Genomic DNA, 57,671 nt, shown 5'->3' on the forward strand with positions numbered 1-57,671 from the left:
CAGGTGCGCGTGCTCCCTTAGAAATTCCAGGCTGTGTTTTTTTGGCTGGATAGGATATTTTTCAGGGTCGCTATCGCCCAATATCTCCACTGCATCTGCAATAACCTCCACCGTTTGGCCTTTGCCTTGCGATGCAATTAGTTTACCGCTTACACTGATGGCAGCGCCAACGGTAATACGCTTTAATAAAGCAGGATCAGTGTTTTCAAAATCAACAACTATTTGAATGGTATTATTGGTCGACCCATCATTTAAAGCTATGAAACGATTTTGGCGAAAGGCGCGAACCCAGCCTTTAACAGTTACATCAATATCAGTTTGTGTGCTTTGTAATAATGCTTTGATCTTTAAACGACTCATGTTGTAAAATTTAGAGCCGCAAAAATACAATTACTTAGCTAACTTAACACCAAAAGCACCCGGAAAATAAACGCGCGTTGTATCAATAGCGATGTTGCCGGTTGGCGTTGCCAGTTTAAACGTTAAATTAAAACTACCTAAAAGCCATTCGCCTTTGGTAGCTTCTGTTTCGCCCGTCTGGGTGCGGGTTATTACAAAATTTTTAGCGCTATTGTCTAACTGGTATACCGATACACTGCCCGGTGTAAGTCCAAATTGGTAAAATGAAGCTTCAAACACGCGTTCATCGCCGCGATTATCCGTGTTTTTCACACTGTTTTTTAAGTCGATTTTTAATTTGGTGGTGTAATTGTAGTTAGATTTATCAACCCAAATAATTAATGAATCATTTCTAATCGTGTCCTTAAACCCAAGTTCTCGCCAATCTAACCTCGACCCCTTGGTCATGCTGGCATAAAAATGCTTGTAAGTTTCTGGCGGAGGCTTACAACCACAAGGTTTTTGACATGCGGTGAATGCTAGTGATAGCAGGCCTAAAAGAAAAGTTAATGGTTTGATTAAAGTGTTTCTCATATAGCGGATATGGTTTTAGTAAGAATAAATTTACAGGTAAAGGATAGCAAATGCAACCGCATTTGTTGGTAGAAACGTTAAAAGATGTTAATCGCTACACAAAACAGGTATTTTTGTATATGCACCCAAAACTAAGCCTGGTAATAGGCATTCTGTTTATATCATTCTCGCCCATCTTCGTCAAATTGGCCGATGCGCCGCCGGTGGTATGCTCGTTGTATCGCATCGTATTTGCCTGGGTACTGTTGCTACCATATTGCCTTTACAAGCAAAACCTGAAAATAGCCCGTAGAGATTTGCTGCTGGCCCTGCTGGGCGGTGTAATTTTTGCCAGCGATATTACGGTTTGGAATCTATCGCTTAAACTCATCAACGCCACGGTATCCACCTTGTTATCTAACCTGGCGCCGGTATGGGTGGGCTTGATCAGCTATTTTATTTTGCGCAAAAAATCGGGTAAATTATTTTGGATAGGTACCGCGGTTGCCCTGGCGGGGATGGTGGTTTTGGTAGGTTTACAAAACTTGCTACACATGCAGCTAAGCCTGGGCCTGGTTTATGCGGTAGTAGCCAGCTTGCTATATTCGCTTTATATTTTGGTTACTAAGGATGTGTTGAAACGGATAGATACTATCCCGTTTATGTTTTATAATATGCTGGCGGCATGTGTTTATCTATTTTGCATTAGTTTGGCAACCGGCACACAGTTAATGTATTACAATACCGATACCTGGTTGTGTTTTGCGGGGATGGGCCTTATTTGCCAATTGGCCGGTTGGATATTGCTTAACCACGCCATCAGTCATATGGAATCTACCCGGGTATCCATCGCCCTGCTAAGCCAAACGGTGGTAGCAGGTGTGCTTGCTGCCGCGATATTGAAAGAAACTTTGCTACTGAAAGAAATAATAGGCAGCGCTGTAGTGCTGGCCGGTATTGCCATTACATTTTTAAAGCCGCGTATACCTGCGCCACCGGCAAAAAAGGGTGCGCCACTTTGAACAGGTTTTTATATTGTTAAAATATAAAGCCTTGATATTTAGGTATTTAAAAAATTACAAGGGTGCGCCGCTTTGCGCCGCTTTTTTGCATAATTTATTGATAGTTAATTATTTATAAAAAATAGCTGCGCCACTTGCGCCACTTTTAAAATGGCGCACCCACTATTTTAAAATTAAGTACCAAAGGGTAAATAATTTGTATCTTAAACCTCCAAAAAATTGAAGGCCGTAAAGTAATTGCGCTACCTTTGCATTTTTAAAGCATGATATTAAAATCCACCGTAGACCGTATAATGGAAGCCATCGACATTGTTGAGGTTATTGGTGAGTTTGTGCAGTTAAAAAAGCGTGGTGCCAACTTCGTAGGCCTTTCGCCATTCGCTAACGAGCGTACGCCCTCGTTCACGGTTTCGCCTGCTAAAGGCATCTTCAAAGATTTCTCTACAGGCAAGGGCGGCAGCGCCGTTACCTTCCTGATGGAGTTGGAGAAGTTCACCTACCCGGAAGCGCTTAAATGGCTGGCCAAGAAGTACAGCATAGAGGTAGAGGAAACGGTTGATGCGCCCGAGGATCGCGAAGCGGAGAACCGCCGCGAGAGCCTGATGATCGTAACCGGCTTTGCCGCTAAGTTCTTCCACGAAAGCTTGCTGGATACCGACGAAGGCAAAGCTATTGGCTTAAGTTATTTCAAAGAACGTGGCTTTAGTGCCGATACCATCAAAAAGTTTGAACTGGGCTACTCGCCCGATCAATGGGAGGCCTTTACCGGCGAGGCCATCAAACAAGGCTACCAGGCCGAGTATTTGGTAGACAGCGGCTTGTCAGTAAAACGTGATAATGGTAACCTGTATGACAGGTATCGCGGCCGCGTGATGTTCCCGATACATAGCTTCACGGGTAGGGTAATAGCCTTTGGTGGCCGTACCCTTAAAACGGACAAGAACGTACCTAAATACGTTAATTCGCCCGAGTCGGAGATCTATCATAAATCAAACGTATTGTACGGCCTTTACTTCGCCAAAAAAGCAATACGTGATGAGGATAATTGTTACCTGGTAGAAGGTTATGCCGATGTGCTATCGGTGCACCAGGCCGGGATAGAGAACGTGGTGGCCTCATCAGGTACCTCGTTAACTACCGAGCAGATCAGGTTGATAGGTCGCCTTACCAAAAATATTACCATACTGTACGATGGCGACGCAGCAGGTATCAAGGCATCGCTGCGCGGATTGGATATGATATTGGAGGAGGGCCTCAACGTTAAAATGGTGTCCTTCCCCGATGGAGATGACCCGGACTCGTATGTGCGTAAGGTAGGTACATCAGCCTTCAAAACACATATCAATAATAACAAGCAGGACTTCATCCTATACAAAGCCAACCTGTTGCTCAAAGAAGCCGGTAACGACCCGATCAAAAAAGCCGAGGTTATACGTGATATTGTAGAGAGCATTGCCAAAATACCCGATTCTATCAAAGCTTCGGTGTTCATCAAAGAGTGCAGCAGCATACTGCAGATAGATGAGCGTGCGTTGCTATCTGAGCTAAACAAAATGCGCCAGGCCAAGGCCAAAAAGGATGGCCAGCAGCAGCAGCCGTACCGTAATGCCGAGCTTATGGAAGAGCCGGTTCCCGAACCTGAAGAGCTTAATCACCGCGAAGAGTACACGCAGGAGCGCGAGATAGTTAGACTCTTGCTATTGTATGGCAACCGCATGATAGATTGGGACGGCATAGCCAATACCTACATTGGCCCGTTCATGATAGCCGAACTAGGCGACGTTGAGTTTGAAAGCGACGTTTGCAAAACCTTTGTGCAACTGTATAGCAAAGAGGTTGAGAACGGTGTATTGCCCGAAGATCAACATTTTATCCACCACCCGGATAAGCAAATAGTCGATCTCGCGGTTACGTCGTTGGCTACCAAATATTCGCTTAGCGATAACTGGTACGAGATGCATAGTATATTGGTGCCCGATGAACAGGTTAATATGAAAGCCACGATACTGGGCGCCATATTCCACCTTAAAAAACACAAGGTGGGCCAAATGCTGGAGAACCTGCGCAAAGAACTACAAACCACCGAAAGTGCCGACGACCAGGAAATCCTGCTCAACCAGTACATGCGCATGAAGAAGGTTGAGAAAACCATTTCAGATTACCTGGGTTCTGTAATCATCAAATAATGGCGCTGCACCTGGAACTTGGTCGCAAGGGCGAAAGTTTAGCTAAGGCACACCTGGAAGCCGCCGGTTATGAGATCATGGACGAGAACTGGACCTTCGGGAAAGCCGAAATAGACCTCATTGCATATAAAGACAAGGTTATTATATTTACCGAAGTGAAAACGCGTAGCGGAACCGGCTTCGGCGAGCCCGAAGATTTTGTTGATTCGCGCAAGCAAAAGCTAATGGCTGATGCTGCCGATGAGTACTTGTACCTGATGGATCACCAGGGCGAAGTGCGGTTTGACATCATCGCTATACTATTTACCAACGAAACGAGTTATAGATTAAATCATATTGAGGATGCTTTTTGGCCCTCGGCATAACACATGAAAACCAAAACCCTACTGCTTATAGCTGCCATAGCTACTTTTACCTACAGTTGTAAAGATAAACCCACAGCGGTTGATGTAACCATCACTCCGGATTCAGGCACCAGTTATAAATCGGGCGATGCGGTTGCAGTTAAAGTTAACTATCCCGCTGATGCTAAACCGGATAGTGTAGTTTATTTGGTGGATTCTATCCGCTTTGCTGTAAAAACAGATTCGACGGGCGTGAGTTTGAAAACGGACACCTTGTCATTAGGTCCGCGGGTTATTACTGCTAAGTTGTACCGCCAGGGCGTAAATACCGATATATCTACTAACATAGTACTTACCGCCCCAAAAGCGCCGGAAGAATTAAGTTATAAGGTAGAGAAAGTATTCCCACATGACACGAGCGCCTATACCGAAGGTTTGGTATACCAGGACGGCTACTTATGGGAAAGTACGGGCAACAAAGGCCATTCAGAAATGCGTAAGGTTGACCTCGCCACAGGCAAGGTTGTACAAAGTGCCAAACTGGATGCTCAATACTTCGGCGAAGGTTTTGCCATAGTGGGCGATAAGATAGTGATGATGACCTACCAGGAAAAGACCGGATTTGTAATTGACAAGAATACGTTCAAAATCATCAAAACCTTCCCTAACAACGTAGGCGTTGAAGGCTGGGGCATGACTAATGATGGCAGCAAGCTTTACCTGGATGATAGCACCAACCGCATCTGGTTCCTGGATAAGAACGATTATCGTCAAACAGGCTTTATCGATGTATACGATGAAAACGGACCTGTAAACGCTGTTAACGAATTGGAATACATCAACGGCAAACTATACGCTAACATCTACACCAAAGACGATATCATTATCGTAAACCCTAAAACCGGCGCCGTAGAACAACGCGTAAACCTGGCCGATATATGGCCGATGAGCCAACGCCCCGCAGGTTTTGACAACGACCAAAACGTACTAAACGGCATTGCCTGGGATGCCAAGGGCAAGCGCCTGTTTATAACCGGTAAAAAATGGCCGCATGTGTACCAGGTAACATTTTCGAAGAAATAGGATAAATTATAGGTTTATAAAAAGGTAATCGCTAGTTTTAGATAATCCAAAACCTAATTACTATGTTTAAAAATCCTTTTTCTTTTGATGGCCGTATCAGACGCACTGAGTATGGTATTAGTTTTATTATTTACATCGTTGTTTATTTCGTTATCAGGGCGATGGGGCCTGCCTTTGATGAACCTTCAATTTATTGGCTAGGATATATTCCATTGTTATGGTTTCTGTGGGCACAGGGTGCAAAACGTTGTCATGATCTTGGTAACAATGGTTGGTGGCAAATAATCCCATTTTACTTTTTTTGGCTAATATTCGCCGAGGGACAACGTAGCAACCAATACGGCCCTAATCCTAAAAATCCTTTTGAAGAGGATGATGATTACAATCCTTATGCGCAACAGCCGAATCCCTTTGCACAGGGAAACCCGTTTGAGCAGGCGAGCAAAACTGGTGAGAAGCCAACAGAATAGGCGGTTTAATTATAAAAAAAGCGTTAAGGAAATCCTTAACGCTTTTTTGTTGCTTATGCTTTAAAGGGCTGGCTTACCTCCAGGCTTTATATTGATTGATCAAACCATTAGTTGATGAATCATGCGAGCTGATCTCGTCGTTGTTTTTCAATTCAGGCAGGATCTTGCCGGCCAGTTGTTTTCCCAGCTCAACGCCCCATTGGTCAAAGCTGTAAATATTCCAGATGATGCCTTGTACAAATATTTTGTGCTCATACATAGCGATCAATGATCCTAATGTACGTGGTGTTACTTTTTTAACCAATATAGAATTAGTTGGGCGATTGCCTTCAAACTCCTTGAATGGTGCTAATACCTCGATCTCTTCTTTTGATTTACCGGCTTTCTCCAATTCAGCAACTACCTCATCGCGGCCTTTGCCGTTCATCAGCGCTTCGGTTTGGGCAAAGAAGTTTGAAAGTAACATGTTATGGTGCTCACCCAGCGGGTTGTGTGATTGCGCCGGTGCGATGAAATCGCAAGGGATCAATTTAGTGCCCTGGTGAATCAATTGATAGAATGCATGCTGACCGTTAGTTCCCGGTTCGCCCCAGATTATCGGGCCGGTAGAGTAGTCAACAGGCTTACCATTGCGATCAACATATTTACCGTTACTTTCCATATCGCCCTGCTGGAAGTAGGCTGCAAATCGGTGCATGTATTGATCGTATGGCAATATAGCTTGTGTTTCGGCTTCGAAGAAGTTGTTGTACCAAACGCCTAACAAGGCCAGTATTGTCGGCAGGTTTTGCTCCGGTGCAGCTGTTTTAAAGTGGTTGTCCATCGCATGAGCGCCTGCTAGCAACTCTTCAAAATTATCATAACCTACGCTCAAAGCTATTGAAAGTCCGATAGCGCTCCATAATGAATAACGACCGCCAACCCAATCCCAAAACTCAAACATGTTTTTAGTGTCGATACCAAATTTTGACACGCCATCAGCATTGGTTGATAGCGCGGCGAAGTGTTTAGCAACATCGCCATCCTTCCCCCCACTTTTAATAAACCAGTCGCGTGCGCTGTGGGCATTGGCCATGGTTTCCTGGGTGGTAAAGGTTTTTGATGCGATCAGGAATAGGGTAGTTTCTGCATTAAGGCCTTTCAAAGTTTCGGCAATATGCGTGCCGTCAACATTTGATACAAAGTGCAGGTTAAGGTGATTTTTATATGATTTTAAAGCCTCGGTAACCATCACCGGGCCTAAGTCCGATCCACCGATGCCAATATTAACCACATCGGTTATAGCCTTGCCGGTGTAGCCTTTCCACGAGCCCGAAATAATGGCTTCGCTAAATTCTTTCATGTGTTGTAATACCTTATTCACATCAGGCATTACATCTTTACCTTCAACCAAAATTGGCGTATTGCTGCGATTACGCAAAGCAATGTGTAACACCGGGCGTCCTTCGGTAGCATTAATTACATCGCCGCTGTACATGGCCTCTATCGCCTCATTTACCCTACACTCTTTAGCCAACTGTAGCAATAAAGCTATAGTTTGGTCGGTTACCCGGTTTTTGGAATAATCAAGCAGTATATCTTCAAACTGAACCGAGAATTTAGCAAAACGATCTTTGTCGGCATCAAAAAGGCCTTTCAGGCTTTCTGCTACTACGTCAATGTAATGGTCGGCTAAATATTTATAAGATTGGGTGGTAGTGAAATCAATATTTGGCAGCATAGTTGTAAGTTTTTTTATCAAAAATAGAATTTAAAATTAAGCTCTACCAGTTAGGTCTATTTTTTTTAATGCAACCGATAGGCAGTAATACCAACAAAGCTATTTTAATACTTGTTTCATAATCATTGTATTGTAATAATATCAACAATTGGTAATATCTGTTTAGATATTTTAATTTTTTGTAAGTTATATTTGTGCTATTGATAAATAATTTACTTGTTTGTCATCATTTTATTAACCGGACTTTAATTTACCTGTATTATGTTTGAAAAACTTTTTATGCTTGTTAAAAATAACGCCGGGACGGCTGTTATTGACAACCCCGCAATTCCTGCACAATTTCATGATGCCATTATTAATGATGCGTCAAGCTCTATTATCGAGGTATTTAAGGGCCAGGTTGAGAGCGGTAAGTTGAGGGATATGGTAAAGTATTTTCAATTTCCGGGCATTTACCAGGATCCGTTAACAGCACGCATAGTTAATAAGTTTGCCAACAAACTTAATAACTACTACAACATGGAGCCTGTGGCGGCAAACGAGGTGGCTAACCAGCTTATCCCAAAGGTTATGCAACAAATGATCAAAAAATCTGAAGATGCGCAAAGCAACGATTTTGATCTGGGTAAAATGCTGTCAAACCTTACTAACGGTTTAACCAATATGGCTACACTGCTTGATGATCTGGCGGTAGCTTAACAATATTTTATACCTATGAAGGCTCGTTGGTTTTTACTAACGAGCCTTTTGTTTTTAAGTCCCTTTGCTTTGGAGAGGGATTTAAAGAGAGGTTGTTTATATTTGCCTTATGACTAAAGAACAGGTTCAGGATTTAAGGGATAGAATAGTTTCCCTGAGGAGGCATCTTTGACATCGATGCTAAACTCGATGCGTTACAACAAGAACAGGAAATAACTGTTGGTCCCCATTTTTGGGATCATCCTAAAGAGGCCGAAAAAGTGCTGGCCTCCATCAAAACAAAAAAAGTTTGGACAGACCACTACCAAAAAGTATCATCAATAATTGATGATACCGGGGTAATGTTTGATTTTTTTAAAGGGGGCGATGCCACCGAAGCCGAAATGCAGGAGCAGTTTGATATAGCCGTTAAAGCTATAGAAGAGCTGGAGTTTAAAAACATGCTTTCGTCTGAAGAGGATCAGCTGAACGCGGTACTGCAAATTACCGCAGGCGCCGGTGGTACCGAAAGCTGCGACTGGGCCAGCATGCTGATGCGTATGTACCTAATGTGGGGTGAAAAAAACGGATACAAAATAACCGAGCAGGATTTCCAGGAAGGTGATTCGGCAGGTATTAAAACCGTGACGCTTCAATTAGAAGGTGAATTCGCCTACGGCTATCTCAAAGGCGAAAACGGTGTACACCGCCTGGTGCGCATATCTCCGTTTGATTCGAACGCCAAGCGCCATACTTCATTTGCTTCGGTATACGTATATCCGTTGGTTGACGATACTATTGAGATTGAAGTTAATCCGGGCGATATCGAGTTTGAAACTTTCCGGGCAGGTGGCGCTGGCGGACAGAACGTAAATAAGGTGGAAACCGCGGTACGTTTATACCACAAACCATCAGGCATTATCATCAAAAACCAGGAATCGCGCTCACAGTTACAGAATAAGGATAACGCTATCCGTTTACTGAAATCGCAATTGTACGAAATTGAAATGCGCAAGCGTCAGGAAGCCACCAACAAAATAGAAGGTAACAAAAAGAAAATAGAATGGGGATCGCAGATACGTAACTACGTGTTGCACCCTTATAAACTGGTTAAGGATTTACGTACAGATCACGAAACATCAAACGCCGCCGCGGTGTTGGATGGTGATCTGGATGATTTCCTAAAGGCTTATCTGATGGAATTTGGAGGATCGAAGTAAACCGCTTATACTATTTTATAAGTTTTGCACTTATTGAGACTGATATATTATAAAAGGTTTATAATTGTATAAACCTTTTATAATGAAATTCTTTTGCACAGCTGTGCTGTTTTTAGCCATGGTATCTACTTCAAACGCGCAGGGCACAGCGCCCAATATCCTTTTATATCCCGACGGTGTTATCAATGCCAAACCAACCCCGGCAGATTTTGTGGAAACTACCACACCCGAAAACCGCATATCAAAAGTTAGCCAACCGGCACTTATTCCGTTTTATCCCGAAAAGGGTAAAGCTAACGGTACTGCCGTGATTGTTTGCCCGGGTGGTAGCTACGTTTTGCTGGCTGCAGGGCACGAAGGTTATGATGTAGCCCGCGAGTTTAATAAAATAGGCGTTACGGCGTTTGTACTGAAGTATCGCTTACCGAGTGATGAGATCATGAAGGACAAAAGTGTTGGCCCGCTACAGGATGCGCAAACGGCTTTGATGATAGTCCGCAAAAATGCGGTGGCATGGGGTATAAGGCCTGATAGGATAGGTATCCTGGGTTTTTCGGCCGGAGGGCATTTGGCCTCAACCGCCGCTACACATTTCAATAAACCGGCCATTGATACAAAGGGAATTAACGTGCGGCCTGATTTTGCCATACTGGCTTACCCGGTAATAAGTTTTGGTGAGTTTGGGCATCGCGGTTCGCAAAATAATTTGTTGGGTAAGGATGCGCCTCAAGAAAAAATTGAACTTTATAGCAATGAGCTGCAAGTATCCAAAGATACCCCGCCAAGCTTCTTAATGCACGCTACCGATGATGGTGGTGTTTCGTATAAAAATTCGGTATTGATATACGAGGCTTTGGTGAAAAATAAAGTGAAAACCGAGTTACACCTGTTCCAGGCCGGCGGTCATGGCTTTGGTCTTGTTAATAGTAAAAGCAAAGCGCATTGGTTTGATTGGTGCCGCGATTGGATGGAAGCCAACGGATGGTTAAAGTAATACCAAATATCAAGTTATGAAGATAAAAAATATACTATTTGCCGCCTTATTAGCATGCGGCACTTTGGCTTGCGAGGCCCAGGTTGTTAACGACAAAGCTTTTCCGCTATATCCTGACGGGATACCCAACTCCAAACCAACACCTGCAAATTATGTAGAGGAAAATACTGCCGACTGGTCGAAAAAAGTGAGCGTGCCTATGCTGCTGCCTTACCCGGCACCCAAAGAGAAGGCTACCGGCACAGCAGTAATTATATATCCGGGCGGCAGCTACAGTGGTTTGGCTATAGTTAACGAAGGAACTAACATCGCCAAGGCATTTAATGAAATTGGCGTTACGGCTTTTATATTAAAATATCGTTTGCCAACAGATCTGATCATGGTTGATAAAACTATCGGTCCCTTACAGGATGCGCAAACCGCTTTGCAGATAGTACGTACCCGCGCTGCCGAGTGGGGTATTAATCCGGCTAAAGTTGGTATTATAGGCTTTTCGGCAGGTGGGCATTTGGCGTCAACGGTTGAAACTCATTTTAAACAGGTAACCATCCCTAATAAAAGCAACATCAGTCTGCGTCCTGATTTTGCGATATTAATGTACCCGGTAGTAACTTTTGGCGATAAAGCCCATCAGGGAACAAAAGACAACCTGTTAGGCAAAAATCCTACTCCGGCTATGGTTGATCTTTACAGTAACGAAAAACAGGTTACTGCCGATACGCCGCCTACGTTTATTATTATGGCGCAGGACGATAAAGTTGTACCTGTAGAAAACGCCGTGCTGATGTATAGCGCGCTGGTTAAAACCGGTGTGAAAACCGAAATGCACCTGTATCAGGCGGGTGGCCATGGCTTTGGTATCAACAACAGAACCAGCCCCTACAAATGGTTGGATTGGTGTAAAAGCTGGATGACTGCAAACGGATTTTAATACCTGAAACATATCTGCATGACGTTGGTTATATCAGTAACCAACCTTTTATGTCATGAAGATCAGGAAAATAATTATAGGTGTAGATGATAGTAAGTATGCTGATCACGCCACGCAATATGCATTTGATATAGCCCATCAGTTTAAAGCCGGTGTAGGATTGGTGCATATAATGGAACCGGCTGTAATGCCTATAACCAATAATGTTGACCCTATACTGGGATCAAACATACAGGACGTAGCCGCCATTGATCCCGAAGTGATCGGTATTCAAAATAAAGCCAATACGAAACTGCTTGATGATATTGTAGAAAAATACGCCGGCGACCTCCCTATTACCTATTTTAACGAATATGGCGACACCGCCGACGGAATTATTAATTGCGCCAAAGAGTTTAATGCAGATATGATCGTGATCGGTACCCATAGCCGTACAGGTATCGACAGATTGATCATGGGCAGCGTGGCCGAACACGTGGTGCGTCATTCTAAAATACCAGTATTGGTAGTGCCTTTCGGGGGATCTTAAACAAAAGGTCCGAAAAATGCACTGGCATCTTTCGGACTTTTCTTCTTATCAGGCTTCTGCACTAATATAATAGCCTGAATTTTATCGTTTGCTCAATAGCCTTCAGTTCGTTCAATACCTCTGTATCGTAGCCCGTGTTTACGTCGGTTATTACGTAACCGATCTGGCTGTTGGTAACCAAAAATTCGCCTACGATGTTAATGTTATGGCGCGCAAATACATCATTTATTTTAGCCAATATACCCGGTACGTTTTTGTGAATGTGTATCAAACGGTGCGCGTTGCTTACACGCGGTGGCTGCAAATCCGGAAAATTGCAGCTGGTATGCGTTTTTCCTTCGTTCATAAAAGCAATAACCCGTTTAGGTAAAAAGTCGTCGTTGCGCGGGTTATGTTTTGGATCGTCAAATATAATGATACCTTGCTCACAGGCTGCTTCGGCCAGTTTGCGGTTAGCTTTGCCAAAACAGCCGATAACTTTTAATCTGCCCGAATTTTGTATTTGCTCGGGCGTAGGCTGATGGGCTTCATCGCAGAATAAAACACCGGCTTCTTCCAGGTATTTTTCCTCTATCTCGTCGCGCTGACGTATGTTGTAACCCTCCTTGCGCATTTGGGCCAGGGCATCTTCTTCAATATTGCCTACCACCAAACATTTAATACGGTTTTTTGGGTATGATATCGCGCGTGGCAGCTGGTTTAAGTATAAAAACTCATCAAAGCTAGGTGTAACATGGTCGGCTTTTTCAATAACCGATTTACGCTCGATATTCTCTGTAAAAGCAAAAAACTTTTTGATCATCCCCGATTCCTTCAACTGGAAATCAGAATAACCATCGCCAATACCATAAATATCGCCTTCCAGCTTTAACTCTTTTAACAGCTTAACCTTGCCACCTTCCTGCGACAAGGGGTTCTCACGATCATAACCAATGATCTTACCCTCTTCATCAAACACGAAAGTGTTGGCGTATATATTGTCTTTTTTAATATGATACTCGGTAACAACGGGCGTAATAAATTCCTTAAATCCGCCGGATACGATCAAGACTTCGTCCTGGTGATTTTTAAAGAATATGGTATTGCGCGAAAAGGAAGTAGATACCTTTTTTTTAAGGTGCGATATCAGCTGTTTCAAATGATCGCGATCAGCTTCTAATAGTTGCACACGTTTCTCCAAACTCTCGCTGAAAGACAGGCGGCCTTCCATTGATGCATTGGTAAGGTCTTCTATCTGCTGGTATATTTTTTCCCTGTCGGGATGGTTTTTTAACGAAATACGCGCAAGCTCATCCAGGGCTTCAACCTGGGTGAAGGTGCTATCAAAGTCTATAATAAAATATTGGCTCATTATTTTGGGGTGCAAAATATGTATTGCTGACAGAGGTAGTAATATCAGGTGAGCAAAAATGCAATTTTTGGACGATTGTTTTGTAATTTATATCACATTATAAAACTTAATTTGGCATTAAACTCTTTTGCCCGCTAATTGTCTAAACCATATAATTGAGGAGAGAGATGATTATGAAAAGATCGATTTTTGCCCTTGCCCTGGTGTTAATGATATCGGCATGCGGCACAACGTATAACTATTACACCGCGGGCCTTAACCGCACCAATCTTAGCCTTTACCGTAGTTTTGCCTGGATGCCCGTAGGGCGTACTAACGCCAAGGATAACCCCAACATGATGGCTGACGCCAAAATAAGGGACGCTGCTACCGAAGCGCTAACAGCTAAAGGGCTTAACCTGCAGCAACGCGATCCCGATCTGCTGATAAGCTATTCAACAAGCGTGGGCAGGGGTGTGCGTACCAATTATTATCCTAACTATTTTGCAGGTGGTATTTACCCGGGCTATGGTGTCGGGTATGGCGGCTGGTATCGTCCTAACTACTTTTACTATGGCGCACCGTTTGCCTACTATGGCGGCACATCGGTTGAGCGCGAACACTATAAAGAAGGTACTTTAATTATTGATCTGATAGATAGACGCAGTAAACAAGTTGTTTGGCGTGGCTATGGTGTAGGCGAAGTAGGTAAAAACCATCAAAAGAATGTTGATGATCTGCCTAAAGTAGTTAGCGGAATACTGGCGCAGTTAAGCTTGGCCCCATCATCTGCTCCACCGGCGGGTGGTAGTGGAAGGCCGTATAATTACAGGGCCAGGTAATAAAATAAATTTTATTGGAGGAAATTACAATTAAGCAGCTTTTACAGCTGCTTTTTGTTTGCGTGTTAAATGCAGGCAGGTAAAAATCATGGCTACAGCAGCCAAAACTATAACCCAAGTGTCAAGCGGAGTACAATTTACCACATCATCCGGATCGGCACCACCGCAAGGCACATCGCCCGGGCCGGCAAGCAATTGTGTGGCGGTGGTAACAGCTAATAATAACGTTAAGAATATCCTTTTTTTCATGTTCTATAATCAAACGCTATTATAAATAGCTTATTGCGTCAAAGCGTTATCAGGGGGATTATCAACTGTTTTTCTGCCTGCAAATTTACGATACAATTTTCAGGTTTAATGAATAAATAGTTGATTAATTATAATTTTAAGAAAGTGCTGCTGTTTACACTTTTATCTTTTTCGTTGATCACTTTTACAAAATAAGTCCCCGGTAAAAGCGAGCTAACATCGCCTTGCCACGATGCCTGAGCAGAAGCGATATTTTTTAACACGCGACCAAAGCTGTTGGTGATCGTAATGCTGTATTTTCCCTGATCGGGGCTGTTGGTTAATGACAAGTTAAGGGTAGCGCTAACCGGGTTAGGGAACACGGTTAATACCTGAGTAATTATATCTGCTAGGTTTTTAAACTCAATGTTTACTTTTTGCGAATAAGTGATTGTACCGTTAATATCTTCTTGTTTTAAGCGGTAAATGTTTTCGCCTATAACAGGGCTTTTATCCAGTATGCTGTATTTGCCTTGCGCGCTTGCTTTTTCGCTGGCTATAATGTTAAATGTTTTGCCACCGTCGGTGCTTTTTTCTACAGTGAAGTAGGTGTAATCACCTTCGTTTTCGGTTTTCCAGGCTACTTCAACATTGCCTGCTGATTTTTTAGCTGTAAGGTCAAGCAAACGGTAAGCATAACCGGCATTTTGACGTATAACCAACGTAAACCTGTTGCTGCCCAAGCTGGTAGTATCGCTTGCTATAATATTGAAAGTGTAGGTTGGGTTATGTTTAATATCCAACGAGTCTTTTTTGTAGGCGTCCATCAACCATACATCATACAGCGCAGGTATATTTTTAATTTCGGTTAAATTAAGCGTATACAAGCCGTCTGCCGTAGCGGCAACATTTAACTTGATTTTTTGGCTTTGTTTAGCCAAAGGCAATGCCAGCTGATTTATAGCTAATGCTTGTTTATCGCTTGATAAGTTAGCAAGGCCAATAACACCACTACCTTTTAGGTATTGCACGTCTTCATCCTCGTTATATTCCGCCTTCGCGCCTTTGTTAAATATAATTACAGTTTCGTCTTTGTTTACAGAATCTTTGGCTAACTGCAAGCGTAATGATTGCTCTAAACTGGCTTGAACAGGGGTGCCTAATAACAAGCTGCTGCCTGTAACCTGTGATGTTGCAGATTTTGATGTTTCGTAAAAAATAATTTTTGCGGCGCTGCTGGTAGCTTTCACAAAAAAGCCTTGTCCGGCAGGGATAATATTAGTACCGCCCGGGCTGCCCGACGCTGTGCCGGTAGTTGAGCTGGTGCTGGTGTAAACGGAGTAGTTTTTAGTAGTAGCGTTGTAAATATAAACAGCATGTCCAACGTTAGGGGCATAAATGCCCGTACCGTTATCTGTACTGCCAGTATTATTGTAGTGCGTATTCCAGTTTATGGAGCTGGCGTAAGGGTTGCCGATCAGGTTAAAGCCTTTTACCGCAGTATTGCCCGTTGCTGTTGAAAATGCCAGTGTGCTGGCGCCATTTGTCCAGTTTTTAACAGTGATAGCGCCGGTGTTTAAGGGGCCTGTTTGTGTAAGTGTAACATCAGCGGGAACAGTTGTTGTTACGGTACCATTATTCCCCCTGAAGAAAAACAGGAAGCCTGTACCTACCGGCATATTTATATTACCGTCAACAGTACCTAAGCTGTAGGCTGTTGTGTTGTTAATTTTAGTTACGGCCCTGTAATTACCCGATGTGAAGCTGCTGTTGCTTGGTGCTAAATTATCCCTGTATAAATAAATGGTTGGGTTACCGGTAGCGTCAAAACCACCGTTTGCAGCGCCTGTTAAATAAGTACCACTGCCTTTTAAAAAGCTTAAGTTATAATAGCCCGAGGCATCATAAACTGCCGACGAAAGCAAACGATAGCCACGATAAGTAAGGCTGTTATTGCCCGTAATAAAGCGTTCAACATTTACGTCACCGGTAATTGTTGCGCCGGTAGTAATAGGGCCAACGGCAGCAGATCCTGTAGCGTCCGATTCTAGGGTTAAATCTCCGTTGGTTGAAAAACTAGATGTAGCTGCGGTTAAATTTAAAACGGAAGCGGGAGCAATGGTAGTAGTTCCGCCAAAGGCATTCGAAAAAGAACCTGCTGCTACATTAAAGGTTGCTTTTGAACCTGATGAGCCGATATTAACAGAACCAATGTTGTAAAAATTGGTAGCAACGTTAAGCGTTGAATTTAACGCTGTACTAATGGTGCCCAAAATGTTATACACGTTATTAGTGGCACCTCCGCTAAAATTTAGTGTGGAGCCTGAAGCAAGTGCTGAGGCACCAGCCAGGTAAATACTACTGGTAGTAGGTAATAAGGTACCGGTTGCATTTGCAAGACAGCTAACACCGTTAGATAGAGTAAACGTGGTGCCCGTCATTGTTACGCGGGGCGATACACCAGTTTTACTATTGGTAGTGCCAAAAATTAGCTGCCTCACGGTAATGTCCGAACCATTAGCGATAACGGGATTTTCGCCACCATTAGTGCTGTATGACGCTACGCCAATATAAACTATATCATTAGAGCCCGGCGTTCTGTTAGCATTTTGATAACCACCTGAGCCGTTAGACACTCGCCAGCCATTGTTTGATGACCAAACTGTAGTATTATCACCGTACCAATAAATGGCCGAATAAAGATTATATGTATTGCCGGTACCCGAGCCTGATAAAGTTACAGCCGGGCTATTATTAAACAAACCACCACTGCCTGCTGATATTGAAAAGGTTATGCTTGTAGGAGGTACTGTAGTGCCGAAATGAACAGGGGTTATAATTAAAAAATAATAATAAGTACCTACAGCATAGGTTCTGTTTACGTTAAATTTTAATTGGGTACCGTTACCATTGCAATTGATAGTTTGTTGTACCGCTCCTGAAGAGTAAACGTTAGAATTTGTACGTACTAATTTGATATTGCCGGAAGTGAATAAAGTAGCCGGATCTGAGTAATTGGAATTAATATACAAATCAGAAATGGTAGACGTTGTTGAACCCGTTACGGTGATCTGGATACCGATAGGTACAAAGTTAGTTTGGCCCTGCTGTGCTGTTAGTGGTGTAGTAATGCCATTGGCAGATGATGTAAACGTGGTAACCGTTACAGCGGCCAAAGTTTTTTCAACTGATACACAGCCTAATATCGCGACAGTAAGTAAAAATTTAAAAAGTAATAGTTTTTTCACCTTTAACAGTATTGATATATACGTATTGACAAAAACTATGCAACAGAAAGGCTGTTTATAATAAAAGCCCCTAAAAATTGTCAACACGGTTTAGTTACGTAATAAATACTGTTATGGTTTACGGAAAAACGGCAATTTTGTTATGAATTTCATAAACAGAGGGGTTGTAAGAAAAGGCGTACTATCGGCAGTAATTGCCCATTGTGGGGAGTCTTTTTCCCCGGAAAAGATTGAAACTTTACAGTTCCAATCGCTCCGGGTTAAAGTATATAAGGGAAAGGGATTACAATTTTACAAATGATCCGCGACCAACCAGGCTCTTGTCTTTATCATCAAGTACCTTCACAAAATAGCTTCCCGGTAACAGGTCGGCTAACTCCTTATTCCAGGTTTTTTGCGATGATACGGTTGATACTACAACTCTACCGGTACTATTTGTAATAGTGATTTGGTAGTTGCTGCTCGTTTCGGCGGTTTTATTAATGTTGATGTTGAGCAACGAGCTCGTAGGGTTTGGATAAATACTGATATCGGCCGTTGCTACATTATTATTAGCGGTGGAGAATAATACACTCGCACGGTTTGAATAGCTTATATTTCCGTTAACATCTTCTTGTTTTAAGCGATAGATATTTTCGCCGTTAGCGGGTATTCTATCTGTTAGGCTGTACGTGCCCAGGCCGCTTGCTTTTTCGCTGGCGATGATCTGGAAAGTTTTGCCGCCATCAGTACTTTTCTCCACCGTGAAATAAGTATAGTCGGCCTCATTTTCAACTTTCCAGCCTACCTCAACGCCCGAACCCGATTTTTTAGCGGTAAAATCCAGTAATCGATACGCATAGTCCGCATTTTGGCGAATAACCAGGGTGAACCTGTTGGCGCTGGTTGTGGCGGTATCGGCAGCTACCAGGTTAAAATTATAGGTAGGATTATGCTTGATATCCAGCGAATCTTTCTTGTAAGCATCCATCAACCATACATCATACAAATCTGGAATGTTGGTAACCTCCGTCATATTAAGTTTGTAGATACCATCGCCGCTAGCAGCCACGCTTAGTTTTATTTTTTGCGCCTGTTTGGCGGTAGGCAAGGCCAATTGATTGATAGCTAATGATTTTTTATCGCTTGACACATTAGCTAAACTCACCACGCCCGAACCTTTAAGATAGGCCACATCTTCCTGTATGTCATAAGTTGTTTTGGCATCGCGGTTAAAAATAACTACGGTCTCATCTTTGTTTATCGAGTCTTTAGATAATTGTAAACGCAAATGCTGATCGATATTAGCATTTACCGGTGTGCCCAAAAGTAAACTGCTGCCGGTAACCTGTGTATTTACCTTGGCCGACTCGTTAAAAATAAGCTGAGCCTTATTAGTTAGCGCACGCACGAAAAATCCTTGGCCTGCCGGTATGATGCTGCTGCCACCCGGGCTGCCCGATGAAGTACCGCCGCTGCCACTGCTGCTGGTCCACACAGAGTAATTTTTAGTGGTAGCATTGTAAATATAAATGGCATGGCCAACATTAGGCGCATAAATGCCCGTGCCGGTATTGCTTGCGCTGTTGTTGTAATGCGTATTCCAGTCAATTGAACTTGGATAGGGGTTGCCTACAAGGTTAAAACCTTGAACGTTTGCCGCCGCGGTTAAACTAGTAAATGACAGTGTATCCAGGCCATTTGTCCAGTTTTTCACCTTAACCTGGCCCTGGTTTAAATTTCCTGATTCTGTTAAAACAACGTTGGTTGGTAAAGTGGTGGTAACAGTACCATTATTTCCTCTGAAAAAGTACATAAAACCGGCACCTACAGGCATGTTTTTATCGCCGTCAACAGTGGTTAACGTATACGCAGGCGTATTGGCGATGTTATTTATTGCACGATAGTTTCCACTGGTAAATGAGTTTGCATTAGGGGCTGCATCGTCTTTGTACAAATAAAGTGTGGGGTTGCCGGCAACATCCCAGCCATTAGTTGCGCCACCGGTTCCCGTAAGATAGCTGCCGCTGCCTTTTAAGTAGGATAAACTGTAATACCCGGTAACATCATTTGTTGATGATGATAATAACCTATATCCGCGATAAGTTAGGCTGCTGTTACCGGTGATGAAACGTTCAACCTTGTAAGTACCTGTTAATGCACTGGTACCTGTTAAGGCCCCGACGGTTGCTGATCCGCTTGCGTCAGATTTTAGCGTAAACGTACCGCTATTGGCAACAGTGGCATTGCTTGCCAGGCTTAACCGGCCCGTAGATGCTATGTTGAATGTACCTGCATTGCTTAGCGCGGTATTGCTTAATGTTAACACGCCGCTGGCATCAATGCCTGATACAGCTGTGCTAGCTAAAGCAAGTGCTCCTGGACCTGCAATTGTGGCATTACTGCTACTGCTTGCCTCCAGTGTTTGGTTTAAAGTCAATGTAATGCCAGAATTTATTGTTATAGTTGGTGTAACTGTTGAGCCGAAAGAAAGGCCGCCAATTGTTGTATTAGCCGTAATTACCGGGGCATTACTGCCGTAGTTAAAGCTGCCAATTCTAACAACATCATTTACGCCCGGCACTGCACCGCTGCCGCCTGTAAGTGTTTTAAAGTTGTTAGCTACGGTAAACGAATTGCTTGTGCCGCCTCTCCATTCCAGGGTTCTAAAAATAGTGAAGCTTAAGCCGTCATTAGTTGTAGCACTGACGTTGCCATTTGAAGATGACATTGCATCATTATTGTTAAAATTAAAAATTAAAGTGCCGGTGTTATGAGTGGTATTTGCCAAAAAATCAGCAACTACAAAATAATAATAAACTGTTGGGTTTTCATAGTCGGTAAAAGCCTGGCTCACATCAATCAACGTGTTAGAGCCAAAGCTGTATGACGCCGTTACAGGCGTAGCGTGAGAAAAGTATTGATCTGTGGAGCGGTATAACCTTCCGTTGTTAAAATGATTAGTAACGTTTAAGGAACTTGGTAATTTAAACCGGGTTATAGTTGTTACGCCAAGTACGCTTAGTTTAAAGCTAAATAATACCAAATTAGTTTGTCCGTATGATAATGCGCTGCCGCTTAAACCATTTGCTAAACTGTTGTTTCCTGTAAGCGTAACGGTTGGCGCAGGCACAGCATAGTTTTTAGATGAAAAAAACTGATTATAGCTGGTATTGGTACCTGCAGCATTTGTTATCTGGTTTAACACACCCTGGTAATTTCCGCTTGTGCCATAGTAAATATCTTCGGCTACCAAAAAATAATATTGCGTGGTATTTAGTATTGACTCAGTTAAACCGGTTATATTAATGGCGGTACCACTGAAACTGGCAGTGCCAATTTGTGTAAGCGAGCCGGTACTGTAATCATTGGTTGTACTGCGGTATAATTTGGCATTTTTAAATGTGGCCGACATGGTACGACCTTGATTGTCGGCGATACGTACAGCAGACATGGTTGTTAAACCTGTACTTTGTACGCTGAATCCTGCAAATGCAACAGGCCCTTGACCGTAAGTTAAATTTGAAACCAGACCACCGGTGATTGAGGCAATGGTGGTTGATGTAGTAGCCAATGTAAAAGCCGTACCTGTTACATTAAACGAATTATAGCTTGATGATGGGCTTGACTGAACAAGCGCGTTAGTACCTTGCCCGCTGGTAAAGTTAAATGTAACCGAACTGGCCGAATTACCGGTGTAAACACCGTCAACCACTAAAAAGTAGTATTTAGTTTGGTTAGTTAATGATTCGGACAGACCGGTAAAATTGGCGTACGCGCCGCTTATACTTCCCGTACCAATTAAAACAGGCGAACCGGTGGTATAATTGTTAGTACTACTTCGGTACAATCGTACGTTACCTATGTAAGTTGAAAGGCTATTGTTATTGCTATTGATGTTAACCCCTGATATGGTTGAACTTCCGCTAACGGTAATATCAAATCCAAAAACCGCAATATTGGTTTGACCACCATATATTGTGGTTGAGCCTAACCCGTTTTGCTGGCCGTTAACCGTTATAAGTGCCGAATTTATTGGGTATGTATTACCACTTGTATTATAAGTATTATAAGTTTGGGTAGTAGGCGTGTTTTGAGTTAAAGCAACTGTTGATTGCCCGCTGGTAAAATTAAATTGCAGCGAAGCGGGTAAGGTGCCGCTGCTGTTGGTATAATCGCCTACTAAAAAGTAATAGTTTGTTTGGCCTGCATTATTGGTGAATGCCTCGTTTAAACTGGTAATATTAACAAAATTACCGCTTATGGCCGCCGTGCCTACTAAGGTAGGGGTGCCTGTACCGTAACTATTAGTTGTGTTACGGTAAAGCCTGAAGTTTGTAAAATATGATGAAAGCGAAAGGTTGCTATTAATGCTAAACTGCGTAAAGTTCAGCTGCGCGTAAGCAGTAAGGCTAAAGCCAAACAATGCCAGGTTGTTTTGTCCGCTTATCAACGTTGTGCCGTTAGCCAGCAGGCCGCCGGTTATACTTGATACAGCGGGTACAGTTGGCGTGCTAAAAGTATAATAGCCGTTGTACAGGTTAGGATCTACCGTAGTAGCTGATGCATTTGTTACCTGGTTTAAAACGGGCTGAAAAACACCGCTGGTGCCGTAATAAAAATCTTCGGCCACTAAAAAGTAATACTGCGTAGTATTGGGTATGGTCTCGGTTAAGCCGGTAACCGTAATGTTGCTGCCGTTAAAAACAGCGTTACCAAGCAATGTTGCGGTTCCGCTTCCCCAGGTGTTGGTGGTATTGCGGTAAAGTTTGCCGTTGGTGAAATAGTTTTGCGTTGTAAGCGCAGCAGCACTTGTTATGCGAATGGCCGAAAGCGTGCCCAGGCCGGTTGCCTGTATGCTAAAACCGTATATTGCGGTAGGCCCCTGGCCATACAAGATAGGGCTGCCTGAAAGGCCGCCGGTAATTGCTGCCATGGTCATTGAGGTAGCACCTAGCGTATACGCGTTACCTGTAACGGTAAAGGTATTGTAAGATGATGATGGACTTGTTTGCGTGATAGCCGCGCTGGATTGCCCCGAACTAAATCTAAACGTTACCGAACTGGCTGATGAGCCCGTGTAAATACCATCGGCAACCAGGAAGTAATATTGTGTGGTATTTGTTATAGATTCGGATAAGCCGGTAACATTAACATAGCTTCCATTTATGGTAGCCGTGCCTATTTGGGTAAGGGTGCCCGAATAATTATTAGTTGTACTGCGATATAATTTTGCATTACCAATATAGGTAGATAAGCTATTATTAGTGCTGTTAATATTAAACGCTGATATAGTAGTGCTACCAGTTACAGCAACACCAAAGCCAAATAAAGGTAAATTGGTTTGGCCACCATAAATGGTAGTTCCGTTTGCCGTTACACCATTTTGTTGAGATGACATAGTAATACTGGCACTGTTTATACTAAAAGTATTGCCCAATGCCGTAAAAGTATTGTAAGCGCCCAAACCAGTGCTGGTAGAAATAGCAGTGCTGCCTTGGCTTCGGGCAAAGTTAAACTGCACATCAGTTGGGGTGGCGCCGCTCGGGCAGTCGGCCACAAGCCAGTAATATTTTGTAGCGCCCGCAGCAATACTTTCAGATAATCCGGTAAAGCCTACATAGCTTGTACTTACGGTACCATTAGCTGTTGATGAGCCCGGAAAAGTATTACTGGTATTGGTATATAACCTAAAATTGTTTAAGTAGGACGAAAGGCTTGATAAATTACTATTGATATTAAAGCCTGTTATATTAATACTTGAAGCAGAATTATTCTTTACTGTAAACTCAAAAAAACGCGTGTTGGTGGTAGTGGGGGTAACGATGGTTGCCGATGACGATATTTCGCCGGTTTGATTAACAACTGTAATTGGGTAAGGGGTGGCGGCGCCATAGCTGTAGCCCTGGTTCATGCTAAACTGGGCCTGGTAATTAGTACCGTTAATATCAACCGCAAATGTTGAACTATAATCAACAATCATTTGAAAATAGTCGGCCGAAGAGTTTATGATGTCCGCAACCAGGAAATAATAATTAGTTCCGCTAATGGTTTCCTGGAAGTTGTTGACGGTGGTAGTAGTGCCGTTAAAAATAACGTTACCAACAGCGGTGAGTGTACCGGTTGTAAAATTATTGGTTGTGCTGCGATATAAAGTACCGTTTGCTACAAAGTTGTTGCTTGATTTGTCTGATGTAAAGTTAAACTGCCTGAAGGTTATGCTACCTCCGGTAACGGCTACTCTAAATCCCGCCAGGGCTACCCTGGTTTGACCCGCTGTTACAGAGCCCGCCAGGCCACCCGTTTCATTTCCAAAAGTAGCCGTTTGGGCAAATGCAACGTCATTGCCGGCAAGTACACCCACCAACAAAGTAACCATTAACAAGAGTTTAAGTAAAAGCTTTTTCAACCAATAGTAAAATTAATCACTTACTAAAAGAGCAAAAACAATGCTGGCACACTTTTATGATGTAAAAATCTATGTAACAATGCAAATGCATGTTATTTATAGCTATAAACAGGAGGTGGATTTGACGGTCATACTTCCTGGCTTGTTTTCCTGAAATACTAGTGGGGTGTGTAATAATTTCCACCTTTGGGTATTTTATTGCCCATTTTGAGGCGCCACGACATGGCCTGTCCTGGTTAAAAGTTCAACTAAAAATTAAATTTTACGCTTTTTTACAACTTTATGAAGGATGATTTTCCTACACTTTCGCCTGTTGTAGTATTGCTTACCTGTATAAAATACGTACCCGGCAAGAGGGCGCTTACATCGGCGTTCCAGATGACCTGATTGGATGTTATTGACTGTAAAACTTTGCCGCTGCTACTAGTCAGCGTTATCAGGTATTTGCCGCCATTTGTTTTGGAATTAATGACGATGTTAAGCGGCGCGTTGGTTGGGTTAGGATAAATGCTGATACCATTATCGCTCACTGTAGTTATTTTAGGTGATATGTTAATGATCGCTGTTTTAGAATAAGTTACCACACCGTTAATATCTTCCTGCTTTAAACGGTAGTAGTTATCACCCGTCACCGGCAATTTATCCAGATGACTGTAAGTGCCGTTTCCATTAGCATGTACACTTTCAATTATGTCAAATGTTTTTCCACCGTCAACACTTCTTTCCAGGGTGAAGTAAGTGTAATCCGCTTCATTTTCTGCTTTCCAGCTTAGCTGAATATTGTTATTGGTGGTTTTAACTGCATTAAAATCCAGTAAACGATAAGCCAGTCCGGCGTTTTGCTTGATAACCAGGGTAAAGCGGTTTGATCCGAAACTTGCCGTGTCTTTAGGGTAAATATTAAAGTTATAGGTTAAGTGGTTACGGATATCCAACGAATCTTTTTGATAAGCGTCCATCAACCATACCTCATATAGCGCCGGGATATTTTTTATCTCGGTTAAGTTAAGTTGGTATATGCCTTCGGTTGTGGCGTTTACGTTTATCTTTATTTTTTGTGCCTGTTTAGCTTTCGGGAAAGCTATCTGGTTAATGGCCAGGGCGCGGTTATCGCTTGATAGGTTTGATAGGCCAAGCACCCCCGTGCCACGCAAATACAATACGTCTTCATTTAGTTTATAGGCATTGCTTGCGCCGGCCTTAAACAAAATAACCGACTCATCTTTATTGATATCGTCTTTTGATAATTGCAAGCGAAGGTGCTGGTCAACATCAGCACTTACCGGCGTACCCAGTAACAAATTGCTGCCGGTAACCTGTGTATTTACCTTGGCCGATTCGTTGAAGATCAATTTACCATCTGTACCCGTTGCCCGCACAAAAAATCCTTGTCCCGCAGGAATAATATTGCTACCACCCGGCGAACCGCTCGACAAACCGGAGCTTGAACCTGTATTGGTATAAACCGAATAGTTTTTGGTGGTGGCGTTATAAACGTAAATGGAGTTTTCCAGGCTTCGTGTGTAAATACCGGTAGTGGTGCTAACATTACCGAAAGCAGTATTCCAGTCGATAGAGCTTGGGTATGGGTTGCCCACCAAACTAAAGCCTTTTACTGATGCGGCTGCCGCCAGGTTGGTGTATGATAAGGTATCAGTAGTGGGCCTGAACCAGTTTTTAACCACAATTTGTCCCTGGTTAACTTTGCCTATCGCGTTCAACACAACATCGTCGGGTGGTGTAGACGACACGGTACCTTCATTCCCCCTGAAAAAATACATAAAACCATTGCCAACAGGCATGTAAAAATCGCCGTCGATGGTTGTTAATTTGTAGCTTGGTGTATTGTTAATGGCGGTAATTGCCCTGTAATTACCGTTTGTAAACGAACTTGCCGAAGGTGTTTGATCATCGCGATACAAATATAAAGTTGGTGCACCTGCAACGTCAAAGCCATTAGTAACGCCGTCTTTGCCGGTAAGGTAACTGCCGCTGCCTTTAAGGAATGCCAGGCTGTAAGCGATATTGGCCGAATCGGGCGATGATACCGGCGATGACAATAACCGGTAGCCGCGGTAAAGCAAATTGCCATTACCCTTGATAAAACGCTGCACATCTACATTCCCGGTTATTGAAGCGCCTGTCGCTATTGCGGCGATGGTGCCCGTTCCGGTAGAGTCTGACAACATCACCAGGTTATCACTGCTGGCCAACGTTGCAGTACCCGCCATAGTTAAAACGCCCGAAGGTGAAACGGAATAACTACCCGTGTTAAGTGTTTTGGTGCCCGAGTTACCAAACGTTACCTGATTAAATATTACGCCGTTGCCACCATCATCATTAATGGTTTGCGCGGTGCCTGTGAACTGTACGGTGGCGTTGTTTGTGGTAAGATCAACCTTACCATCGGCAGATGACCAGTTGCCTTTAACCACAATGGTTCCGCCGGCAGCCGTTTTTGTTCCCGCATCCGAAAAAAGCAGATCGGTATACGTGCCTGCCATGATGGTTTGGTTGGATGAGCCGTTATATTCCACACCAATATTCCAGGTTTTACCTGTCGGGATAGGTGCTGCCGACGTATTTTGTGTTTGCAAAATGCCCGTACCACTGGTACTAAAGCCCCCGCCGGTTGCCAGCACGTTGGTGCCCATATTCAGGTTGCCGCCGTTTAGTGTTAATTGCCCGTTAATAGTATAAGTAGCGGTGCCGGCCGGCATAGTAACACCTTGTGCATTGTTAATGGTAAGGTTATTAACGGTGGACGGGAGGCCGCCACCAATTTGCTGCGCATCGCTACCATTAAATGTGTAGTTGCCGCTGGTACTGTAGCTACGGCTCCCTGTATTTTGTATCGAGCCAAGATATATACCCGCAGCGGTAAAGCCATCATCATTATCAGTAAGGATAGTGCCCCCGTTATTCAGCGTAAAATTACCGGTTGAGCCATCCCATATATATTCGCCAAAATTTAGCGTAGCGCCGTTGTTTACAGCAAAGTTTATATTGCCTGTAAATACGCCGCCTGTTTTTACAAAGTTTTGTGTTGTTGAGCCATTAAATGATACCAGGTTATTGCCGCTGCCTTTTTGTATGGTACCGCCTTCTATAGTAAAGTTTCCGGCAAAGTTGATATTCGCGGTACTATTGGTCTTGTTTAACTCGGTAACCCCGGCTGATTGAAGGAAATCTCCCCTTATAGACATTGTAGCACCAGTTGCCGAAAGCGCAAACTCACCGCCTCCGGTTGAAATAACGGTCAGGTTTTTTACACTGGCCGTTGTATTGGATAAAAAGGCTACGCCATTGCCGCTAACATTTTGGTTAGGGCAGTTCCATATTAAATTTCCAAAAGTTTGATTGCCGCCGCTAAGCGTGCCGGTAGCGCTGGTGTAACCAATTATTTCGCAGGTCGAGGCATCATCCCAGGTAGCTGTGGGTATGGTACCAACAGCGCTGGTATAATTATGCTGATATTTGCCCGTGCTTAAAAAGCGTAGCGTACCCGCGGTAGTGTTAATGGTGCCGGCATTAGTTACCGTGCCCGATACATCGGCGCCGCCGCTTTGTACCGTTAAGGTAATACCGCTGTTAACAGCTAATTGGCCGTCGCTGTTAACAACTATTTGGTCTGCAGTAACGTTGGCAGTAACAGTTGCTACCATGCCCGCCGTTATGGTAATGGTATTTGCAGCATTGGTTGGTGTAATGGTGGCATCTTGCCAGTTAATATTATCAGCCGAACTTTCCCATGTTAAAGCGTTGTTCCAATCGCCCGAAGCGCCTGTCCTGAAGTAGTCTGTTGTTGCTGTTGGTGTTATACCTAGCGGTACGTCTACAGTAGTTGTAATGCCCGCATCAGTAACTGTAAGCGTAGGCAGCGGAGATGGTGATGAGTTAACTATTTTAACACCATTGGTAAAGGTTTTGGTACCGTTTACCAAAGCTGTGGTTGCCGGTAAAGTTGCTGCCCCATCAGATGAAGTGAAGGTTACGCTATTGGTAACCGTATTTACCAGGTTGTAATAAGCATCAACTGCGTTAACCACTACTGTAAATGTTGAACCGCGTGCCGGTGGGTTTGCCGCGCCCTTTTTGCCGGTAACAGTACCCGGTGTGGCGGTTTCGCCAGGTAGTAATAGTTGTAATTTTGAATAAACTCCCGGTGATATAATAACTGCCGGACTTGAACTGGCCGTTTTGGCACCATTGGTAACGTCAGAGGCGGTAATAACTTTCCCCGGACTAATAACCGTTTTTAAAGTAACGCTGAAAGTTTTGGTACCAGATACTAACGTTGCGTTAGCCGGCATTACCGCGTTTACATCGGTAGAAGTTATGCTGATATTGTCAACAGCCGAAGTTACCACATTCCACGCGCCATCTACGGCGTTAACCGTAACGTTAAACGGCGTCCCTGCTACCGGAGTGGTAGGTGTGCCTGTTTTACCGGTAGTTGTTCCTGGTGCAGCGGTTTCGCCCGGTAGCAAAAGCTGTAGTTTGGTAAAGGCGCCTATACCCACAGTAACAGAGGGACTGGTGTTGGCTGTTTTTGTGCCATCTGTTTGATCGGTAGCCGTTACCGTAAATGTACCCAGCGTTTTAAAATTTACCGAGAAATTGTTTTTGGTGCCCAGGGTCAAAGCCGTGGCGGCGGTTACAACAGCAGCGGCGTCGGTGGTGGTCAATTCAACCACATCGCTAACCGTATTTACTTTATTCCAGTAAGCATCAACCGCGTTAACAGTAACTGTGGTAAGGGCGGTACCGGCGCTTGGGGGCGTTGGCGTACCCGTTTTACCGGTCGCACTGCCTGCATCGGCGGTTTCGCCCGGCAACAACAGTTGTAGTTTAACAAACGAAGCGGCTACGGCACCAACGGTGGTACTAGTATTTTTTTTAGTTGTATTAGCCGCATCTGTAGCGGTTATTGTACGATTGCCCGCTCTTTTAAAAGTAAAACTTAATGACTTGGTTCCCGCTACCAGAGCAGTGTTAGCCGGTAATACAGCATACGGATCGGTTGATGTAATTTTTACAGTTGGCGTAGCCGATGTCACCACGTTATACGCAGCATCAACCGCGTTAACAGTTATGTTAAAAGATGTGCCGGCAGTAGGCACTGTTGGCGTGCCTGTTTTACCGCTAACAGTACCCGGTACGGCAGTTTCGCCGGGCAATAATACTTGTAAGCTATTGTACGCGCCAATAATAACCGAAGTATTCGATCCGGTATTGGCCGTTTTGGTTGGATCTGTAACATCAGTAGCGGTTATGGTTGCGGTGGTAGTTAACGTACGTAACTTAACAGAAAAGTTTGTTTTTTGTCCCGATGCAAGCGCGGCATTATTTGGTATGGTGGCGTTCGCGTCGTTTGATGTTAGGTTAATCACATCTGTTACCGTATTAACTTTGTTCCAGTAGGCATCAACAGCAATAACCGTTACGTTAAATGCCGAGCCGGACGACCTTGGCGTGGGCGTACCTGTTTTACCCGTAGCTGTTCCGGGCGCTGCAGATTCACCGGTCATTAATACCTGTAATTTGTTAAACGCCGCCGGCGATGTGGTTAGCGAGGGGCTTGTGTTAACCGTTTTAACCGTGGTAATATCGGTAGCCGTTAACGTTTTTGAAGCGCCGGCCGTTTTAAGTGTAACACTTAAAGTAACAGTGCCCGCCGTCATGGCGGTGTTGGCGGGCAGCACGGCATTCGCGTCATTTGATGTGATACCTACCACATCGGTTGACGTCGTTATTACATACCAGTTAGCGTCAACTGCATTCGCAATAACATTAAAGGGGGTGCCGGCTACTGGTGCGGTTGGGGTGCCTGTTTTGCCGCTGGCTGTACCCGGCGCGGCAGTTTCACCCGGTAACAATAGCTGCATTTTTGTAAATGCGCCGAACGATACCGTGGCAGACGCGCTCACGCTGGCGGTTTTGCTGCCGTCGGTAATATCTGTAGCTGTTATGGTCTGCGAGCCAAAGGTTTTTAGTGTTACCGAAAATGTTTTCACCCCGGCAACAAGAGCCGCGTTTGACGGCAGCACAGCCGCGCCATCAGAAGACGTAATGCCAACAATATCTGTCGATGAAACAATATTCCAATAAGCATCCACCGCATTAACTGTAGCCGTTAAACTAACAGAGGCAGCCACTGCTGTTGGCGTGCCGGTTTTGCCGGTGGCAGTACCGGGCGCACCTGTTTCGCCCGGTAAAAGTATCTGTAGCTTGGTAAAGGCGGCTGTATTTATAGTGGTTGATGGGCTGGTATTTAATGTTTTGGTGCCATCTGTAATATCAGTAGCGGTTACCGTGCGTGAGCCCGATGTTTTTAAGGTAATGGCAAAAGCTTTTGTTCCTGCAACAAGGGCTGCATTTGCAGGTAAGGTGGCATTAGCATCAGTAGAAGTAATGCCCGCAATATCCGTTACTGATGTAACTTTATTCCAGTTGGCATCAACTGCGTTTACGGTTATATTGAATGATGAACCTGCAGTTTGGGTTGATGGCGTGCCGGTTTTACCGGTAGATGTGCCCGGCGCGGTAGTTTCGCCCGGCATTAACAGCTGTAGCTTTGTAAATGCGCCGGGTGTTGGCGTTACCGAAGGCGATGTATTGGCCGTTTTTGCCGGTGTGGTAACATCGCTTGCAGTTATGGTTTGTGCTATCCCCGCCGTTTTTAACGTAACCGTATAATTTTTTGTACCCGACGCGGCCAGTGCAGCGTTGGCAGGCAATGTAACATTGGCGTCAGAAGCTGTTATTTGTATCACATCTGTTGATGGCGAAAGGTTCCAGTTTTCGTCAACCGCGTTTACGGTAGCGCTAAAACTGGTTCCTGCTACAGGTGTTGTTGGCGTTCCGGTTTTGCCGGTAGCAGTGCCGGGGGCTGCTGTCTCTCCTGGCAACAGTAGCTGCAATTTCACAAAAGTACCTGCTGCCTGTGATAATGAACCGCAGTTATTATTGGTGGCGTTAGTGAAGTTGGCTATTGTGGCCGTACCCGCCGTACGTGTTATATTTACAGAAGATAAAATAGTTTTGGCTGTACACTGTACTTTTATGCCGCTGATGATGATAGCATTTGTAGTGGTTGTAGCGCCGGTATTAAACGTAATAGTAATGCCTGATGAGGTTACCAGCGTTGAAATAACCGTTACATTACCAGCTCCTACCGCCGTACCTGTACCGGCCTGAAACTGCCAATTGGCGGGTGCAGATAAGGTGAATGTAACCAGACTTTGGCTGGCTGCGTAGTCGCCGGCAGCGCCGCTACCTATCCTGATATCGCCTAATGTGGTGTACGCCGCGCCGCTACTACCAACCGATTTATCGGCAGATAGACCGGTGCCACCCGTTGCCGCCGTGATGCTTACGTTGGCACGCGCGCACAGGCACAGCAAGGTGCACAAAGCAAGGCTCAGCAAAAAGCGAAAATAGGGGTACATTGGTTATAGCTACCTTGAAATTTGTAATACAGTGATAATGTGACAAATATATTAAATAGTATAAAATAAATATTTTAAATCCGGGTTAAATTTCAGAAACTTGTTAACCTATTTACGCGTTAAAAAATCCTGAACTTTTTTGAGAAGATGAACAAATATTACATTGTATTTTTTTCGGTTTTTGTATTCTTATATTCTCATAAGTCTCTGGCTCAGAAACCTTTAGTTTCTGCTCAAAAACGATTGGAACTGAATAGTATAGCAACCGAAGCTGCCGAAAATTTTAAAGCAGGACGAAAAAAAGCACTTGATCAGGCCAAAGCACGCGGCTGGTTGATCAGCAGGCTTACTCCTAATGGTGGTACGATAGTTTTACAGGGGGTAAATAATTTAGGATTTCCCGTCTATTTACAAACGCATAACAACATTGTAGCAGCTGCAACCAGTGGTGTTAACCAGGTGCAACCGGGAGGGGTACTGGGCCTTAATTTGTCGGGGTCAAGCAGCTTTTTAAATAACAGAATAGCCGTGTGGGATGGTGGCTGGGTTTTACGTACGCACCAGGAGTTTACCGGGAAGAGCGTTAGTCTGAAAGATACTTCAACCACTATTGATCACGCAACCCGTGTTGCCGGTACCATTATGGCCAGGGGCGCATATGCACCTGCTAAAGGCATGGCTTTTGGCGCGACTACTTTATCGTCCTATGATTTTGAAAATGATGTAGCCGAAATGACCCGCGCCGCCCCCGATCTGCTTTTATCGAACCACTCGTATGGCGAAGTAGCTGGGTGGAACTATAACTCATCGGCCCAGCGGTGGGAATGGTCGGGCCTGCCGGGTGATAGTGTTGATTACAATTTTGGCTTTTACAGTACCCGCACACGCGATTGGGACAGGATAGCCTATAACGCACCTTATTACCTGATCGTCGAATCGGCAGGTAACGCACGTTCAAGCAATGGGCCCGCGGTTAGCGAAACATATTATGGCTATAGCAGTCGCACCAATCAAACATTTGTTAATAAAGGCGCGCGTCCGGCAGGAATTAGTAATAATGGCGGATACGATATTATCAGCGTAACCGCTAATGCGAAAAATATACTAACGGTAGGTGCAGTAAACCCTTTACCGGGTGGCCCGTCAAGCAGCAGTGCTATTACTGTGTCTGATTTTAGCGGCTGGGGGCCAACAGATGATGGCCGTATCAAACCTGATATTGTTGCCGATGGTGTAAACATGTTATCCAGTTCAGGTACGGGTACAACAGCCTACAATACGCAGTCGGGTACCTCATTCGCGGCGCCAACGGTAACCGGTTCTTTATACTTGCTGCAGGAGTATTATGCGCAGAAAAACTCGGGTAACTTTATGAAGGCAGCCACGCTTAAAGGCCTGGCTTGCCATACCGCTTATGATGCCGGTCGCCCGGGGCCTGATTATATATATGGTTGGGGACTGCTTTACATGCCTACCGCCGTACAAGCCATTACCGATAATGGCAGCAAAAGCCGTATCAATGAAAACACCCTTACGCAGGGCCAAACACAAACTTTCCCGGTAACCGCATCAGGCAGCGGGGCGCTGATAGCCTCTATTTCCTGGACGGATGTTCAGGGCGTTCCAACTGTTGAGGGTACTGTTAACAGCCGCACACCAAAACTGATCAATGACCTTGATATCCGTGTATCCGACGGTACTACAACCTATCGCCCATGGGTTTTAAATCCCGACGCGCCGAGTGCCGCAGCGATAACGGGCGACAATATCAGGGACAATATGGAGCAGATCTACATCGCCAACGCAACTCCGGGCAAAGCCTATACCATAACGATAACTCATAAGGGCACTTTAACGGGTGGAGCGCAGGCTTATTCCTTAATAGTAACCGGTATTGGCGGCGCGCCTTATTGTGCATCGGCCCCGCTTTCAAACGCCGATTCGCGGATCGATAACGTCACTTTTTCAAACATCAATAATACACCGGCCCCGGGATGCAAAACCTTTTCGGACTATACCACCATTACCGGCCTGCTTGAGCGGGGTAAAACCTATCCTTTAAGCCTGACATTAGGTACCTGCGGCGCTAATTTTAACAAAGCAGCCAAAGTGTTTATTGACTGGGATGGCAACGGTATTTTTGAAACCAGCGAACTGGTAGCCACCAGCGGTGTGTTGAATGCGACCGGTATTTACACTACTAATGTCACCATTCCTACAACCGTTACACCCGGTAATTTTAGCCTGATGCGGGTTGTATTGACCGAAACTACCGATCCAACAACAATAACAGCCTGCGGCAGCTATGCTAAAGGCGAAACGCAGGACTACCGCGTACAATTTTTACAAACCAGTACCGATGCGGGTATAAGCGCTATCGTAAATCCATCGGCGACAGGTTCATGCAATGGCACAACGCAGTTAACCGTCAAACTTAAAAACTATGGCGCGGCAGCAATTACCAATGTACCGGTTACCATCACGGTAAAAGCACCTGATAACACCGTTACTACTTTTACCGAAACATACACCGCCAACCTGAAACCATTGGCCGATGATGATTTCACCTTTAGTAATACCTTTAATGCCCAACCAGGTGCTACCTATACGATAACAGCTACAGCAAACCTGCCGGGAGATGTGATCACAACCAATAACCAGGCAACCGCTAACGTTTTAATATTTACGCCAACAACGCCAATTAACCCGGCAGCGTCATTTTGCGTTAGCACCAACCAATATGCGTTAACAGGTACCGGCGATGGAACGTTGTATTGGTACAAGCAGGCTAACGATGCTTTGCCATTTGCATACGGCAGCAGCGTTTTAACAAGCCAGGCACCTACTAACCAAATGTACTACGTGGGCTTAAATGATTTTAGCGGAACAGTTGGCCCGGCCACAAAAAATGTATTTTCGGGCGGTGGTTATAACCAGTTTACGCCCGATGTATTTATTTATGCTGCTGCGCCTTTAACCTTACAAAGCGCCCGCTTGTACATTGGAAATTCGGGTAGTATTACTTTTAACGTTACTAATGCCAGTGGGCAAATCGTATCGTCAACCACTATTAATGCAACAGCCACGCGCAGCAACCCGCAACCGGGGTCGCAACCTGATGACCCTGCAGACCAGGGTAAAGTTTACAACCTTAACCTAACACTACCTGCCGCAGGCAAATACACCATAACCACTGTTTATGATAGTACGGCTACCTTATATCGTAACAACGCAGGTGTTACAGCCTATCCGTTTAAACTGGGCAACATATTTAGCATTACCGGGAACGGCGCCGTAGGTACTGATTCTACCGAGTACAAGAAATTTTACTATTACTTTTACGATCTGAAGGTAAAAAGCACCGGTTGTGCATCAATAAGCCGGGTGGCAGTTACATTAGCTAAGCCAACCATTACACTAAGTAACGCAACTACGCTAAATTCCAGCGCGGCAACAGGTAACCAGTGGTATTTTGGCGATCAGTTGATCGAGGGCGCAAAAGGCCAAACCTATCAGCCACAGCAAAGTGGTAATTATAAAGTCAGGATAACCACAGCAAGTGGTTGTATTGAAGAATCGGATGTTTATAAGTTTGCTTTGAAAGCTGTTAATCCCGGTAAAAATGCCATCGGACTGGTGACGTTTCCATCGCCTGCTAATAAATATTTAAACGTGGTATTCACCGCAAAATCAGCCGATCAATCAATAATATCATTAATAAACAGCGCGGGTAAAACAGTTTATAGCAGTGTGCGAACGGTGCCTGTCGGTGATTTTAGCATCAGCATAAATACAACCTACCTGGCGCCAGGCACTTATGTGTTAAAGGTGCTGTTGGGCAAAGATGTGTATAGCAATAAGGTGCTTATTGTCCGATAGCCGATAAAAACAAAAAAGTCCCCTTTTGCAATGCAGAAGGGGACTTTTTTATGGGTTATTGAAATGTGTATTTTATGCCTAGCCCCGGCGCTATGTCAAAAAATGGTCCGCGTGCCAGTTCAACCCTGGGGTTAAGGTCAAGGCTTACCGCAATTGGCGATTTTGGGATGATCCATTCCAGGCCAATAACACCATCTAAACCTAATAGTAGTTGTGTTTTGTTATAGATCTCGTTGTCGCCATTAAAACGTTGGTAAGCGCCCGCGCCAATTGAGCCTACGTGCGCGCCTGCACCGTAGTAAAATTTAAGTGCCGGTACATTAAATGCTGTTTGATGTAATTCATACAAACCGGTTAACACCAATCCGTTTTTACGGAAACCGATGATACCTTCTATCGCGATATCCTTGGCAACAAAAAATTTGCCTGATATGCCGTTTTCATAACCGCCAAATTTAAGCCCGGCAGCTATTTGATAATCGGTTATATCATGGTCTAGTAACTGGGGTAGCGGTGGTGGCGGCGGCGGTGTGTTTTGTGCTTTTGTTTGTGAGCTGATAAATACGGTAGCTGTGATAATAGATAAAATGTAGATGGCTTTTTTCATGTGCATATAACGCTGTGTTTACGGTTTTATGGTACTTAGACGGCGGAAAATTAAAAAGTTTAGCTAAAGCCGCAATTATACAACATTACTTTTTGATAGAAAATAACACGTTTGCTGTATTTTTTCGACATAAATAACACAATACCAACCGGCTATGTGTAAATGCGGATTATTTTTTAATAAATTAGTAACGGTGCACCACACACAGCGAGATATGATGAAATTTATTACCCTAAAACAAGGCCGCATTGCTATTTGCTGCAGCCTGGCGATTTTGCTTTCTGCAAATACACTCATCGCCCAACAAACAACCGAAACTTATAAAAACGGCATGGTAGTTTGTGCCTATCCCGATGCTTCAAAAGTAGGAGTTGATATTTTAAAAAAGGGCGGTAACGCGGTTGACGCTGCTGTTGCTGTACAATTTGCCCTGGCAGTAACCTATCCCGAAGCGGGTAATATTGGCGGCGGTGGCTTTATGGTTTTTCGCTCAGCCAAAGGCGAAGCAAATACGCTTGATTACAGGGAAAAAGCTCCGGCAACAGCAACTACCAATATGTATTTAGATGCTGCCGGGAATGTGGTGCCGGGTTTAAGCCTGCAAACACATAAGGCATCGGGCGTACCGGGGTCTGTTGACGGTATGGTAGAAGCACATAAAAAATACGGTAAACTAAAATGGGCCGACCTGGTGCAGCCAGCCATCGATCTGGCACAAAATGGTTTTAAAATAAGCAAACGCCTGGCATCTTCATTAACCCGCAATAAAACAACATTCACCGAACGAAACCCTGGTAAAACTTATTTTATTAAGGATACAGATTGGCAGGAAGGCGACTTACTGGTGCAGAAAGACCTGGCATCAACATTAATTGCTATACGCGATAAAGGCAGGGCAGGTTTTTATGATGGCACTGTAGCCAATCAGTTAGTGGCCGAAATGAAAACAGGAGGTGGCTTGATATCTAAGGCCGACCTGGCCAATTATCATTCGGTATGGCGTAAACCAATTATTGGCGCCTATAAAGGATATAAGATCATCACTATGCCACCTCCATCAAGCGGTGGCATAGCGTTACTGCAACTCCTAAATTCGATAGAGAAATATCCGCTGAGCAGCTGGGGGCATAATGCCGATTCGACCGTGCAATTAATGGTGGAAGCCGAGCGTAGGGTTTATGCGGATAGGTCAAAATACCTGGGCGATCCGGATTTTTACAAAGTGCCGGTGGATAGCTTGCTTCGCCCTGCTTACATAAACAGCCGTATGCAAAGTTTTAACTGGAATGCCGCCACCCCGAGCGCATCCATCAAAGCCGGAACTTTTGCCGGTTATGAAAGTGATCAAACCACACATTTTTCAATTGTAGATAAAGATGGTAATGCGGTATCCATCACCACAACATTAAATGGCTCGTTCGGCTCGCATATCGTTGTTGGCGGCGCCGGATTTTTGTTGAACAATGAGATGGACGACTTTAGCTCGAAACCCGGCACGCCTAATATGTATGGTTTAGTTGGGGGCAAAGCAAATAGCATACAACCTGGTAAGCGGATGCTTTCATCCATGACGCCTACTATTATTGAAAAAGATGGTAAGCTGTTCATGGTAGTTGGTACGCCGGGTGGTTCAACCATTATTACTTCGGTATTTCAAACCATATTAAATGTTATCGAATTTAAAATGGATATGCAGCAGGCAGTGGCCGCTAAGCGCTTTCATCACCAATGGCTGCCCGACAAAGTATCCAGCGAACCGGGCGCGATAACAATGCCTGCACGAAGCAAATTGGCACAGCGCGGATATGATATTACCGAAGGTGGCGGCATAGGTAGGGTTGACGCGATTTTGATAACCGCAAAAGGCTACCAGGGCGGTGCCGACCCACGCGGCGACGATAGCAAAATGGGATATTAGGGAAGATTTTATGAAAAATTACTTACCATTGTGTAAATAAAAATCCTTTGAATTACACATGGCGGGCCATATAAAGCACCAGGAAACTATTGATTATTTTTTAAAAATAGTTTGGCAAACTGTGGCTAACCGCTACAATTTGCTGGTTTCTGATTTTGGCATCACGCAGTCGATAGGTTATTTGCTGATCAATATTGATGAGCAGGAGGGTACTACGGTATCGCAGGCTGCCGCGTTGCTCGGGCTAAAATCAACCAGCCTGTCGCGCATGCTAAACCAGTTGGAACAAACCGGCCTTATTTACCGCGAATCAAACAAAGGCGACAAGCGATCGGTTAAAATTTACCTTACTCCGCTGGGTAAAGAGAAAAGGCAGCAAGCCCGTGCCGTGGTCAAGCAATTCAACAATTACCTTAACGCCCACATCAGCGAAGCGGATAAGCAATATTTAACCGATATGCTTAAAAAGATCAATCAGCTTACGCTGAACTATAAGCCTGAAAATCAATAGCTTTTTATTGCCGATACCTGTAATTGCAAAAACGGCCTGCACTATTAAATGTTAAAAAGTGTTAACCTGCTGTTTTTGAATTATAAAAGAATAAATTTGCCTTTTGGAAATGAACAGGGCGATTACCTTTATATTACTTATAGTTACCTGCTTAACGGCATGTAAAAAAACGGATTTGGGCCCGGCGGCAGAAAAAGCGCAGGCAGCCGTTGACGATAAGATAATTGCTGACTATTTAGCGGCTAACCCCGGCTTAAATGCAAAAAAAGCTGATACCACCGGCGTTTATTACATAGTTGAAGAGCCTGGCAGCGGGAATGCGCTATTTGCCAATTCGACCGAGGTTACCGTAGGTTATACAGGTAAGCTGTTAAGCACCGGCCAGGTTTTTACGCAAACTGACGATTTTCATCCGTCATTTAAACTGTCGGAGGTGTTTCGGGGATGGCGGGTTGGTATACCTAAAATTAAAAAAGGTGGCATAGTACGATTGTTGTTGCCATCTCGTTATGTGTACGGCCCTTATCCACAACCTTCGTTGGGTGTAACATTTGGGCTAAAGGACGGATTACCCGCTCATGCGATAACCGATTTTACTATACAGTTGTACGATATAAAAAATTAATATAGCCGTGCACGGCGCTCCTTACAGACGTACGGAGCACAAATAAATAATAACAAATGAAACAAACCATTTTTACGCTTTTATTAATAACAACCATAGGCTTAGCATCATGTCGCAAAAGCGGTGAAGATCCGGATATCAGGGTATATGACGAGGAGCAGATAACAACGTGGATTAAGAATAATAATATTACCGGTGCTACCAGAGATACATCGGGCATGTACTACAAAATTATAAAACCGGGAACCGGTGCCCGCTTGCAGTATACTGATAGCGTGTCGTTTGTTTATACCGTTAAAAGTTTTGATGGCCGCTATACTTCGGCTGATACTATCAAAAATCACTATTCAGGTTTTGTTGGGCATATTACTACAACCTTCCCTAAAGCTATTCAAACCGCTGTTTACGAGTTTTTGAAAAATCGCGGAGGTAGTATGAGGCTTTTGGTTCCGTCGCGCCTGGCGTTTGGTACTAATGGTGCCGGTTCTGGTAGTAGTGAGGTTGATAATAACAAAATTTATGGTAACCAATCATTAGAGTACTATATCAATACTATAAATGATAAGCCAACAGATAACCAACGCACTTACGATGATATGGTTATTAAAAACTGGCTCACGGCTAATAACCTGACTGCAGCGTATACCCGTACAGCATCGGGGCTTTATTACCGGGTGCTTACCCCTGGTACAGGTACACTGCCTATAACCATTAATAGTACAATTACGGCTAACTACTCAAACTTTATGCTGAATGGCACTTTGTTTAACGAGTATAACTATGACGGTGGTGCGTCTATTGATTTTCCGGATGTTATTAAAGGACTACAAGAGGGCCTTGCAAACTATTGCACCGCGGGCTCTAACATGAGTTTCATTATACCTTCATACCTGGCATACGGCAAAGTAACCGGAACGTCGATCCCAGCCAATACTATTATCAGGTTCGAGATCAAGGTTATAGAGGTATCGCAATAATATTATTTGCTTAACGCGGCTTTGAATGCCTTGAGGCATCTGTCCCGCGCGAAGGCATGCTCAACAATGGGTTTTGGATATTTGCTGAAGTCGGCATACTCCGGAACCCATTTTTTTATGTACGTAAGTTTAGGGTCAAACTTTTTGGTTTGCGCATCCGGGCTGAATATCCTGAAATACGGCGCAGCATCTGTACCCGAACCGGCCGACCATTGCCAGCCGCCCACATTACTTGCCATTTCGTAATCCAGCAGTTTGGCGGCAAAATAGCGTTCGCCCCAGCGCCAGTCTATAAGTAAATGTTTGGCCAGGAAGCTGGCCGTTAACATGCGGATTCGGTTATGCATAAATCCGGTTTTGTTCAGTTCGCGCATGCCGGCATCGACCAGGGGGTACCCGGTTTTGCCCTGGCACCAGGCTTCAAACTGTTTTTCGTCATTTATCCATCGGATGCGGTCATACTCCGGGCGGAAGGCATGATCCATCGTTTTTGGGAAATGATGTAATATCATCATGTAAAACTCGCGCCATATCAGCTCGTTTAGCCAGGTTCTCTCTTTGGCATTATACGCATCGGTGGCTAGCTGGCGGATGCTTACCGTGCCGAACCTTAGATGAAGCCCGATATGCGAGGTCCCTTTGACGGCCGGAAAATCCCGGGTTTGGGCATAGTCGTCAATTATGGTTTTATAGGTTTTGGGCGGGATGGCCTGCTTACTGCGCTCGAAGCCCAGATCCTTCAGCGTTGGTAAATGCTGATGGCGAACATCTGCCAGATTTTTAAGATACTTTTGAGTGGGATAGGCCTTCAGGTAAAAGTCATTCAGCTTTTGGCGCCATTTGCGGCTGTATGGGGTGAAAACGGTGTACGGCTTGCCGTCGTCCTTGGTCACCTCGTCCATTTCGAATATAACCTGGTCCTTATAGGTTTTGAATGGTATGTCATGCTTGGCCAATAACTTACCTACCGCCTCGTCACGCTGTTTGGCATAGGGCTCGTAATCGTGATTGGTGTACACTTCGGCTATGTTATGGTCCTTAATAATTTTAGGCCAGGCATGTTCGGCTTTATCGTGGATGATGAGGAGACTGCTGTTATGCTTGTGCAGCTCATCGCGCAGCTCAACAATGGTGTCGTAAATAAACGTTACGCGGGTGTCATACTTATTGTCCAGATCGTCTAGAATCTCTTTGTCAAAAATGAACAAACAGAGCACTGGCTTGCCGCTTTTCAGGGCGCGGTACAGGCCGGCATTGTCATGCAAACGCAGATCGCGGCGAAACCAGAATATCGTTAATTTATCGTCCATATTTTGAGGCGCAGTGTAGCGCCGTATGCGTAGCACGCTACACTGCTACACCTGGTGTAGCGTGCTACAGCGTTATTTGTCAAATGCTTAACATTTTTGGTGGCGCGGTTTTGTCAGCAGTGCCGCGCTACGGTTGTCTACTCATAAATTTGCTTCAGCGCCCAGGTAATAGTGGGGTACTGAAACCTGAATCCGGCCTCTTCAATTTTTTGTGATGAAGCCTTGGTGCTGCCCAGTACAATAGTACTCATTTCGCCAAAAAATAATTTAATTAAAAATGCCGGCACATTGGGCAACCAAAGCGGACGATGTAGCTGCTTGGCTACAGCTTGCGTTAGCTGTTTGTTGGTTACCGGGTTAGGGGCCACCATATTAAACACACCCGTCATATCGTTTTGTTCAATAGCCATCAGGTACATATCGAGCGCGTCCTGTTCGTGGATCCAGGGCATCCACTGTTTGCCGCTACCCAGGGGCGAACCTACGCCAAATTTTATCGGCCCCGCTAATTGTGGCAAAGCGCCGCCTGCATTGGTTAATACTACGCCTGTACGAAATTTCACTATCCGCAGGCCAAATTGTTCGCCTTCGTCGACAGCTTCTTCCCATAATATACAGCATTCGCCCATAAAATCGGCAGCAGGGGCATCGGTTTCTGACATTAGCTCATCACCTCTGTCACTATAATAACCTACGCCCGAAGCCGAGATAACCGATGTTACCTGGTGCTTGCGTTTATTCATTAGCTTATAAATAAGCTCAATTGACTTCGTTCGGCTATTGATCAACTCTTTCTTCCGCGCATCGCTCCAGCGCTTATCGGCAATGCCGGCGCCAGCCAGGTGTACAATCGTATCTACGCCATCCAGACACTTCTCGTCGATCTGCCCTTTGTGAATGTCCCATAAGTAAGTGCTGATCTGCGGGTTGTTGCCGGGCTTGCGGCTAAGGTGACTAACCTGGTAACCTTTTTGTAATAATGCTTCGGTTAGTTGGCTGCCAATAACGCCGGTGCCGCCGGTTAGTAATATGTGTTTGCTCATATGTAATTTGCTATGAAGGTAACAAGAAAATGGGAGAGGTGTTTTGAGTAGTGCTACAGGTTGTGGAAACAGGTTTGCTGCGTAGTTGTTTGTCGCTTACAGACCTTTCGCTTGTTCAGGCCCTTCACGCACGTGGCTTGCCCCGCTCAATTGCCGCGGCGGCTGTTACTTTTGTCATAGCCACAAAAGTAACCAAAAAGGCCTAGTCGGCTCCTAGGCTTTTTTGCGCGCAAGGCCTCTGCGCTGCAAATCGGCCAGAAGCGCGGGCTGCATTATTGGCTGCCGCTTCGCACGCTCTTGGCCATCGCACACGCCAACAACGCTATGCCCTTCCCACCACACAAGGCCGGCTTCTTCTGCCCGCTTTCGCCCGAAGCTTGGGGCCGACGGTTCCGTTGCTTCCCCGAATTTCGGATAATAATGAGAGTCAAAAAAAGATCTAGCAAGTGTCCCAAATATTGGTTCTGTCCCGAAGCCGTTGGCCGAGGTAGCTTCGGGCGAAGCAGGCAGAAGATGGTGGGCCGTGCGGCTGGAAGGGCATAGCGTTTTTTGCCCATGAGCTATGGGCAAGAGCGCAAGCGGGCAAATAATGCAGCCCGTGCTTCTGCCTGCTGTGCGATGTGGCCTTAGAGCGCAGAAGCCTTTCGGCCAACTAGGCCTTTTTGTTACTTTTGCGGCTATGGCAAAAGTAATGCGCCTCCGCGGCGAAGAGCGGGGCAAGGTACGTGCGTGAAGGGCCTAATTGTGCGATAAGTAAACGGGCGACTAATCAGCGCAGGCTTATTTCACCGGCAATACCTTATAATTCACAATTTGATTAGCCATCCCCTTAAATATAAAAAAATGAAATGGCCACATCAGGTACCAGTACACGCGGCCCCACAAACCACTGGGCCTGAAAGTAGCTACCTGGCTCAGGTTTTTCTTGCCGTCTTCTTCGGTTATTTTAAACTCCAGCCAGGCTTCGCCGGGGAGTTTCATTTCGGCATATAACAACAGGCGCGCGCTTACTTTATCTACCAATAGCACCCGCCAAAAATCAAGCACATCGCCGGCAGATAGGGTATTGCCGCTGGTACGACCGCGGCGCAAACCAACACCGCCTACCATTCGGTCAAAAAAGCCGCGCAGGCCCCAAATCCAATCCCAGTAATACCAGCCTCTGGCACCGCCAATCGACATAAAATTATCTACCACCTCTTTGCTGTCGCGATCAAAAGGTGTGTTCACCGTGTACTCCACAGTGCCATGTTGCGGTACTTTTATCTGGTCCATAAAATCCGAGGTGAGGTAGCCGTTATTCAAAGCATCGCGCCAGCTGGAAACAATGGAGTTTTGCTCTATCTTTTTAAAGGCCAACTGTAAAGCTTCGCGATAGGGGACACATTTGCGGGGTACTACATCATCAATGGCATGGTCCTTCATTATGGTTTCGTTCTTCATACTATCCACCAGGCTTTGAGCCAGGTCGTAACTTACGGAAGTAACAAAATATAGCCAGTAGGATGATAGTTTGGGCGACAGGAACGGTATAGTTATCATGTACCGTTTAAGCTTGCGCACCTTGGCATAGGTAAGCATCATTTGTTTAAACGACAATACATCCGGTCCACCGATATCAAAAGTTTTGCCCAGCGCCTTTTTGTTGTTTTTAACGCCGTTGAGGTAGCCCAATACATCGCGTATGGCAATAGGCTGGCATTTGGTGTTTACCCATTTGGGCACGGTCATGATGGGGAGTTTCTCGGTGAGGTCGCGAATGATCTCGAACGATGAACTGCCCGAGCCGATGATGATAGCGGCACGTAGCACAGTGAGTTCGGCTTTTGCTTCGCGAAGCACATCTTCTACATGGCGGCGCGAGGTGAGGTGTTCTGAAAGGTCGGAATCGTTGGTTATTCCGCTTAAAAATATCAGCTGTTTGCACCTGGTTTTGTCAAGCTGCTTCACAAAGTTTTGTGCCGACAGTGCTTCCAGTTTCGCGAAATCCTTATCCTGCGACATGGAATGCACCAGGTAATAGGCCACATCAATATCATCGGGGAAAGCTTCAATTTGTTTTTCTTTCAGCAGGTCGCCTTTTATCAGGCTCACCTTATCGGCATAATCGCTCTGCGCATCAAAACGGCGTTTATCGCGCACAAGGCATACTACATGGTCGTTATCCTCCAATAACACCGGGATGAGCCGTGTGCCTATGTAGCCGTTTGCGCCTGCCAATAAAACTTTCATGTAAGGGTAACACGTGTAGACTTACGAAGTTTTTAAAACTTGGTAAGTGTGTTGGGTGGTGAGGCTTGGCGGCGATTACTCACCCGCTCTACGCTTCGCTGAAGCACCCTCTCTTCGCCTTTGGCGGAAAGAGGGTTGGGGTTGGTGGTGAACTAGACTTACGAAGTTTTTAAAACCCTCTTTACGCGCAGCGAAGAGGGGGTCGACGAGCGTAGTCCCGATAGCTATCGGGATCGGGGTGAGTTATCGCCAGGCGTTACTTTTCCAAATGATACTTCAAATCCCGCAATCGCTGGCGCACATTTTTTTGAAGGATGTTTTTGATAAAGTATGCGAATAGACTGAACGGAAATTTAAGCGCGAAAGAATATAGAAAGATAACTTTGGTGCGTTGAGCGCTTATTGGCTTAAAGGTCCATGATGCCAGGAAGGTGCTAAACATGTACGGGCCTTTGGTCATTTGTATGGCTGTGACTTTTGGCCTATTAAAGGTGATGTATTCGGTTTCCATACCGAGGCCGTTTTTAGCAACACAAAAGGCTTTAATGCCTTTGTCGGCCGTAATAGCTCCGCTTAACAGGTCTGCTTTTATCAGGAAAGTGTCCCATGTTAATCTTGTTGTATAGTCTTGGGTATAGTCAAAAACCACCTCATTGGGGCGTTCTATCAGTATCGACTCTGTAAACTTTATCGCACTCACTCCGAATTTTTCTTGACAGATGTAAGCAGATATTTTTGAAATAGTTTGAGTATAAAGCGGGCCGGGAGGTTAAACAGATAGTAAAACCGACGGTCAATACTATAATTAGTTTCTAACTGTAATATGGTAGTTTGTCCGGCTTTATCGAGCAGATACGTGCCTGTCGGGATTTGAAACACGCCTTCGGATATATCGAAAATATAAAGCACCGTAAACCCTTTTTCGGGGTTAAACGCAAACGAATATTGTTTGAATGGCTGCCAGGTTAATATGGTTTGCAAAAATCGCTTACCGGTATTAAAATATGCTGTGCGACTACCGCCGATACCTTCAAAATTAACTTCGGCCCTTAATGGTTTGGGGATGTCTAATAGCCGAAAGATCAGCGGATCGCTAAACTGCTCAATTTTAACGTTGGTAATATTGTCCCATACGATTTCGGGAGTGGCATTAATTACAATTTTTGAAGAAATCGACTTTTGAATATGGGCTTGTTTCATTTTTTCAAGTCGTTACGCCTTTTCAAAATAGGATAGGCAATAAGTACCGCCATTATAGGCACAAAAGCTACTGCTAGAAATACCATGTCCTGATTTTCTCTGAATGGAAGTGGGGCAATGATGGCATGTATCAAAATAGTAGAAAATATATAAACCAGACTAAGGGGTAGTTTGCAATCAAAACCCGGCTTGATAATTAAAAGTACTATAAAGAATATTACGAACGATGTTATCGTGATGGCTGGGATAATTAGTACTTCCTCATTATGCGCAAACGCGCTAAATGGTAAAGTAAGTAAGCTAACTAACAGCGCTTGTTTTAGGTTTTTAGGCATAGATAAAAGTAGCAATTTATTGCGGGACTTGTTGGCGTTACTACTCTGTCATTTCGAGCGATAGCGAGAAATCTTATAGAGTCGATGAGTAGCGCGGCGTAAAAGATTTCTCCTCGTTCCTCGTCGAAATGACAACAGTAATGTTTATCCCAATATCTCCTTAATATCATCCGCCGAAAGCGACTTGATAAAACTTTCCTCAGTAGTGATTAACGAGCGCGCTACGCTTAGCTTGCGCTGTTGCAGGGCCAGGATCTTTTCTTCTACGGTGTCTTTGGTGATGAATTTGTAGATGAACACGTTTTTGGTTTGGCCGATGCGGTGCGTGCGGTCAATGGCCTGTTGCTCGATGGCCGGGTTCCACCATGGGTCGAGGATAAACACGTAGTCGGCTTCGGTGAGGTTGAGGCCCACGCCGCCGGCTTTGATGGAAATGAGGAACACGCGGGTTTTCTCATCTTCCTGGAATTTCTTTACCACGTCGCCACGGTTTTGGGTGCTGCCGTCGAGGTATACGTGCGGTATGTGTTGCTGCTCCAAATAATCGCGGTAAATACTGAGTTGCTTCACAAACTGCGAAAAGATCAACACCTTGTGCCCCCCATCTAATACTGTGCTCAGGGTATGCGTAACGTTCTCAAACTTGCCCGAATCGCCCTCGTAATCGGCATCTATCATGCTGGGGTGATTGGCTATCTGGCGCAGCTTGGTAAGGCCGGTAAGCACCTGGATCTGGGTTTTGGCAAAGGTGCCGTCCTCCAGACTTTTAAGCAGCTCGTTACGGTATTCTGATTTTACTTTTTCGTAAACGGACGCCTGTTCTTCGCTCATCTGGCAATAAAACAAGTTCTCGGTTTTTGGCGGAAGTTCGGTTGCTACCTGCTCCTTGGTGCGGCGCAGTACAAAGGGTTTTATTAATGCCTGTAGCTTACGGGCCTTGTCCTCGTCCTTCTTCTTTTCAATAGGCGTTACAAACTCATTTTGAAAATACTGCTGACTACCCAACAAACCCGGGTTAATGAACGACATCTGCGTCCACAAATCGTTCACCGAATTTTCAACCGGTGTACCGCTCAATATTAGTTTATAGCGCGATTTGAGTTGTTTAACCGAGTGGTATGATTTTGACGACGGGTTTTTAATATTCTGGCTCTCGTCCAAAATCACGTAATCAAAAAAGTAATCGCTCAGCATATCAATATCAATGCGGGTGATGCCGTAAGTGGTGATCACCACATCATAATTGGCAAACACCTCGGCCGTGCGATAGCGGAAAGTGCCAGTATGCACCATCAGTTTCAGCTTAGGCGCAAACTTTTTAGCCTCGTTCAGCCAGTTATAGATCAGCGAGGTAGGCATGATAACCAGCGAGGTGGCTTTTACGTCGCCATTGTTATTTTCGGCAGCCGCCTCTACATCTTCTTTATGTTTTTGCAGTAGCGACAGGGTTTGTATGGTTTTACCCAAACCCATGTCATCCGCCAGGCAACCGCCAAAATTATACTGCTGCAAAAAGTGGAACCAGTTATAACCTGCCTGCTGGTAAGGCCGCAAATGACCTGCGAAATGCTGCGGGGCAGGCACATCTTCCAGTTGCTCAAAGTCGGTTAGCTTTTGCAGCTTGCGACTCATGGTAACCTCGGCCATTTCGCCATCGGCCAGGCTGTTTACCAGGCCAATGTGGTGGCGGCGCAGTTTCAGTTCATCGCCGCCCTCGCTAAAATGCAGCAGGTTGCCGTATTGCGAAAACCAGCTTTCGGGAATCACGGCTATCTCGCCGCTTGGCAGGGTAAACTCTTTTTTATGGTTGAGGATATGATTTTTAAGCTGGATAAACGGTATGCGGTAAGGCCCGAAATACACGAAGGCGTTGATATCAAACCAGTCGTTATTTTCCTGTACCTCCAGGTCAATTTTGGTATTACCGAATACATAGCGTTTTTGGCCCTCGGGTTGTTCAATCTCGAAGCCTTCGGCGCTTAGCTGGGTGTGATGTGTGTTGAGCCACTCAAATATCGAGAAGGATTGATCGGCATCCTCGGCACCACCGGCCACTTCCAGGTTTTGAAACAAGGAAGAAGTGGTTTTTAAACCGAGCGATTCCAGTATTGCCAGTTTATTCTTCTCCCAGGTAACCGAACGTTTAATGCGATGGAAAGTATAGTTATCGCCATCTTTCTCCATCCGTACCGAAACGTGCCTGCCATCCCCGTAAGGGAAAATATAGCCCGCGTATTTAAAAAACAGTTGCAGTTGCGATGTACCGCCTTCTATGTAAATAGGTTTCAGCATGGGTATGGCCTCATGCTTTTCGGTATCAATGGTAAAACCTTCGGCGTATACGTTATGCTTCTCGATAAGCGGGGCGACGAATTTTTCGAAATACGGTTTCTCCGATGCGCGCGGAATAGCGATGTAGCGTTTGTTTAAAAACGGCAAGAGTTTTTTGCCCTCTATCTCTTTATCGAAGAAGTAAAGGGTATCATCCATCAGCATCCAGGCGGGGTGGTTGCAAATGATCTCGGCGTTTTTAAACATGAACTCGATACGCATGCCCTGGTATTTGATGGTAGGGAAGTAGCGGATCTCCTCCTCATTACGGCGGAAATGGAATAGCACCGAAGCCGCTTCATCAGCTATTTGTAGTTTCCGCTCCGCGGGATAGCCTTCCTTGCTCATTAAATAAATTTGCTTGGTGGCCAGTAAATTCAGGGCATCGGCCATGCGCTTCTCTATTTTAGGGCGAATGGCCTCGAACAGTTTCTCGTCAAATATTTTTAAAAAGAACTCCGATGGGCGGATAGGCTTTTTGTAGTAACGCTTGATGATATTACCCTGTTCCATCTCCTCCAATAGCTTAATGAGCTTGGTATCCACCTCATCAATACAGTTAGAAAACTCGGTAGCGGTGTTTGAGAAAAGGCGCTGGTGCGTTAGCGAGAATTCGCCATTAGGGTTTAACTGAACTACGTGCGGTTCAATAACATAGCCTAAGTACTCGTGCCGGGCAATGGCATAAATAATCTGGCAGGGTTTGGAACTGTCGACACGTAACATAGCTTCAGGTAAAAAATTTATAGAAGCTACTAAAAGAAAAAATTCAAACGTACTTAGTTTTTCGGGGAATAAGAAGCGTTTTGGGTTAAATAATTATTAACATGATGGTCATTGGGATACTAGTCATTTGTCATTAGAGTCGTATTTAATGACTAATGACTATATTTCAACGTCCCCTTCAAAAACCTGCTTAGCCGGTCCTTCTAACCAAATGTTTTTAAACACCTGGCCATCAAAATTAAAGCGGATGTTCAGATCGCCGCCCATTACTTTGATGGGTATCTGCAGGTCGCCGGTTTGGTTGTGGTGTTTGGCCATGGCCAGGGCTACAGCGGTGGCGCCGGTGCCGCAGGCGTAGGTTTCGTCTTCCACACCGCGTTCGAAGGTGCGTACAAAGTAGCCGCCTTTATCGTTGGGTTCAACAAAGTTTATGTTAATGCCCTTTTCGGCGTAGGTGGCGTTATTGCGGATGGCGTAGCCGTCCTGGTATACTTTTTTACTTTTGAGGTCCTCATTAACCAGCGTTACATAATGCGGCGAACCGGTGTTCATTACATAGGCCTCGCCATCGCGGGTTACGGTGTCAACATTTATCATTTCCAGGCTCACCCAGTCACCCGTTTCTGAAATTTTGGCATGATGCGGACCGTCAACAGCCAGAAATTTTGTCTGTTCTTTGATCACCCCTAAAAACTTCGCGAAAGCCACAATACAGCGCCCGCCATTGCCGCACATGCTGCTTGGCGCGCCATCGGCATTGTAGTAAACCATTTCAAAATCATAGCCTTCCAGGTTCTGCAAAAACATAATGCCATCGCCACCTATACCGAAACGGCGGTCGCACAAGCTTGAAATTAGCTGTGGATTGCGGTGATCAATAGCTGCGGTACGGTTATCAACCATTATAAAATCGTTGCCGGCACCCTGGTATTTATAAAAATGTATATTCACGATGGTAAAGTTACGATAGGCGGCGGGTAAACAAGGTATTTAAAATGTCAGATTAAATTTTAACATTTTTTAACATAACTTACTATAACTTATTGTTGCTAAAGCCGTCTATATGGTATTAAATTTGAACAAGCGAAATTAATAAAAGAGAGAGGAAAATATGAAAAGATTAGGTTTAACATTATTAACCGCATTTGTAGGCGGTGCAATGGCGTTAGGAGCTTACAAATTAATTGAAAAGAAGTATGCTGACAACATGAGTTTTGAAGAAAAGCAGCAAGTATATGCTGCCAACTACAAAACGGGCTCAGTGCTGTCATCTGCAGGCGAGGTTGATTTTACACAGGCTGCCGCGGCGGTAACCCCGGCAGTAGTTTACATTCGTACTACTTATACCAATAAAGCCAGCAACCGCCAGCAGGATATGATGGAGCAAATGTTTGGCGATATGTTTGGCCAGCGTGGACAGAGCGAGCCGCGTGCACAGCAGGCTTCAGGTTCGGGTGTGATCATTTCAAACGATGGCTATATTGTAACCAATAACCACGTGGTTGCCAAAGCTGATAAAATTGACATTACCACTAACGATCATAAACACTACGCTGCCAAAGTTATCGGTACCGATCCAAACACAGATCTGGCCCTTATAAAAATTGAAGGCAAAAACTTACCGGTAGTAAAATTCGGTAACTCTGACGATGCTCGCGTGGGCGAGTGGGTGCTGGCTGTAGGTAACCCTTTTAACTTAACATCAACCGTTACGGCGGGTATTGTAAGCGCTAAGGGCCGAGGTATAGGCATCATCGGTTCTGAAGATCAGGATGAAGATTCAAATCCGTTTGGTGGCGGTGGCCGTTTCCGCAGGCAGCAGCAACAATCAGATCAGCCGCGCTATAACAAAGGCATCGAGTCGTTTATTCAAACTGATGCGGCTATTAATCCGGGTAACAGCGGCGGTGCATTAGTAAACACCAAAGGCGAGTTGATCGGTATTAACGCCGCTATCGCTTCGCATACCGGATCATACGAAGGTTATGGCTTTGCCATCCCTATCAACCTGGCTAAAAAGGTATTGAATGATATCCAGAAGTTTGGCGCGGTTAAACGTGGCTTTATCGGTGTATCGTTTGTTGACCTGAGCACACCGGGCCAGCCTGAGCGTGTAAACAGCGACAAAACCAACGGTTTATATGTTAACGAATTGGTTGCCGGTGGCGGCGCCGAAGCAGCGGGCCTGAAAAAAGGTGATATCATTACCAAAGTAGAAGGCAACACAGTTTACGAATCGTCAGACCTGCAAGAGCGTGTTGCCCGTTTACAACCTGGCGATAAGATCAAGGTAACCGTTGACCGTGATGGCAGCGAGAAAAACTTCAGCATTACGCTTAAGCCTGAATCTGCCGCTACACGTACAGCCGCGGTATCAAGGTCATCTGCCGAGATCTATAATAAATTAGGTGCCAGCTTCCTGCCGGTTAATGCTTCGCAAAAAGCTAAATACCATATAACAAGTGGCGTGGTAGTTACCCAGGTGCGCGATGGTGGTTTGTTTTACGAACTGGATATCCCGGTAGGTGCTATCATCACCGAGATAAACAAGCAGCCAATTACCAGCGATGCTGACATTGATAAAGCGCTGACAAAAAATAACGGTATCATTACCATCACCGGTCGCAATACCGATGGCAGTAACTTTACCAACCGCTTTAGCTTAAACTAATAGCGATAAAATATGGAATGGAAAGCCCGGCGTAAGCCGGGCTTTTTTTATACCCCATTACCCATCCCCGTTACCCCGTCTAAATCTCCCCAAAGGGGAAGACTTTTTAAATATCAAATAGACAGTCAAAGCCCTCCCCCTCGGGGAGGGTTGGGAGGGGTAATTTTCTTACCTTTGCACCCATGATCGATGTTGTACTAAAGAAGGATAAAGAAAAAGCCGTTAACCAGCGCCATCCCTGGGTGTTTTCGGGAGCTATTGACAGGGTTAAGGGTAAGCCTGCCAATGGCGATATAGTGCGCCTGGTAAACACCAAAGGCGATTTTATGGCCTATGGTTTTTACAATGATCAGTCGCGGGTGGCTTTGCGGTTGCTGGAGTGGGATGAACAAGTAGCGGTTGACGAAGCTTGGTTTCGTGCTAAGGTGCGCATGGCTGTTGCCAGCCGCAGCAATGTGTTGAATGATGATACCAATACCTGCCGTTTAATATTCAGCGAAGCTGATTACCTGCCGGGATTGATCGTTGATAAATATGCCGATCACCTGGCTGTACAAGTACTAACATCGGGCATGGAAAACCAGATGCCGGTGATCATAGATGAGTTGAACCAGTTGCTTAAACCGCTAAGCGTTTTTGATAAAAGCGATGCCTCATCGCGCCAGCACGAAGGGATGGAAACCAGTAATGAACTGCTTTGGGGTACCCCGCCGCCCGATTTTGTGGAAGTGAAAGAGAATGGCGTTATCTACAACATCAACATCGCCGAAGGCCAAAAATCAGGCTTTTATTGTGATCAGCGCGATAATCGCCGTATACTGGCATCATATGCCAAAGGCAAAAAAGTGTTGGATTGCTTTAGCTATACCGGTGGCTTTACCTTAAATAGCCTGCAAAGCGGCGCGTCATCAGTTACCAGTGTGGATAGCTCGGCCCTCGCCATCGAAACGCTGAAGCAAAACATCGACCTGAATAAATTAGATGCCGGTAAACATTCCGCCATACAATCAGACGTTAACAAGCAATTACGTGCTTTCCGCGAAGCGGGAGACACCTTTGATATCATCGTGCTCGATCCACCTAAATATGCGCCCTCACGCTCGGCTTTAACTCGTGCGGCCAGAGCTTACAAAGATTTGAATAGAGTAGGCATGCTGTTGTTGAACAGCGGCGGCCTGCTGGCCACTTTTTCCTGCTCAGGCGCTATGGACCTGGAATCATTCAAGCAAGTGATAGCCTGGGCCGCGCTGGATGCCGGTAAACAGGTGCAGTTCATTTACCAGTTTTGCCAGCCCGAAGATCATCCCGTAAGGTCATCATTCCCCGAAGGAGAATACTTGAAGGGGCTTTTGTGCAGGGTGTTTTAGGAAGGAAGAGTCAAGAACCAGGAATCAAGATAAATGAAAGAGCCGGGAGATGTCTTCCGGCTCTTTCTGTTTACTACATTTCTGTGTAGGTGTATGTATATTTTACGGCGCCTGATGTTGCGCTAACAGGATAACCATCGCTGTCGTATACGTATGTAAACGCCGAACCCGGCGGCCTGGTTAGTACGTTATTGGGGCAGATACCCGAAAATGTAGAATTTATCATATACTTAGGAAAGCCATTATTAGGGCTCACTTTATCGTCATAGGTCCACTCGGTGGTGAAACCGCTAAACTCGTCTGTAACCCGCTTAATAACATTGCCACGGCTATCGTAAGTGTACGTATCGGTATAGATATCATGTTTAATTTGCGAAATTTTACCGTTGGTATAATAGTAGCTGTAGTTTACATCGCTGTTTAAAACATTGTTTCGGTAAGTTCTTTTACGGGCAGTGGCTATGGTTTTATCGTTGGCATACAAAAACTCGGTAACATCTCTGAATCCTGCGCCCGGCTGATATATTTCAATTTCAAAGAGCTGGTCGCCATTATAGGCGTAAGTGGTTTCGCTTTCACTCGGGCCGCCGGTTGTTTTTTGGCCAGTTATTCTTTTCTTGCTATCGTAGGTATACGTATTGGTTACGCTGCTTACACCCTCCTGTACAGTGGTGGTTTTGATAAGATATTTTAGTTTTTTATCAGACGCGTCGTCGCCGTTGCCGCTTTTTTTGCATGATGCAAGCGACATAGCGATTACTGCCGTAAGCAGGAAAAACAGTTTCATATTCATAGGTGCTGTTATTTAGGTTTTAAATTGGTGATACAAGATAGTAATTTTAGTAATCAAAAAAAATTGATGGTCAATACGTTATATAATTCAATTTCGCTTCTGTATCATTCAAGCTACAACCTTAAAATAGTTTGCATTGTAAAAAAGCTTATTTAAGTTTGGCTAACCATCTCTTTATAAGTCATGTTAAAAATAAAACATTTCGCCTTTTTATTTGCGGCGATAGTAGGCCTGTACGCACATTGCGAGGCCCAGACAACACCTGCCAAGATCACCGTCAACCTTGCAAAGCAAAAAGCACCCATGAAACCCGTATGGGCCTGGTTTGGTTATGACGAGCCAAACTACACTTATATGAAGGATGGCAAAAAGTTGCTTACCGAAATCTCAAAACTAAGCCCGGTGCCTGTTTATGTACGTACACACAGTCTGCTGGTTACCGGCGATGGCGTAGCGGCCCTGAAATGGGGATCGACCAACGCATATACCGAAGATGCCAATGGCAAACCCATTTACAACTGGGCTATTATTGATAGCATATTTGATACCTATGTTAAACGGGGGATGAAACCGCTGGCGCAGATTGGCTTTATGCCGCAGGCGCTATCCACACACCCCGAACCGTACCGCCACTACTGGAAACCCGGCGACCGCTACCAGGATATTGTTACCGGCTGGGCCTATCCGCCAAAAGATTATGATAAATGGCGCGAACTGGTTTACCAATGGGTGAAACATTCGGTTGAGCGTTATGGCAAACAGGAGGTGGAAAGCTGGTACTGGGAAGTATGGAACGAACCCAACGGCGATTATTGGAAAGGAACCTACGAAGAGTTTTTAAAGCTATATGATTATACGGCAGATGGTGTTAAACGCGCTTTGCCTACCGCTAAAATAGGTGGCATAAACGTGGCAGGCACATCAAGCAAAAAAGCCACGCAGTGGACAAACGATTTTATTAAACATTGCATATCGGGGACTAATTATGCAACCGGTAAAGTGGGCGCGCCAATGGAAGCGATATTGTTTCACGCCAAAGGCTCGCCAAGGGTGGTTAACGGTATTGTGCGCATGAATATGTCGCCGCAATTGCGGGATATATCGGCCGGGTTTGAAATTGCTGCTTCGTACCCGGAGACAAAGAAATTACCCCTTATTGTTGGCGAATCTGACCCGGAAGGCTGCGCGGCCTGCGGCATGAAAACCGATCCGCAGAATGCCTACCGTAATGGCACCATGTATTCAAGCTATACCGCCGCATCATTCGCGCGGGAGTATGAGTTGGAGGATAAGTTTGGGATCAATTTTAAGGGCGCGGTTTCATGGTCGTTCGAGTTTGAAAACCAACCCTGGTTTTATGGTTTCCGCGATCTGGCGACAAATGGTGTTGATAAGCCGGTGTTGAACGTGTTCAGGATGTTTGGTAAAATGGGTGGCCAGCGCGTAGAAGCTGTCAGCAACCGTATGTATCCGCTAAAAGCCGTAATGGATTCAAGCATCCGCGGCGCGCAAACAGATATAGGCGTTTTGGCGTCAAAAGATAAAAAGTCGGCAGCGGTAATGGTGTGGAACTATCATGACGAAGATAAGCAGGGCGAAGCCGAAAACGTAGCTATTGCTGTTAGCGGCATACCGGCAAAAAAAGTAACCTTAACTCATTACCGAATAGATAATGAGCACAGCAACTCGTACGAAGTATGGAAAAAAATGGGATCGCCACAAAACCCTACGGCGGCGCAAATCGCCACTTTAGAAAAGGCTGGTCAGTTAGCTACAGTAGGTAAAGCACAGCAATTGGCGGTTAATACCGGCAAATTGCAACTTAATATTAAGCTGCCGCGACAAGGGGTATCATTGCTTAAGATGGATTGGTAAACGAAGCTTCGCCTCAATGTCATTTCGACCAACGGGAGAAATCTTATACGAGCGATAAATAGCACGATGTATAAGATTTGTCACTACGTTCGAAATGACAGTACTTATCAAAAAGCCCGGGATCATTGAGATTGACCCGGGCTTTTTTGTCCCTGTTGTGCTAAAAACTTAGTCGGTTAAACTAACAGTACTATAGCTGGAATTGATATATATCAGCTTATTAATATTGCCTTTACCTACATAGCCTTTATAGTTTTGTGAAACGCTCCATTTGTCACGTTTATCATTGGTGTCTTTTTGTAAAACGTAAATGTTGGCGTTTTTATCGTAGTTAAAATTGCCGTAGTTAATGGTGACATCAAAATTGGCATTCTGGCTATTGTTAACACCTAACTTAACGTTGGTATATTTAGAGTTGATGGTGAGGTTTTGCAGGTTTTTTGATACATCGCCAATTAACAAACCGCCACCATATTTAGCATTAATATTACCCGAATATATAATGCGGCCAATTTTAGCTGTCGAGTTGCTGATGTTAGCGTTCAATTTTTCGGCCGATACCAGTACCAGGGTGCCGTTTTCAGCATTCAGGTCGCTTTCTTTCAGGCTTTCAATGTTGGCGGTGCCATTGCTTACGTTGATCATGTTGCCGGCGCTTGCCAGGTTTTTGGCAACTAATGCGCCATGCTCGCTGTTTATTACCACGCGGCCGGCCATATCCGGCAGGACAATAGTACCAAAACGGTTGCTTATTTCAAGCGCGTTTTTAGCCGGCATGTATATGGTATAGTTTACAACAATGTTGCTAACTGTGCGCCTGGTAGCAAATAACGATCGGCCGTTTTGGGTTATTTTGGTGGTGAATGATACCATCGAATTAATTTTGGTATCGCTTATCAACACATCACCTTCGTTGGCGGTAACTTTAATGTGTACATCAACCTTAAACTCGTTGCGGTTCCAGGTGTGTACAATTACGTCACCAAAGCTGTTATTAATTATCAGTTTATCATTAGCGTCAACATCGTAGGTTTTGCTGTAATCTTTTTGCTGTATGCTGATCTTTGATTCCTGCATATCGGGAGCAGGCACCTGCTCGTCATCAGGGTCAATATCACGGAAACCGTAAGCCACCGCAGGTATATCGGCCACCTCGGCATTAGCCGGCGAATCGGGATCAGTTCCCAAGCGCAGGCCACGCACTTTTGACTGAATGCTTTGACGTACAGCAGCGCGTTGCGCGGCACGGTCGGCATCGCGGTCGCTTATCACATCGGGCTCAGCAATAGTTAGCATAGCATCGGGCACCATCGGTGTAGCAAAAATGTGCGGCTCTATTTTTTCCATACGTAAGGCCGGCAAAACGTTAAGCCTGATAGCTTTTGACGTTTTTGCACTCACATTTACACCTGTACATTGGGTGGTTTTGCTGGCAATACTAACGCCGGTACAGGTGGTTTTATGTTTTGCACTTGTTTTAACCGTCGCCTTCGCCGATGCTTTAGTAGCAGGCTTTTGGGCAATGCTATTAACCGTAATGGCCAAAAGAGCCATAACTGCGCCGGCCGCGGTGTTAAATACTCTTGATCTCATTGGTGCCTTCCTCTTTTTTCATTTCGTTAAACTGCTCAATAACGTGCAATTGTTGGTTAAGTACCTCGGCTTGTACCTGCAGGTTTTTTACCATGGCACGCA

The 57,671-nt window shown here is 44.9% G+C and carries 39 protein-coding genes (2 of these 39 cut by a window edge); 19 read left to right on the top strand and 20 right to left on the bottom strand.

Features of this window, described 5'->3' with window-relative positions:
• A protein-coding gene (gene asnS / locus AC59JT_RS01680; protein WP_497395489.1) for an asparagine--tRNA ligase crosses the window boundary here: on the bottom strand, positions 1–360 show its beginning. It extends 1,074 nt beyond the left edge of the window; only the first 360 of its 1,434 coding nucleotides appear in the window; it begins with the start codon at positions 358–360; its stop codon lies beyond the left edge, outside the window.
• Between the two features lie 30 nt (positions 361–390).
• A complete protein-coding gene (locus tag AC59JT_RS01685) occupies positions 391–933 on the bottom strand; it encodes a hypothetical protein (protein ID WP_497395491.1) in 543 nt (180 codons plus the stop codon).
• Between the two features lie 50 nt (positions 934–983).
• Here AC59JT_RS01685 and AC59JT_RS01690 point away from each other — a divergent pair, with 50 nt between their 5' ends.
• From AC59JT_RS01690 to AC59JT_RS01710, 5 genes are all read left to right on the top strand, one after another.
• Positions 984–1,934: a DMT family transporter gene (locus AC59JT_RS01690; RefSeq protein WP_497395493.1), complete on the top strand. Its 951-nt coding sequence runs from the start codon at positions 984–986 to the stop codon at positions 1,932–1,934.
• 263 nt (positions 1,935–2,197) lie between these two features.
• Positions 2,198–4,120, top strand: a complete 1,923-nt coding sequence (gene dnaG, locus AC59JT_RS01695; RefSeq protein ID WP_497395495.1) for a DNA primase — start codon at positions 2,198–2,200, stop codon at positions 4,118–4,120.
• Positions 4,120–4,485, top strand: coding sequence for a YraN family protein (locus tag AC59JT_RS01700; RefSeq protein ID WP_497395497.1), 366 nt, complete (start codon positions 4,120–4,122; stop codon positions 4,483–4,485). Before dnaG ends, AC59JT_RS01700 begins: the two co-directional genes overlap by 1 nt.
• Before the next feature lie 3 nt (positions 4,486–4,488).
• Positions 4,489–5,547 carry a glutaminyl-peptide cyclotransferase gene (locus tag AC59JT_RS01705; protein WP_497395499.1) on the top strand — a complete coding sequence of 353 codons (1,059 nt, stop codon included), beginning with the start codon at positions 4,489–4,491 and terminating at the stop codon, positions 5,545–5,547.
• A gap of 62 nt (positions 5,548–5,609) precedes the next feature.
• Entirely contained in the window at positions 5,610–6,017 is a 408-nt protein-coding gene (locus tag AC59JT_RS01710; RefSeq protein WP_497395501.1) for a DUF805 domain-containing protein, read from the top strand.
• Positions 6,018–6,090: 73 nt separating this feature from the next.
• Here the strand turns inward: AC59JT_RS01710 and pgi are convergent, their stop codons facing one another.
• A complete protein-coding gene (gene pgi / locus AC59JT_RS01715; RefSeq protein ID WP_497395503.1) occupies positions 6,091–7,737 on the bottom strand; it encodes a glucose-6-phosphate isomerase in 1,647 nt (548 codons plus the stop codon).
• Positions 7,738–7,998: 261 nt separating this feature from the next.
• Here pgi and AC59JT_RS01720 point away from each other — a divergent pair, with 261 nt between their 5' ends.
• From AC59JT_RS01720 to AC59JT_RS01740, 5 genes are all read left to right on the top strand, one after another.
• Positions 7,999–8,436: a hypothetical protein gene (locus tag AC59JT_RS01720; protein ID WP_497395505.1), complete on the top strand. Its 438-nt coding sequence runs from the start codon at positions 7,999–8,001 to the stop codon at positions 8,434–8,436.
• A gap of 109 nt (positions 8,437–8,545) precedes the next feature.
• Positions 8,546–9,635 (top strand): peptide chain release factor 2 gene (prfB, locus tag AC59JT_RS01725; RefSeq protein WP_497395507.1). Its coding sequence is split into 2 segments (ribosomal slippage): positions 8,546–8,605 and positions 8,607–9,635, totalling 1,089 coding nucleotides; the frame shifts between segments, so codons are not numbered across the junction.
• A gap of 82 nt (positions 9,636–9,717) precedes the next feature.
• Positions 9,718–10,629, top strand: coding sequence for an alpha/beta hydrolase (locus AC59JT_RS01730; protein ID WP_497395509.1), 912 nt, complete (start codon positions 9,718–9,720; stop codon positions 10,627–10,629).
• Between the two features lie 16 nt (positions 10,630–10,645).
• Entirely contained in the window at positions 10,646–11,560 is a 915-nt protein-coding gene (locus AC59JT_RS01735; RefSeq protein ID WP_497395511.1) for an alpha/beta hydrolase, read from the top strand.
• A 55-nt stretch (positions 11,561–11,615) separates the two neighbouring features.
• Positions 11,616–12,089, top strand: coding sequence for a universal stress protein (locus tag AC59JT_RS01740; RefSeq protein WP_497395513.1), 474 nt, complete (start codon positions 11,616–11,618; stop codon positions 12,087–12,089).
• Positions 12,090–12,150: 61 nt separating this feature from the next.
• Here AC59JT_RS01740 and AC59JT_RS01745 read toward each other — a convergent pair whose 3' ends face one another.
• Positions 12,151–13,440 (bottom strand): HAD-IB family phosphatase, encoded by a 1,290-nt coding sequence (locus tag AC59JT_RS01745; protein WP_497395515.1) that lies wholly within the window; start codon positions 13,438–13,440, stop codon positions 12,151–12,153.
• Between the two features lie 173 nt (positions 13,441–13,613).
• On the opposite strand from AC59JT_RS01745, the gene AC59JT_RS01750 reads away from it, so the two are divergent.
• On the top strand, positions 13,614–14,261 hold the full coding sequence (locus tag AC59JT_RS01750; RefSeq protein ID WP_497395517.1) for a DUF4136 domain-containing protein: 648 nt from the start codon (positions 13,614–13,616) through the stop codon (positions 14,259–14,261).
• Between the two features lie 30 nt (positions 14,262–14,291).
• On the opposite strand, the gene AC59JT_RS01755 is transcribed toward AC59JT_RS01750, so the two are convergent.
• From AC59JT_RS01755 to AC59JT_RS01770, 4 genes are all read right to left on the bottom strand, one after another.
• Positions 14,292–14,510 (bottom strand): hypothetical protein, encoded by a 219-nt coding sequence (locus tag AC59JT_RS01755; RefSeq protein WP_497395519.1) that lies wholly within the window; start codon positions 14,508–14,510, stop codon positions 14,292–14,294.
• 128 nt (positions 14,511–14,638) lie between these two features.
• The gene (locus AC59JT_RS01760) at positions 14,639–17,737 is read right to left on the bottom strand and encodes a DUF8693 domain-containing protein (RefSeq protein ID WP_497395521.1); all 3,099 of its coding nucleotides are present in this window, start codon (positions 17,735–17,737) and stop codon (positions 14,639–14,641) included.
• Positions 17,738–18,020: 283 nt separating this feature from the next.
• On the bottom strand, positions 18,021–24,095 hold the full coding sequence (locus tag AC59JT_RS01765; protein ID WP_497395523.1) for a DUF8693 domain-containing protein: 6,075 nt from the start codon (positions 24,093–24,095) through the stop codon (positions 18,021–18,023).
• Positions 24,096–24,397: 302 nt separating this feature from the next.
• Positions 24,398–31,576, bottom strand: a complete 7,179-nt coding sequence (locus AC59JT_RS01770; protein WP_497395525.1) for a T9SS type A sorting domain-containing protein — start codon at positions 31,574–31,576, stop codon at positions 24,398–24,400.
• Between the two features lie 243 nt (positions 31,577–31,819).
• Here AC59JT_RS01770 and AC59JT_RS01775 point away from each other — a divergent pair, with 243 nt between their 5' ends.
• On the top strand, positions 31,820–35,455 hold the full coding sequence (locus AC59JT_RS01775) for a S8 family serine peptidase (protein ID WP_497395527.1): 3,636 nt from the start codon (positions 31,820–31,822) through the stop codon (positions 35,453–35,455).
• A gap of 55 nt (positions 35,456–35,510) precedes the next feature.
• Here the strand turns inward: AC59JT_RS01775 and AC59JT_RS01780 are convergent, their stop codons facing one another.
• The gene (locus AC59JT_RS01780) at positions 35,511–36,062 is read right to left on the bottom strand and encodes a hypothetical protein (RefSeq protein ID WP_497395529.1); all 552 of its coding nucleotides are present in this window, start codon (positions 36,060–36,062) and stop codon (positions 35,511–35,513) included.
• A gap of 214 nt (positions 36,063–36,276) precedes the next feature.
• Here AC59JT_RS01780 and ggt point away from each other — a divergent pair, with 214 nt between their 5' ends.
• The 4 genes from ggt (at position 36,277) to AC59JT_RS01800 (ending at position 40,093) form a co-directional block, all read left to right on the top strand.
• Entirely contained in the window at positions 36,277–37,980 is a 1,704-nt protein-coding gene (ggt, locus tag AC59JT_RS01785) for a gamma-glutamyltransferase (RefSeq protein ID WP_497395531.1), read from the top strand.
• 70 nt (positions 37,981–38,050) lie between these two features.
• Positions 38,051–38,491, top strand: coding sequence for a MarR family winged helix-turn-helix transcriptional regulator (locus AC59JT_RS01790; RefSeq protein WP_497399318.1), 441 nt, complete (start codon positions 38,051–38,053; stop codon positions 38,489–38,491).
• A gap of 109 nt (positions 38,492–38,600) precedes the next feature.
• Positions 38,601–39,116 (top strand): FKBP-type peptidyl-prolyl cis-trans isomerase, encoded by a 516-nt coding sequence (locus tag AC59JT_RS01795; protein ID WP_497395533.1) that lies wholly within the window; start codon positions 38,601–38,603, stop codon positions 39,114–39,116.
• A 56-nt stretch (positions 39,117–39,172) separates the two neighbouring features.
• On the top strand, positions 39,173–40,093 hold the full coding sequence (locus AC59JT_RS01800) for an FKBP-type peptidyl-prolyl cis-trans isomerase (protein ID WP_497395535.1): 921 nt from the start codon (positions 39,173–39,175) through the stop codon (positions 40,091–40,093).
• Between the two features lie 2 nt (positions 40,094–40,095).
• Here the strand turns inward: AC59JT_RS01800 and AC59JT_RS01805 are convergent, their stop codons facing one another.
• The 8 genes from AC59JT_RS01805 to dapF form a co-directional block, all read right to left on the bottom strand.
• On the bottom strand, positions 40,096–41,403 hold the full coding sequence (locus AC59JT_RS01805; protein WP_497395537.1) for a cryptochrome/photolyase family protein: 1,308 nt from the start codon (positions 41,401–41,403) through the stop codon (positions 40,096–40,098).
• Between the two features lie 137 nt (positions 41,404–41,540).
• A complete protein-coding gene (locus AC59JT_RS01810; protein WP_497395539.1) occupies positions 41,541–42,446 on the bottom strand; it encodes a TIGR01777 family oxidoreductase in 906 nt (301 codons plus the stop codon).
• 780 nt (positions 42,447–43,226) lie between these two features.
• The gene (locus tag AC59JT_RS01815; protein ID WP_497395540.1) at positions 43,227–44,678 is read right to left on the bottom strand and encodes an SDR family oxidoreductase; all 1,452 of its coding nucleotides are present in this window, start codon (positions 44,676–44,678) and stop codon (positions 43,227–43,229) included.
• Positions 44,679–44,934: 256 nt separating this feature from the next.
• Positions 44,935–45,378 (bottom strand): type II toxin-antitoxin system RatA family toxin, encoded by a 444-nt coding sequence (locus tag AC59JT_RS01820; RefSeq protein ID WP_497395542.1) that lies wholly within the window; start codon positions 45,376–45,378, stop codon positions 44,935–44,937.
• Positions 45,375–45,878, bottom strand: a complete 504-nt coding sequence (locus tag AC59JT_RS01825; protein WP_497395544.1) for a hypothetical protein — start codon at positions 45,876–45,878, stop codon at positions 45,375–45,377. The genes AC59JT_RS01820 and AC59JT_RS01825 overlap by 4 nt, the downstream gene beginning before the upstream one ends.
• Positions 45,875–46,213 carry a hypothetical protein gene (locus AC59JT_RS01830; RefSeq protein WP_497395546.1) on the bottom strand — a complete coding sequence of 113 codons (339 nt, stop codon included), beginning with the start codon at positions 46,211–46,213 and terminating at the stop codon, positions 45,875–45,877. The genes AC59JT_RS01825 and AC59JT_RS01830 overlap by 4 nt, the downstream gene beginning before the upstream one ends.
• Positions 46,214–46,357: 144 nt before the next feature.
• Positions 46,358–49,270 carry a DEAD/DEAH box helicase gene (locus tag AC59JT_RS01835; RefSeq protein ID WP_497395547.1) on the bottom strand — a complete coding sequence of 971 codons (2,913 nt, stop codon included), beginning with the start codon at positions 49,268–49,270 and terminating at the stop codon, positions 46,358–46,360.
• 159 nt (positions 49,271–49,429) lie between these two features.
• Complete coding sequence (gene dapF / locus AC59JT_RS01840; RefSeq protein WP_497395549.1) at positions 49,430–50,221, bottom strand: diaminopimelate epimerase; 792 nt, start codon at positions 50,219–50,221, stop codon at positions 49,430–49,432.
• A 160-nt stretch (positions 50,222–50,381) separates the two neighbouring features.
• Between dapF and AC59JT_RS01845 the strand changes: the two genes are divergently transcribed.
• Both AC59JT_RS01845 and AC59JT_RS01850 read left to right on the top strand, forming a co-directional pair.
• Complete coding sequence (locus AC59JT_RS01845) at positions 50,382–51,941, top strand: trypsin-like peptidase domain-containing protein (RefSeq protein WP_497395551.1); 1,560 nt, start codon at positions 50,382–50,384, stop codon at positions 51,939–51,941.
• A gap of 182 nt (positions 51,942–52,123) precedes the next feature.
• A complete protein-coding gene (locus AC59JT_RS01850; RefSeq protein WP_497395553.1) occupies positions 52,124–53,308 on the top strand; it encodes a class I SAM-dependent rRNA methyltransferase in 1,185 nt (394 codons plus the stop codon).
• Between the two features lie 73 nt (positions 53,309–53,381).
• Here the strand turns inward: AC59JT_RS01850 and AC59JT_RS01855 are convergent, their stop codons facing one another.
• Positions 53,382–54,101 carry a hypothetical protein gene (locus AC59JT_RS01855; RefSeq protein WP_497395554.1) on the bottom strand — a complete coding sequence of 240 codons (720 nt, stop codon included), beginning with the start codon at positions 54,099–54,101 and terminating at the stop codon, positions 53,382–53,384.
• Between the two features lie 183 nt (positions 54,102–54,284).
• Here AC59JT_RS01855 and AC59JT_RS01860 point away from each other — a divergent pair, with 183 nt between their 5' ends.
• On the top strand, positions 54,285–55,976 hold the full coding sequence (locus AC59JT_RS01860; protein ID WP_497395556.1) for a GH39 family glycosyl hydrolase: 1,692 nt from the start codon (positions 54,285–54,287) through the stop codon (positions 55,974–55,976).
• A 168-nt stretch (positions 55,977–56,144) separates the two neighbouring features.
• Here AC59JT_RS01860 and AC59JT_RS01865 read toward each other — a convergent pair whose 3' ends face one another.
• Positions 56,145–57,569, bottom strand: coding sequence for a hypothetical protein (locus tag AC59JT_RS01865; protein WP_497395558.1), 1,425 nt, complete (start codon positions 57,567–57,569; stop codon positions 56,145–56,147).
• Positions 57,550–57,671 carry the end of a hypothetical protein gene (locus AC59JT_RS01870; protein ID WP_497395560.1) on the bottom strand. The gene runs 448 nt beyond the window's last position, so the window shows 122 of its 570 coding nt (coding positions 449–570); its start codon lies beyond the right edge, outside the window; the stop codon is at positions 57,550–57,552. Before AC59JT_RS01870 ends, AC59JT_RS01865 begins: the two co-directional genes overlap by 20 nt.

It is taken from the genome of Mucilaginibacter sp. A3364 (assembly GCF_059690715.1).

Coding starts and splice junctions, on each gene's coding strand:
- AC59JT_RS01700 (WP_497395497.1), top strand. CDS start 4,120: ATGGCGCTGCACCTGGAACTTGGTCGCAAGGGCGAAAGTTTAGCTAAG.
- dnaG (WP_497395495.1), top strand. CDS start 2,198: ATGATATTAAAATCCACCGTAGACCGTATAATGGAAGCCATCGACATT.
- AC59JT_RS01845 (WP_497395551.1), top strand. CDS start 50,382: ATGAAAAGATTAGGTTTAACATTATTAACCGCATTTGTAGGCGGTGCA.
- AC59JT_RS01690 (WP_497395493.1), top strand. CDS start 984: ATGCAACCGCATTTGTTGGTAGAAACGTTAAAAGATGTTAATCGCTAC.
- AC59JT_RS01740 (WP_497395513.1), top strand. CDS start 11,616: ATGAAGATCAGGAAAATAATTATAGGTGTAGATGATAGTAAGTATGCT.
- AC59JT_RS01830 (WP_497395546.1), bottom strand. CDS start 46,213: ATGCCTAAAAACCTAAAACAAGCGCTGTTAGTTAGCTTACTTACTTTA.
- AC59JT_RS01745 (WP_497395515.1), bottom strand. CDS start 13,440: ATGAGCCAATATTTTATTATAGACTTTGATAGCACCTTCACCCAGGTT.
- AC59JT_RS01805 (WP_497395537.1), bottom strand. CDS start 41,403: ATGGACGATAAATTAACGATATTCTGGTTTCGCCGCGATCTGCGTTTG.
- AC59JT_RS01685 (WP_497395491.1), bottom strand. CDS start 933: ATGAGAAACACTTTAATCAAACCATTAACTTTTCTTTTAGGCCTGCTA.
- AC59JT_RS01855 (WP_497395554.1), bottom strand. CDS start 54,101: ATGAATATGAAACTGTTTTTCCTGCTTACGGCAGTAATCGCTATGTCG.
- AC59JT_RS01735 (WP_497395511.1), top strand. CDS start 10,646: ATGAAGATAAAAAATATACTATTTGCCGCCTTATTAGCATGCGGCACT.
- AC59JT_RS01750 (WP_497395517.1), top strand. CDS start 13,614: ATGAAAAGATCGATTTTTGCCCTTGCCCTGGTGTTAATGATATCGGCA.
- AC59JT_RS01705 (WP_497395499.1), top strand. CDS start 4,489: ATGAAAACCAAAACCCTACTGCTTATAGCTGCCATAGCTACTTTTACC.
- AC59JT_RS01825 (WP_497395544.1), bottom strand. CDS start 45,878: ATGAAACAAGCCCATATTCAAAAGTCGATTTCTTCAAAAATTGTAATT.
- AC59JT_RS01710 (WP_497395501.1), top strand. CDS start 5,610: ATGTTTAAAAATCCTTTTTCTTTTGATGGCCGTATCAGACGCACTGAG.
- AC59JT_RS01815 (WP_497395540.1), bottom strand. CDS start 44,678: ATGAAAGTTTTATTGGCAGGCGCAAACGGCTACATAGGCACACGGCTC.
- AC59JT_RS01800 (WP_497395535.1), top strand. CDS start 39,173: ATGAAACAAACCATTTTTACGCTTTTATTAATAACAACCATAGGCTTA.
- AC59JT_RS01850 (WP_497395553.1), top strand. CDS start 52,124: ATGATCGATGTTGTACTAAAGAAGGATAAAGAAAAAGCCGTTAACCAG.
- pgi (WP_497395503.1), bottom strand. CDS start 7,737: ATGCTGCCAAATATTGATTTCACTACCACCCAATCTTATAAATATTTA.
- AC59JT_RS01730 (WP_497395509.1), top strand. CDS start 9,718: ATGAAATTCTTTTGCACAGCTGTGCTGTTTTTAGCCATGGTATCTACT.
- AC59JT_RS01865 (WP_497395558.1), bottom strand. CDS start 57,569: ATGAGATCAAGAGTATTTAACACCGCGGCCGGCGCAGTTATGGCTCTT.
- AC59JT_RS01780 (WP_497395529.1), bottom strand. CDS start 36,062: ATGAAAAAAGCCATCTACATTTTATCTATTATCACAGCTACCGTATTT.
- AC59JT_RS01795 (WP_497395533.1), top strand. CDS start 38,601: ATGAACAGGGCGATTACCTTTATATTACTTATAGTTACCTGCTTAACG.
- AC59JT_RS01755 (WP_497395519.1), bottom strand. CDS start 14,510: ATGAAAAAAAGGATATTCTTAACGTTATTATTAGCTGTTACCACCGCC.
- AC59JT_RS01835 (WP_497395547.1), bottom strand. CDS start 49,270: ATGTTACGTGTCGACAGTTCCAAACCCTGCCAGATTATTTATGCCATT.
- AC59JT_RS01860 (WP_497395556.1), top strand. CDS start 54,285: ATGTTAAAAATAAAACATTTCGCCTTTTTATTTGCGGCGATAGTAGGC.
- ggt (WP_497395531.1), top strand. CDS start 36,277: ATGATGAAATTTATTACCCTAAAACAAGGCCGCATTGCTATTTGCTGC.
- AC59JT_RS01765 (WP_497395523.1), bottom strand. CDS start 24,095: ATGGTTACTTTGTTGGTGGGTGTACTTGCCGGCAATGACGTTGCATTT.
- AC59JT_RS01770 (WP_497395525.1), bottom strand. CDS start 31,576: ATGTACCCCTATTTTCGCTTTTTGCTGAGCCTTGCTTTGTGCACCTTG.
- AC59JT_RS01720 (WP_497395505.1), top strand. CDS start 7,999: ATGTTTGAAAAACTTTTTATGCTTGTTAAAAATAACGCCGGGACGGCT.
- AC59JT_RS01810 (WP_497395539.1), bottom strand. CDS start 42,446: ATGAGCAAACACATATTACTAACCGGCGGCACCGGCGTTATTGGCAGC.